Annotated in this window: 49 protein-coding genes (1 of these 49 cut by a window edge); 29 read left to right on the plus strand and 20 right to left on the minus strand. The window is 37.9% G+C overall.

Features of this window, described 5'->3' with window-relative positions; all coding sequences use genetic code 11:
- The 6 genes from FNN08_RS01010 to FNN08_RS01035 all read left to right on the plus strand — a co-directional run.
- Positions 1 to 1,658 carry the end of a TonB-dependent receptor gene (locus FNN08_RS01010; protein ID WP_143582781.1) on the plus strand. The gene continues 1,990 nt to the left of window position 1, outside the view, so the window shows 1,658 of its 3,648 coding nt (coding positions 1,991–3,648); its start codon lies off the left edge, out of view; its stop codon occupies positions 1,656 to 1,658.
- 74 nt (positions 1,659 to 1,732) lie between these two features.
- Positions 1,733 to 3,487, plus strand: coding sequence for an Ig-like domain-containing protein (locus FNN08_RS01015; protein ID WP_143582782.1), 1,755 nt, complete (start codon positions 1,733 to 1,735; stop codon positions 3,485 to 3,487).
- Between the two features lie 73 nt (positions 3,488 to 3,560).
- Positions 3,561 to 4,316 carry a hypothetical protein gene (locus FNN08_RS01020; protein WP_143582783.1) on the plus strand — a complete coding sequence of 252 codons (756 nt, stop codon included), beginning with the start codon at positions 3,561 to 3,563 and terminating at the stop codon, positions 4,314 to 4,316.
- Between the two features lie 7 nt (positions 4,317 to 4,323).
- Positions 4,324 to 5,034, plus strand: coding sequence for a DUF6445 family protein (locus FNN08_RS01025; RefSeq protein ID WP_143582784.1), 711 nt, complete (start codon positions 4,324 to 4,326; stop codon positions 5,032 to 5,034).
- A gap of 20 nt (positions 5,035 to 5,054) precedes the next feature.
- Positions 5,055 to 6,374 (plus strand): family 16 glycosylhydrolase, encoded by a 1,320-nt coding sequence (locus tag FNN08_RS01030; RefSeq protein WP_143582785.1) that lies wholly within the window; start codon positions 5,055 to 5,057, stop codon positions 6,372 to 6,374.
- Positions 6,375 to 6,448: 74 nt separating this feature from the next.
- On the plus strand, positions 6,449 to 8,281 hold the full coding sequence (locus FNN08_RS01035; protein ID WP_143582786.1) for a CRTAC1 family protein: 1,833 nt from the start codon (positions 6,449 to 6,451) through the stop codon (positions 8,279 to 8,281).
- A 160-nt stretch (positions 8,282 to 8,441) separates the two neighbouring features.
- Here the strand turns inward: FNN08_RS01035 and FNN08_RS01040 are convergent, their stop codons facing one another.
- Entirely contained in the window at positions 8,442 to 8,963 is a 522-nt protein-coding gene (locus FNN08_RS01040; protein WP_143582787.1) for a hypothetical protein, read from the minus strand.
- Positions 8,964 to 9,164: 201 nt separating this feature from the next.
- Between FNN08_RS01040 and FNN08_RS01045 the strand changes: the two genes are divergently transcribed.
- From FNN08_RS01045 to FNN08_RS01055, 3 genes are all read left to right on the plus strand, one after another.
- The gene (locus tag FNN08_RS01045) at positions 9,165 to 9,842 is read left to right on the plus strand and encodes a single-stranded DNA-binding protein (RefSeq protein WP_143582788.1); all 678 of its coding nucleotides are present in this window, start codon (positions 9,165 to 9,167) and stop codon (positions 9,840 to 9,842) included.
- A gap of 8 nt (positions 9,843 to 9,850) precedes the next feature.
- Positions 9,851 to 10,522 carry a TVP38/TMEM64 family protein gene (locus FNN08_RS01050; protein ID WP_143582789.1) on the plus strand — a complete coding sequence of 224 codons (672 nt, stop codon included), beginning with the start codon at positions 9,851 to 9,853 and terminating at the stop codon, positions 10,520 to 10,522.
- Between the two features lie 116 nt (positions 10,523 to 10,638).
- Positions 10,639 to 11,157: a type II secretion system protein gene (locus FNN08_RS01055; RefSeq protein ID WP_185962533.1), complete on the plus strand. Its 519-nt coding sequence runs from the start codon at positions 10,639 to 10,641 to the stop codon at positions 11,155 to 11,157.
- A 63-nt stretch (positions 11,158 to 11,220) separates the two neighbouring features.
- Here FNN08_RS01055 and FNN08_RS01060 read toward each other — a convergent pair whose 3' ends face one another.
- The 3 genes from FNN08_RS01060 to ccoG are packed head-to-tail and all read right to left on the minus strand — an operon-like array spanning position 11,221 to position 14,317.
- The gene (locus tag FNN08_RS01060) at positions 11,221 to 11,856 is read right to left on the minus strand and encodes a thiol:disulfide interchange protein DsbA/DsbL (RefSeq protein ID WP_143582791.1); all 636 of its coding nucleotides are present in this window, start codon (positions 11,854 to 11,856) and stop codon (positions 11,221 to 11,223) included.
- Positions 11,857 to 11,894: 38 nt separating this feature from the next.
- The gene (locus tag FNN08_RS01065) at positions 11,895 to 12,875 is read right to left on the minus strand and encodes a serine/threonine protein kinase (RefSeq protein ID WP_143582792.1); all 981 of its coding nucleotides are present in this window, start codon (positions 12,873 to 12,875) and stop codon (positions 11,895 to 11,897) included.
- Positions 12,875 to 14,317, minus strand: coding sequence for a cytochrome c oxidase accessory protein CcoG (gene ccoG, locus FNN08_RS01070; RefSeq protein ID WP_143582793.1), 1,443 nt, complete (start codon positions 14,315 to 14,317; stop codon positions 12,875 to 12,877). The genes FNN08_RS01065 and ccoG overlap by 1 nt, the downstream gene beginning before the upstream one ends.
- 169 nt (positions 14,318 to 14,486) lie before the next feature.
- On the opposite strand from ccoG, the gene FNN08_RS01075 reads away from it, so the two are divergent.
- Entirely contained in the window at positions 14,487 to 14,843 is a 357-nt protein-coding gene (locus FNN08_RS01075) for a hypothetical protein (protein WP_143582794.1), read from the plus strand.
- Positions 14,844 to 14,909: 66 nt separating this feature from the next.
- Here the strand turns inward: FNN08_RS01075 and FNN08_RS01080 are convergent, their stop codons facing one another.
- Positions 14,910 to 16,283, minus strand: coding sequence for a formimidoylglutamate deiminase (locus FNN08_RS01080; protein WP_260679248.1), 1,374 nt, complete (start codon positions 16,281 to 16,283; stop codon positions 14,910 to 14,912).
- 53 nt (positions 16,284 to 16,336) lie between these two features.
- Positions 16,337 to 17,125 (minus strand): N-formylglutamate deformylase, encoded by a 789-nt coding sequence (hutG, locus tag FNN08_RS01085; protein WP_143582795.1) that lies wholly within the window; start codon positions 17,123 to 17,125, stop codon positions 16,337 to 16,339.
- Between the two features lie 195 nt (positions 17,126 to 17,320).
- On the opposite strand from hutG, the gene FNN08_RS01090 reads away from it, so the two are divergent.
- Positions 17,321 to 18,091: a DeoR/GlpR family DNA-binding transcription regulator gene (locus FNN08_RS01090; RefSeq protein WP_143582796.1), complete on the plus strand. Its 771-nt coding sequence runs from the start codon at positions 17,321 to 17,323 to the stop codon at positions 18,089 to 18,091.
- A gap of 13 nt (positions 18,092 to 18,104) precedes the next feature.
- A complete protein-coding gene (glmS, locus tag FNN08_RS01095) occupies positions 18,105 to 19,952 on the plus strand; it encodes a glutamine--fructose-6-phosphate transaminase (isomerizing) (protein WP_143582797.1) in 1,848 nt (615 codons plus the stop codon).
- Between the two features lie 120 nt (positions 19,953 to 20,072).
- On the opposite strand, the gene kduD is transcribed toward glmS, so the two are convergent.
- The 6 genes from kduD to FNN08_RS01125 form a co-directional block, all read right to left on the minus strand.
- On the minus strand, positions 20,073 to 20,837 hold the full coding sequence (gene kduD, locus FNN08_RS01100; protein ID WP_143582798.1) for a 2-dehydro-3-deoxy-D-gluconate 5-dehydrogenase KduD: 765 nt from the start codon (positions 20,835 to 20,837) through the stop codon (positions 20,073 to 20,075).
- 92 nt (positions 20,838 to 20,929) lie between these two features.
- Positions 20,930 to 23,128: an OsmC domain/YcaO domain-containing protein gene (locus FNN08_RS01105; RefSeq protein WP_143582799.1), complete on the minus strand. Its 2,199-nt coding sequence runs from the start codon at positions 23,126 to 23,128 to the stop codon at positions 20,930 to 20,932.
- Positions 23,129 to 23,342: 214 nt separating this feature from the next.
- On the minus strand, positions 23,343 to 23,918 hold the full coding sequence (locus tag FNN08_RS01110) for a cytochrome b/b6 domain-containing protein (RefSeq protein ID WP_143582800.1): 576 nt from the start codon (positions 23,916 to 23,918) through the stop codon (positions 23,343 to 23,345).
- 4 nt (positions 23,919 to 23,922) lie between these two features.
- Positions 23,923 to 24,348: a cytochrome b562 gene (locus tag FNN08_RS01115; protein ID WP_143582801.1), complete on the minus strand. Its 426-nt coding sequence runs from the start codon at positions 24,346 to 24,348 to the stop codon at positions 23,923 to 23,925.
- A gap of 38 nt (positions 24,349 to 24,386) precedes the next feature.
- A complete protein-coding gene (locus FNN08_RS01120; RefSeq protein WP_143582802.1) occupies positions 24,387 to 25,727 on the minus strand; it encodes a DUF1552 domain-containing protein in 1,341 nt (446 codons plus the stop codon).
- A 10-nt stretch (positions 25,728 to 25,737) separates the two neighbouring features.
- On the minus strand, positions 25,738 to 29,043 hold the full coding sequence (locus tag FNN08_RS01125; protein WP_185962534.1) for a DUF1592 domain-containing protein: 3,306 nt from the start codon (positions 29,041 to 29,043) through the stop codon (positions 25,738 to 25,740).
- 275 nt (positions 29,044 to 29,318) lie between these two features.
- On the opposite strand from FNN08_RS01125, the gene FNN08_RS01130 reads away from it, so the two are divergent.
- From FNN08_RS01130 to FNN08_RS01155, 6 genes are all read left to right on the plus strand, one after another.
- Positions 29,319 to 30,050 carry a glutathione peroxidase gene (locus FNN08_RS01130; protein ID WP_143582804.1) on the plus strand — a complete coding sequence of 244 codons (732 nt, stop codon included), beginning with the start codon at positions 29,319 to 29,321 and terminating at the stop codon, positions 30,048 to 30,050.
- A gap of 207 nt (positions 30,051 to 30,257) precedes the next feature.
- Positions 30,258 to 30,689, plus strand: coding sequence for a GFA family protein (locus FNN08_RS01135; protein ID WP_260679249.1), 432 nt, complete (start codon positions 30,258 to 30,260; stop codon positions 30,687 to 30,689).
- Positions 30,690 to 30,804: 115 nt separating this feature from the next.
- Positions 30,805 to 32,589: a M61 family metallopeptidase gene (locus FNN08_RS01140; RefSeq protein WP_143582805.1), complete on the plus strand. Its 1,785-nt coding sequence runs from the start codon at positions 30,805 to 30,807 to the stop codon at positions 32,587 to 32,589.
- Complete coding sequence (locus FNN08_RS01145; protein WP_143582806.1) at positions 32,582 to 33,067, plus strand: LEA type 2 family protein; 486 nt, start codon at positions 32,582 to 32,584, stop codon at positions 33,065 to 33,067. The genes FNN08_RS01140 and FNN08_RS01145 overlap by 8 nt, the downstream gene beginning before the upstream one ends.
- 111 nt (positions 33,068 to 33,178) lie before the next feature.
- Entirely contained in the window at positions 33,179 to 33,493 is a 315-nt protein-coding gene (locus FNN08_RS01150) for a TraR/DksA family transcriptional regulator (RefSeq protein ID WP_143582807.1), read from the plus strand.
- A 64-nt stretch (positions 33,494 to 33,557) separates the two neighbouring features.
- A complete protein-coding gene (locus tag FNN08_RS01155) occupies positions 33,558 to 33,812 on the plus strand; it encodes a YdcH family protein (protein WP_143582808.1) in 255 nt (84 codons plus the stop codon).
- A gap of 52 nt (positions 33,813 to 33,864) precedes the next feature.
- On the opposite strand, the gene FNN08_RS01160 is transcribed toward FNN08_RS01155, so the two are convergent.
- Entirely contained in the window at positions 33,865 to 34,710 is an 846-nt protein-coding gene (locus tag FNN08_RS01160; protein ID WP_143582809.1) for an EamA family transporter, read from the minus strand.
- 169 nt (positions 34,711 to 34,879) lie between these two features.
- On the opposite strand from FNN08_RS01160, the gene FNN08_RS01165 reads away from it, so the two are divergent.
- The 3 genes from FNN08_RS01165 to FNN08_RS01175 all read left to right on the plus strand — a co-directional run bounded on the left by FNN08_RS01165 (position 34,880) and on the right by FNN08_RS01175 (position 37,870).
- Positions 34,880 to 36,829: a hypothetical protein gene (locus FNN08_RS01165; RefSeq protein ID WP_143582810.1), complete on the plus strand. Its 1,950-nt coding sequence runs from the start codon at positions 34,880 to 34,882 to the stop codon at positions 36,827 to 36,829.
- Between the two features lie 158 nt (positions 36,830 to 36,987).
- Positions 36,988 to 37,584 carry a YjaG family protein gene (locus FNN08_RS01170; protein WP_143582811.1) on the plus strand — a complete coding sequence of 199 codons (597 nt, stop codon included), beginning with the start codon at positions 36,988 to 36,990 and terminating at the stop codon, positions 37,582 to 37,584.
- Positions 37,585 to 37,654: 70 nt separating this feature from the next.
- Positions 37,655 to 37,870, plus strand: coding sequence for a dodecin (locus tag FNN08_RS01175; protein ID WP_143582812.1), 216 nt, complete (start codon positions 37,655 to 37,657; stop codon positions 37,868 to 37,870).
- Between the two features lie 15 nt (positions 37,871 to 37,885).
- Here FNN08_RS01175 and rsmD read toward each other — a convergent pair whose 3' ends face one another.
- Positions 37,886 to 38,494 carry a 16S rRNA (guanine(966)-N(2))-methyltransferase RsmD gene (gene rsmD / locus FNN08_RS01180; protein WP_143582813.1) on the minus strand — a complete coding sequence of 203 codons (609 nt, stop codon included), beginning with the start codon at positions 38,492 to 38,494 and terminating at the stop codon, positions 37,886 to 37,888.
- Between the two features lie 171 nt (positions 38,495 to 38,665).
- Between rsmD and ftsY the strand changes: the two genes are divergently transcribed.
- From ftsY to FNN08_RS01215, 7 genes are all read left to right on the plus strand, one after another.
- Entirely contained in the window at positions 38,666 to 39,973 is a 1,308-nt protein-coding gene (gene ftsY, locus FNN08_RS01185; RefSeq protein WP_260679250.1) for a signal recognition particle-docking protein FtsY, read from the plus strand.
- Between the two features lie 111 nt (positions 39,974 to 40,084).
- A complete protein-coding gene (ftsE, locus tag FNN08_RS01190) occupies positions 40,085 to 40,771 on the plus strand; it encodes a cell division ATP-binding protein FtsE (RefSeq protein ID WP_143582814.1) in 687 nt (228 codons plus the stop codon).
- A complete protein-coding gene (gene ftsX, locus FNN08_RS01195) occupies positions 40,771 to 41,751 on the plus strand; it encodes a permease-like cell division protein FtsX (protein ID WP_143582815.1) in 981 nt (326 codons plus the stop codon). Before ftsE ends, ftsX begins: the two co-directional genes overlap by 1 nt.
- 252 nt (positions 41,752 to 42,003) lie before the next feature.
- Positions 42,004 to 42,873 carry an RNA polymerase sigma factor RpoH gene (rpoH, locus tag FNN08_RS01200; RefSeq protein WP_143582816.1) on the plus strand — a complete coding sequence of 290 codons (870 nt, stop codon included), beginning with the start codon at positions 42,004 to 42,006 and terminating at the stop codon, positions 42,871 to 42,873.
- Between the two features lie 168 nt (positions 42,874 to 43,041).
- Complete coding sequence (locus FNN08_RS01205) at positions 43,042 to 45,048, plus strand: putative bifunctional diguanylate cyclase/phosphodiesterase (protein ID WP_143582817.1); 2,007 nt, start codon at positions 43,042 to 43,044, stop codon at positions 45,046 to 45,048.
- A 122-nt stretch (positions 45,049 to 45,170) separates the two neighbouring features.
- Positions 45,171 to 46,262, plus strand: coding sequence for a GGDEF domain-containing protein (locus FNN08_RS01210; RefSeq protein WP_143582818.1), 1,092 nt, complete (start codon positions 45,171 to 45,173; stop codon positions 46,260 to 46,262).
- Positions 46,263 to 46,371: 109 nt separating this feature from the next.
- Complete coding sequence (locus FNN08_RS01215) at positions 46,372 to 48,270, plus strand: right-handed parallel beta-helix repeat-containing protein (protein WP_143582819.1); 1,899 nt, start codon at positions 46,372 to 46,374, stop codon at positions 48,268 to 48,270.
- 98 nt (positions 48,271 to 48,368) lie between these two features.
- Here FNN08_RS01215 and rep read toward each other — a convergent pair whose 3' ends face one another.
- Positions 48,369 to 50,396, minus strand: a complete 2,028-nt coding sequence (rep, locus tag FNN08_RS01220; protein ID WP_143582820.1) for a DNA helicase Rep — start codon at positions 50,394 to 50,396, stop codon at positions 48,369 to 48,371.
- Positions 50,397 to 50,588: 192 nt separating this feature from the next.
- On the opposite strand from rep, the gene ubiK reads away from it, so the two are divergent.
- Positions 50,589 to 50,846, plus strand: a complete 258-nt coding sequence (gene ubiK, locus FNN08_RS01225; protein WP_143582821.1) for a ubiquinone biosynthesis accessory factor UbiK — start codon at positions 50,589 to 50,591, stop codon at positions 50,844 to 50,846.
- Positions 50,847 to 50,965: 119 nt separating this feature from the next.
- Here ubiK and ilvA read toward each other — a convergent pair whose 3' ends face one another.
- The 5 genes from ilvA to ilvG all read right to left on the minus strand — a co-directional run bounded on the left by ilvA (position 50,966) and on the right by ilvG (position 57,463).
- Complete coding sequence (gene ilvA / locus FNN08_RS01230) at positions 50,966 to 52,528, minus strand: threonine ammonia-lyase, biosynthetic (protein WP_260679251.1); 1,563 nt, start codon at positions 52,526 to 52,528, stop codon at positions 50,966 to 50,968.
- Between the two features lie 29 nt (positions 52,529 to 52,557).
- A complete protein-coding gene (gene ilvD, locus FNN08_RS01235; RefSeq protein WP_143582822.1) occupies positions 52,558 to 54,417 on the minus strand; it encodes a dihydroxy-acid dehydratase in 1,860 nt (619 codons plus the stop codon).
- 62 nt (positions 54,418 to 54,479) lie between these two features.
- The gene (locus FNN08_RS01240; protein ID WP_143582823.1) at positions 54,480 to 55,406 is read right to left on the minus strand and encodes a branched-chain amino acid transaminase; all 927 of its coding nucleotides are present in this window, start codon (positions 55,404 to 55,406) and stop codon (positions 54,480 to 54,482) included.
- A 55-nt stretch (positions 55,407 to 55,461) separates the two neighbouring features.
- Positions 55,462 to 55,719, minus strand: a complete 258-nt coding sequence (gene ilvM, locus FNN08_RS01245) for an acetolactate synthase 2 small subunit (protein ID WP_143582824.1) — start codon at positions 55,717 to 55,719, stop codon at positions 55,462 to 55,464.
- Positions 55,720 to 55,807: 88 nt separating this feature from the next.
- Entirely contained in the window at positions 55,808 to 57,463 is a 1,656-nt protein-coding gene (ilvG, locus tag FNN08_RS01250; protein ID WP_143582825.1) for an acetolactate synthase 2 catalytic subunit, read from the minus strand.
- Positions 57,464 to 57,671 lie beyond the last annotated feature (208 nt).

Here is a 57,671-nt window from a genome sequence, read left to right on the forward strand (position 1 = left end):
CTCAATCAGCCTACTTTAAAGTTAACTTTGAAGGATTTGATGGTCGCTTAACTGGTAACGTAGGTTTACGTTATGTTAAAGACGAAAATACGGCAAGTGGTTATGGTGGGATTAACTACTACCGCCCACCACATATGCTAGACCCTTATAACTTATTGGTTGAGCGTGGCCTAGGTACTATTGAAGGTCAACAAGCTTGTCCTGAAGCTGTTATGGGTGTTAACCCTGAAACCGGTGCAGGAGATACACGTTGGGCCCCACAAAACGAAAGTGAATTAACTGGCTGTTATGATTGGGCAATAACCCATGGTTATGATTATTGGAACGATGCAACAACACCTGTTGATGCAAATGGCAATTGGATATTACCAGGCGGAGTAGATACTAACCGTTTAGTTTTTGGTAATGCTGCTGATGGTTTTGAATTAATTGATTTACCAAACATGATTGTTGATGCAAATGGTAACTTAGTACCAGCAAGTCCTTTAACACATAGACAGTTTGGTTCTGCAGGTGAAATTTGGCCTTACCTAGATAGATCAACTTCATTTGTAGGTCCAAATGGTAATATTGAGTCTTCATGGCAACGTGAAGCACCAACAAGTGGTACAGCAAGTCATGAGTTGTTATTACCTAGTTTGAACTTAAACTATGCGATTAATGATGAAATGATCGCTCGTTTTGCGGTATCAAAAACAATGACACGCCCTGGTTTTGATTCATTAAACCCTCGCTTACAAATGAACGAAAACGTTTGGGGCCCTACGGCTGAAGGTAGCGCAGGTAATGTGAATTTAGAACCGCTTAAGTCTAAAAACTTAGATTTATCATTTGAATGGTACTTTAACGAAACAGGTATGTTATCAACAGCATTATTCTATAAGAAAATGAGTGACTTCCCTGAAACTGTTGTTACGCCTTTCCACTATAAAGATGTTCGTACTGAATATGACCTAGAAGATGCCAACCTTTTACTCGATTATGACGAAGAACGTCAACCTGGCGGTGTTGAACAATGTATGCCACACCGTTATGTTGGTGGTTTTGGTGCTAGTTCGTGGGATATAGAATGTCACACAGCATTAATTGCTATTGAGAAAAATGGTGAAGAAGCTGAAATTCATGGTATTGAGCTTGGTTACACGCAAAACTATGACTTCCTTCCTGGTATCTGGTCTGGTTTAGGTTTAAGTGTTAACTATACTTACCAAAATTCAGAAAAGGATCCTGAAGAGATCGGCACAACAGGTTTATTCACTCAACCTTTACCACAAGAGAATACGCCTGAGCATTCAGCTAATACAACTTTATATTATGAAAAATATGGTGTTTCACTTCGTTTAGCTCATAGATATACAGGTGAGCAGCTAATTAATGACGGCATTACTGGTGGTGCAATTTGGCAAGAAGAAACTAACCGTCTTGATTTTAGCTCTAGCTACCAAATCAACAAAATGTTCTCTATCACATTCCAGGCAACCAACCTTACGGATGAAGTATATCGTAACTATTACACGGCATATGATATCCAAAATGAAAATGGTGATGTTGTTTATGACGAAGGTAATGCACTTGATGAAAGTGTAACAACAAGTCGTACAGCCTCTATTTACAAGAGTGGCCGTCAATATCGTATCGGTATTCGTGGAACGTTTTAATTAAACGCTTTGGAAAATAATTAAACGATTGGTGATTTTCACCAATCAAATAATAAAAAGTTTGGAGATGTAAGATGAATAGCTTACTGAAAAAAACAACGATACTAGCTGCTCTATCAGTATCGTTACTAGGTTGTGATGACGTTGACGAAGGTTACGCAAACAACTTTAAAAATGACAATCCAGTTGGATTTTCAATGGAAAATATCGCTGCCGAATTCGAAGAGGTTTCCGGCATACAACAAGTTAACTTATTAGAAGGTGCAATGGTTGATGGTGAACCATTAACTCTAGAAAGCTCTTCTTCCCCAATATATATCAGGGATTTTAACTTTGAAACTTTAACTGATGGTTTTACTACGCCACAGGCTCCAGGTTTTGCCAACAACCAAGGTGTATCTCCTTTTACTATTGGCGATGATGGTGTAACACTTGAAATTGATACTGATGCCTTTGCTGAAGCATTAAGAATGTGTGATCCAACCGATGTAAGAGGCGCAGTAGATGAAAACAATAACCCAATAGGAAACGGAGTTAGAGATTTCCCAACATTGGTTGAATATAGTATTACTTATGTTGTCGATAACGGTTATGAATATGCACCAGGTGAAGAGCACCCAGTTCGCACATTAGAATTAACCATTACCGCAGGTAGCGATCCTGTAGCAAACGTTCAAGCGTTTGATATAAATGTTGCTTCAGGGGATAGCGTTCCTATGTTATCTGCTACTGCTCCAGCATATTCATGTAATAGCAATTTGACTTATGACGTTGCTGATACTTCAATTGCAAGTGTTGACGAAAACGGTGTTATTACCGGTAACAATAAAGGTCAAACGACTATTACTGTTGCCAGTGTTGAAAACCCTGAGTTAACAGCAACGGCTACCATCAATGTAACACCAGGTTTTAACCTTTTGATTACTAACCAAGAGTTTAATGACCTAGGTGCACCATTAGGTACAAAAGCGGTACCGACTTGTTCTGCAATAGGTGTAAACGTTGAGCCGACTATTGTTGCTGATGAATTATCAGGCGAATATACTTACGCTTGGTCTTCAGACTCGCTTGTATTAGCCAAAGAAGAGACAACAGGCGGCTTTAGTGCAACCGGTCGATTTGCTAATACCTTAGCCGTAGGAGAAAGTGCTGACATTACTGTTGGTTATGGTTCAGGTTATTCGGGTTCAACCGCTGCAGGTGACGTACAACCGCAAATGGTTACCGTTACAGCTGAAAGAAACTTAGCGTGTGATCCAGGTTTAAATGCTGATGGTACTGACTTTTTCGCCTCTGACCTTAAACTTGATTCAGGTAATTGGGGAGCAAGTGCGACCCATGTTGCTGAAGGCTTAGACGGTACATCTTTGCAAATTACCTCGACTAATGGCGGTAAATTTTATGGCGGTGTTGTTCAGCAACAATGGAACCAAGTGTTTAACTATCATGCAGCGACTTATGGACGTGGCGGTGCATCAATTGGCAGAACATTTAAGTTTAAAGTTTGGGCAAAGCTAGGCCAATTACCGACAGAAGAAGTTAAGTTAGAGCACTCTATCATTCCATGGAATTGTGATGGTTGTGACGGTTTAGCTAACTACCCGGCACGAATCGAAGCGGGTGTAGCAGGAACGGTTACTGCCGTACTTAAACCAACAACTGATTGGCAGTTAGTTGAGTTTATTAACCCACTAACAGGGACAGATGAGTGGTCAGTACCTGCGCATTTCAACGTATCAACTGCCGCTTTCCTATCTTGGGATATCTATGGATTTGCTGACGGTGAAACTATTCTGCTAGATAATTATTCAATTGTTGAAGTTGAGTAAATTACAACTTAAATCAAAAAGCCATTCATTATGAATGGCTTTTTTTTCTCAAAATAATACATAAGGAGATACAATGAAATCCTTAAATATAAAAAAAATAATAACAAAACACTTAACAATTTTAACGTTTTTTATCAGCTGCATTTGTGCATTCAATGTGCTTGCCGAAGACGCTATTATCGATTTATCTGCAACCGAACTAATTGGCTATACTGAACCTCCGAAGGTTTTTATTGAGCTAGAGGTAAATAAGACTCGTGACTTACATGTCGCCTTTCAAAATATGGATGGGTGGCAAACAATAAAAAGAACCATGAAGCGTATTAGAGAATCTGGTAAATATCATTTTGAAGTGCCTATAGATAATTTAAAACCAGGAAAATACCGTATTGACGCATATATTGCGCCAAGAGGAAAAAATTGGAGCGACCGTTTAACAGAGACAAAGCATTTTGAGTTTGAAGTAGTCAATGAAGAAAAATACGTAAAGAAAACACTCTTTAGTAGTCAAGACAAGATAAAATTTGTTGATTGGCCAAAGAAAATCGTTGGCACGCAAGAGGCAACATTAAAAATAAAATATGATATTACTGAAACTCGTAATTTACATATTAAACTCCTCGATAGTAGTAACTGGAAAGAATATGGCGCATTGAAGTTTCCTGTTACAGAGCCGGGTGAAATTACTTTACCGTTAAGTAATTTGAAAAGTGATTTTCCAGAAGGTAAATATGCTTGGGTTGTTTTTTTAACAACTTCAGATGATAGCACTGAAATGAGTGAAAAATACGGTAAGCATTTTGAATTAATCTATGGTGAAGAAGAATAGTTAATCGATGTTTGAATTAAACCCCAAATTAAAGCAGCAAGCCATAAGAGTTGGCAACGAACAAACGCCAATTTTTATAGTCGATGACTTTATGGGCGACTATCAAGGTGCTATTGATGAAGCAATAGCCCTACCTTATCGCAATGATAAAGATAGTGTTGGCGAATATTATCCAGGCATAAGAGCACCTGTAGGTAAAGATTATGGTATGTCGCTGTTAAAGCAGACTGCTGCTATCTTTTATAAAATTTTTGGTGTGCCAAGAGCCCTCACTTTATACCCTAAAAATGGTAGCTACTCTTTGATCACTAAACAGGAACATGAAATGGATTTGCTCCAATGTATTCCACATTTTGACAATAATGATACTTTTAGTTTTGCAATGATTCATTATTTAAATAATGGTGAGTTTGGAGGTACCGGATTTTATCGACATAAACCAACAGGTTATGAAAATATTAGCGTTGGGCGTAAAGCTCAATATATAAAAACATCACAAGAATTTATTAATCAAAATGGTGAACCTCAGCAACGTTATTTTACTAAATCAACAGAGCATTATGAGCTGATTCATAAAGTAGAATATAAACCAAATCGATTGGTTATTTATCCGGCAACGTTATTACACTCCGCGTATATAGATAACCCACAGCGAGATGTTAGCTCCGACCCAAAAACTGGCCGCCTAAGCGCCAACTTTTTTATTGAATTTAAATAGCCTTTAAAGGTAAAAACAGAATGAATAAACCACTCTTTTTAGTAACCATTGCTTACTTTTTCACAGCAAATATACCAGCCTTTGCCGATATACCAGCAAGTGCACAACAAGGCGAGATACGTTGGCAACTAAAGGGCAATCGATCTGATGATTTCAATCAACCAAGCCTTGATAATCGTAAATGGGATAATGCACCTAAAAAACTAAATGTAGGAGCATGGACATTTGCCAAAGATAATGCTTTTGTCGCTGACGGTAAACTCAATATTATGGCAACGCAGGAAACTCACACTAGACCTTTTAGAGATGTTTGCTTGCAAGGTAAAAAAGTAGACCGAGAGCTGTATTATAAATCTGGAGCTGTGCAAACCAAAGCAGATGGTGTTTATGGTTATTATGAAGCGAAGATAAAGGGAGTAAAGGTTTTCCCTGGCCTTAGCCCTGCATTTTGGTTATATAGTGATGGTCATCCATTTAACGATCGAAACGTAGTTGGCTCTGTTGATTACAGTGAAATTGACATTGTTGAGCTGCAACAAGCCGATTGGCATGGCCCTAAATTTGATGATGCAGATCCAATCAATATGATGGATCACAATTTACACGCCCGAATTGTTGGTAAAGATGGCAAAACATTTTGGCGTCGCCCTAAGCCCTACCCAGAACAGCAGTTGTTACAATATGAAGCACCTTTTGACCCTTCATTAGATTTTCATACCTACGCAGTCGAAAACAGAAAAGATAAAATCTCATGGTATGTAGATGGAAAATTAGTGGGCTCAAAACAAAATTTATATTGGCACCGACCAATGCATGTGATTTTTTCTATGGGACTGAGAAGACAGTTTATTAAGTTCAATCCTAAATGCCAAAGAGCAGATCCTAACCCTAACAATGTAACTTCAGAAGGGTTTCCTGAAGATGCCACTATGCAAATTGATTATGTCAAAGTTTGGCAAGCCATGCCCTCAGTCTGGATAGAGCAACAACAACTTAATAAGGAAAAGATTAATAAACAAAATAACTCAATAAACCTTACGGTTCATTATCACGGCGGCAGCAATGATTATGTAGTGGAAAATAACAAGAAAGGTTTAACATTGCAGTTAATTGAGAAAAACCAACAAGGTTTCGTTAGGACGTTAAAAACAGTCACAGATACTTCAGCTGCTGACGATAAGCATAAGTTCGGGGGCTCAATTAATATGGTACTTAATCTGGATGATGTTAAAGCATCTTCAGAATTGGCACAAGGCCATTACTATGTGCTCGCTCCTTCATTTAAATCATCAAATGGCTCTACTATCTGGAGCCAAGTTGAAAATAAAATCGAACTTTAACAAGGCATACTAAAGTGAATAAGAACAAATCTTTTTTTATAGCAACGTGCCTATCATTTATTAGCACCTCTTGTATGAGTTCAACAGAAACAAAACAAATAGCTAGTGAAAACACATTATTTGTTGAGCAAGCCCCAAAAATATTTAACAAGGACGGTAAAAACCGTAAAGGTTGGGATGCGCCAACCATTGCAGATTTAGATCAAGATGGATTTGCCGATATCTTAATTAATGATCATGGTTATGGATTAAGAGTGATGTGGAATAATCAAGGTAAGTTTGCTTTTCCATACGATATATTAATGGGGGATCTGCACGGTGTTTCGGTTGGCGATATAGATTTTGATGGTCAACTCGATATAATTATTTCGCGCGGCGGCGGCTCAGGTAGCAATGCTCGAAATGCAAAAATATACAGCGTAGATAAGCAACGTCAATTTAAAGCTTGGCCAGATTTTAAAGAGCCTCTGGCGTTAATGCGAGGACGTACGGTTAAATTTGTCGATTTAGACAACGACGGCGATCTAGATTTACTTAACTTTGCTTTTCCAAGCAATTCTAAAGAATCAGTAAAGAAAACTGAAAATTATATATACCAAAACAATGGTAAAGGCCTTTTAACCTTACGCTCTACAATCCCTATGGTACATGGCGATGGTCAAAAGACTTTAGTAACCGACTTTAATCAGGATTCACACCCAGACATTCTCATCTACGGGCATGGTGAGGTAAAAGCTTATCAAGGTAATGGTGATTTTACTTTTACAGATGTATCTAAAACCATTCTTCCATTCGCTATAAATAATGTTACGGCCATTGCAGAGCTTGATTATGACAATGATGGTGATTTTGACTTAATTTTCACTCGAGGTGTAGAGTTCGAAAAAGGCGAAACCTTCTATAACGAGCAAACGAAGTTATTAGGCTTTTATACTAAACGAGGTGCTTTTCGCTTTGACGATCTAGAAATTGGAGATACCTTAAAAATTGAAAATTATCAGGCTCCTTGGCCTGAAACCCTACCCTATATTGCCGAACCCGGTTACAAGCTCAGCTACCAAGGAGAAACCCATTCAGGTAGAACCATTAATTTGATCAGCAGCGACTCTTTCGGTTTCCCAGACAATATCACCGACAAAAAAGGCGCATTTATCGGCTATGTAGGTAATAAGAAATGGCGAATTTCTGGCAATATGTTTTCACCATTTAGTGGTGTTATCCACAATGTAAAATCCTATCCTAAAAGTGCTCATAGAGAAGGATTAACCGACCTATTAATGGAAAATAAAAATGGTAAATTTATCGATATTTCAACGAATGTTGGTTTAGTTGACAACCACCATTCCACCGGAGCTATAGTTGCTGATATAGACAATAATGGATTTAGTGATTTGGTGATAATGCGACGAGGGAATTTAATCCAAGCAAATTCAGCATTAGTTTATCTTAATCAACTGTCTGAAACTGATAAACGACAATTTTTAAAAGTTGCACATCATGGAGTTATTTCACCTGAGTTAGGTGCATCAGGACTGAGTGGTGAAGTTATAGATTATGACCTAGATGGCCGTTTAGATTTAATCACTGGCAATGAACGCGGACAGTGGCATTTATTTAAAAATAGACAAGACAATCAAAATAATTTTTTGAAAGTAACGTTACCAATAACCATGCAAAACAATACAAGTACATTAGGGGCACTTGTTAAGGTAGAAGCATGCGGAAATACGCAACAAAAGCGAGTGGGATCTTCTGGAGCAAGTTATGCTACATCATATGATCTTAATCTACACTTTGGTTTAGGTCTATGTGAAAAAGTTGAAAGTGTTACGATTACTTGGTCTAACAATCATACAAGCAAGTATTCTGAAATAAAAATCAACAAAACTTTAATCGTGGATAGTTAAAGATCGCGTCACAAATTTGGCACATTTTAGGCACTTTTATCAACACCTGATATAAGTTCATGATTTAAAAACAGATAAAGGGAGTGGTTCCGCCCCTCCGGAGGGCGAGGCCGCAGGTTCGACTCCTGCCGGGTGGGCCATTTCTCATGCACTAGTTAGCTTAGTTAAAATCGTAGTGTAATGTTTCGATACGCCACTTTGTTTTTATTGTATTCTGCAAAGAACTACATTGTGCTTGTCTATTCTGAGCGCTTTGATTTGAAATAGAAAACTCTTTCCCTGAGACCTCAATTTGCTCTGCTAAGTAACTCAGTTTATTTACATCATCTACAAGCACCATGCCAATTAACCCAAGATAACTCAGCGTTGAGATTTTTTTCTGCTCATCGATAAATTCATTTTCTAAACAATAATCTAATTGCACTTTCTGCTGGGCAAAATCCTCTAACTCCTCATTACTCAGCACTACATGAGGCGCTATTGTTTTTAATAAATGTGAGTCTTTTCCAGTTTTATTTGGTAAATGCTTAGAACATTCATCTTGGTTATGCTCAGAGCAATCGATAAAGTCGATAAGTTGTTGGTATGCTTGTGGCCCAGCTTCTTTCGCCATTGCCGAAGCTGGCATCATGCTGTTAATTAACACGATAAAAATAAAGTTAAATAAGTTGGAGTTGGTCATCAGGAAATACTTGTTGAAAAATGCTTTTATTAGTCTTAATAACTATTTTAAGACGATAAATTTAATATGCTGTAGCCTTGCAGTAGCTAAGTGTAGATATTTGTAATAACAAAGAATTTAAGCATATATTTCCAACTATTGGTTTTAATAAGCGCTTAATTTTTCTATTATATTAACTAACAATCATTATTTAGATAAACCATGACTGATCCAATTCGACAAGTACCGCAGCCCAAAGAAAGCAAACAACAATGTCACATAATTTTGGCAGGCAACTTAGTGGCGAAGCCAGATATCCGCTACAGAGCAAATCCAGTAGTGCCAATTGCCGAGTTTGTTGTTGCAACTAATCATTCATGGTTTGATAAAAAGACCAATTCATTTAAAGATTGGACAAGTTATCACCATTGTCATTTAGAAGGTCACAATGTTGAAGAACACTTTTTGTTTGCCGAAAAAGGCCAATTACTAATGCTTCATGGCGCATTGGCTACCAGTAAAAGAACGGGTAAAGATTTTATCCAGGTAGAGTGTTTATCGGTTTTAGGTAAAGGTGTTCATCAAGGTATAAACCAAGCAATTTGTAATGCCACATTAATATCAGATATAAAGCTCGTTAAAACTGAAAACAATGTTAGCTTAGCTGAGTTTACTGTCACCATTAACGAACCAGGATTTAGTGAAGCAGATCAAAACTTCAAAGGTCAAAAAATCGAACGTTTAGTGCACCTTTGGGGTAAAAGTGCCGAATACTTTGCAAGTAAAGCAGCTATTGGCCAACACGTGTTAATTGAAGGCAGTGTCAGTTATGTTAGCACACAAAAGAACAAGCAATTTATTGAAGCAAAGAAAGTCATTATTTGCCCATCTAAAACATAGCCTGTTTTATGTTTAAAACCTTAAAGAATTACTGGCCACAGCTCAGTTTTATATTAATTTTTTTAATAATAAGCGGGCTTATTGCCAGTATTTTCCACTTCTCTGGTGTATTTGAACATTTCAATAAAGAGTGGATTGAAACCACTGTGCATGGCAGTGGCATCAAAGGAATTAGCTACTTTATCGCTATTATCGCCTTAGCTACTAGTTGTGGCATGCCAAGACAAGCGGCCGCCTTTGCTGCGGGTTTCGCCTTTGGCACAGTACAAGGTACGCTTATTGCCACTTTTGCCGCAGCAATAGGTTGTAGCATCACCTTTTACACTGCCCGGTTTATTATTAGGCCTTTAGTATTACAACGCTTTACAGACAAAGTCGTTATCTTCAACCGCTTCTTGCAAAAAGACACCTTTGAAAAAACCTTCATCATTCGCCTTATTCCAGCTGGTAATAACTTCTTATTGAATTTATGTTCTGGTGTTGGCGCTATTGATGCAAAGAAGTTTATATTTGCCTCATATTTAGGCTTCTTTCCGCAAATGGCTATATTTGCAATGGCTGGTAGTGGTATTCAGCTAATGAGTTACTGGCAGATTGGCGCAAGTGCAGTGTTAAGCGTTATTGCTAGCCTCATGAGTTATCGACTCTATCGAAAATATAAACAGCAGCTTGCGCATTAGTCACACTAAGAGCTGCTACAAAAACAAACAATTCAACACACACTTTGACAGCTAAAAAAGTAACTTAGCATTATTATGTAAATAATGTGTGAGTTAGCTGTTAGTGAGATGCGATTGTGAGAAATAAAAATTTTGGTTTTACTTTAATAGAATTAGTTATAGTTATTGTCCTTTTAGGTATTTTAGCAGCTACAGTAGCACCTAAATTTATAGACCTAAGTGGAGATGCCAACCGAGCTAAAATAGAGGCCATGGGGGGCGCATTATTAAGCGCTAACGAGATTATTTTTTCAAAGTCAGTAATCAAAGGTGTGCATAATGAAGAAGATATGGATGCCGCAGTATTAAACCCTAACTATGCTGGTGCAAGGCTTATGTATGGTGAAATGCAAGCCGATGAAGTAACCTTGAAAATGTTTGTTGAAGGGCTTGATGATAGTTCGAAATGGACCTTAACACCAAATGGCGATATGAATATGCGTATTCACCCTGCCGATCACCCAACTATCGGTGACGGTCCTGGAAACTGCTTTGTGCAGTACCACCATAAACATTCTTGGGATGATGATAATGATCCAGAGACTCCGGATGCAGTGGTACCAACAGGGATAACTTTTTGGACAGATGACTGCTAATTTATGCGAATAAATTTCACAAAAAAGGCGCTCAATGAGCGCCTTGTGTTTAATATGTATTTTTTACTTTAAAGTAAGTAAGTATAAAACTACATTTTTATAATCATTTAAGAAATCAGAGCGACTTAGGTTTCTTGCTTCAACTTTATATTTACCGTTAACGATAATCGTTGGTACGCCTGTTAATGCACCTTTACGGCTCATTTCGTCTTGAATTTTCTTCATTTGCTTGGCTTTAGAATTAACACCAAAGCTTTTCATTAATTTTTCAAATTGGTCGCCATCAACACCATTCTTTTCGAATAGCTTACGTAAGTCAGCAATCGTTGCTAATGGTAAACGTTGTACTTGGATTGCTTCAAACATTGCCGCAATTAATTGTTCTTTTTGCGGTAACTGCTCAGCAACAACTAGCGCTTGCGTGATTTGAAATTGAACTTGAGGGCTAGCAGCACGTAAAAAGTCTACGTGGTTTTTTTCAAATTTCGCGCCAGCAGGTAAAGATTTAGCTAAATCTTTCATGAAAGGTTCAAACTTCAAACAGTGTGGGCAGTAGAAAGAGAAGAACTCACGAACTTCAGGAGTAGCCGTTACGGTGTCATTAACAACAGTGTAATGTTTGCCTTCTTCATATTTTGCCGCATTGGCAGCAAGAGGTAGCATTAATGCTACAAAAATCATGCTAATAAATTTTTTCATTAGTGTTTAAATCCTTACTAATTTTTACGCTATATATTTTATTGTGGCGTTAAGCTTAACGCGGGTTCTTGTAAAATTGCAAATTGCTCTTTAAGCATTAATATTTGCTGTTCCCAATATTTCTCGGTATTGAACCAAGGAAAATTTCTTGGGAAAGCGGGGTCTTGCCAACGCTTAGTTAACCACGCCATATAATTAATTAATCTCATCGAACGCAATGATTCTATCAGTCTTAGCTCACTATGTTCAAATGAAAAGAACTCTTCATAGCCCATTAACAGGGTGTCTAATTGTAACAATTGTTGTTGTCGATCACCTGAGAGCATCATCCAAAGGTCTTGAACGGCAGGGCCAGTACGGCAATCATCAAGGTCAACAAAGTGCGGTCCAGCATCAGTCCATAAGATATTACCGGCATGGCAATCACCATGTAAACGAATTTGTTTTTGTGGCTTATATTGCTCAGCAGATAATTCAATGACCTGATCAAGCACAGTATAAAAAGGCAGCTGTAAGCCCTGAGATACCATATCAGGCGTATTAACTAATATATCGCGGGCTTGATATAGATACTCATCAGTATTGATTGCAGGGCGGTGGATAAATGGCGTTTTATTGGCAACTGCATGGATACGGCCGATAAAGCGTCCCATCCACTCTAAATGATCAAGGTTATCTACCTCAAAGGTTCTGCCTCCTCGGCAGGGAAAAACTGCAAAATCAAAGCCCTGATGATGGAAGATACTTTGTCCATCTCGAACTAATGGAGCAACCAAAGGTAGTTCTTGTTGCTCTAACTCTATGGCAAAATCATGCTCTTCTTGAATTTGCGCAAGACTCCAACGATTTGGCCTATAGAATTTAGTAACAAACTTTATATTATCATCGTCGTGGAATTGATAAACGCGATTTTCGTAGCTGTTCAAAGCTAGCAAACCGCTAGCAACCGAAAATCCAGCGCTTTCTAAACCATCAATAATCGTTTCTGGCGATAGGCTCGCGAAGCTAAAATCAGTCATTAGCGTTTATTAAAAAACACACTTTGTTGTTTTAAAATCACATCGTTATCTATTGGCTCTACCTGCTGAATCACAAACGAAATATCATTCATATATGTCTCTAAATCATAAGGGTCGACAGCGATACTAATCGCTAAAGTAGATATTTGTGCACCACTAACTGTAACCTGCTGTTGACCTTGCCATGTATAGTCTTTTAAGCCTTCGACATGGATTTTATAAGTTGCTGTATGTTGAGATTTATTCAATATTTTTAAGGTATAAACATTCTCAACCATACCTTCTATATTTTCTCGCGCCAATGTATTTCGATCGCGAATAATATCAAGCTGTAATGGTACTCGCGTAGCTAAGTCAGTGATAAAAAAGCCGCTCATTAATATTAAGACAAATGCATACATAAACAGCTTAGGGCGAAGTATGTGTACTGTTTTGCCTTTTAAAGCAGTTTCAGTGGTATGACGGATAAGGCCTTTTCTATAACCCATTTTAGCCATTACATCGTCACAAGCATCAACACAGGCCCCACAATTAATACACTCATATTGCAGGCCATTACGGATATCTATACCGGTAGGACATACTTCAACACAGAGTGAACAATCAATACAATCGCCTAAGCCGAGCTCTTTAGGATCAGCTTTACGAGAGCGTCGCCCTCTAGTTTCACCACGATTTGCATCATAAGAAACCGTTAGCGTGTCTTGGTCAAACATCGCCGATTGAAAACGTGCGTATGGACACATATGCAAACACATGATTTCACGCATCCAGCCAGCATTGCCATATGTACAAAATGCAAAAAAGAAGATCCAGGCAGTTGCGGCTATAGATGCGTTAAAGGTAAAGAAGTCTACCGTTAACTCGCGCATAGGCACAAAATAGCCAATAAAAGTAAGTGCTGTTAGGGTTGAGAAAATTAGCCAGCAGGTATGTTTAGCAGCCTTTCGCCAAAATTTATTAAAATCCATCGGCTGTTTATCTAGGCGTTTACGCTGGTTGGCTGTCCCCTCGAATTTTTCTTCAAACCAAATAAAGATAAAGGTCCAAACCGTTTGTGGACACATATACCCACACCAGACGCGACCAAGGAAAGTAGTAACAAAGAAAAGTAAAAAAGCGGCGATTATTGAAATCCACGCTAATAAAGTTAAATCTTGCGGCCATAAAGTTAAACCAAAGATATTAAAGCGTTGTTCGCCAAGATCAAATAATACGGCTTGTTGGCCATTAAAATTTAACCAAGGAAGAAGGGCAAATCCAGCAAGAAAGACAAAGTTCATTTTGCGACGAAGTCTTTGAAAAAAACCACTAACCTTACGCACATAAATTTGGTCGCGCGGCTTGTATTCTTCCACCCCACTATTTTTAGGTTTATGAACTTTAATGTTCTTAACCGGTATTGTCTGCTTATGCTTTGGGTTAGGTTTATTGTCGACCATGTTCTTTCCCTAAATGACAAATTTGAGTATTGTTATGGCTTAATTATAACCCTAAGCTTAACTAAAAATATGATTTGAATTAAGTTTTTGTAACTTTTTCCGTTTTTTGTGCTTAAATTGGTTATCATTAATATCAAATCAACGTCAAAATAACTGGCTATTAAAAAACATGTTTAAAAAAATACTCGTCATTATTGTTGCAGCAGCTGTTTATTTGCATTTTTATCCTAACGAAGAATTAACCAATTGGTTCAACTCTTCTAAAGAAGAAGCTCAAACAAAGTTTGCTGACATTTCAGATACCAAAGCTAAAGTTGCACCATCAAAGTTAATTTCGGTGCTGCAAAGAGATTTTAAAAACTTTACAAAATTTGAAGTTGCTTACGTAAAAGAATTAGCCGAATCAAGAGAGAATTTGCGCGAATTTCATAAGACTTATTGTGAAACTGAGCAAGGTAATGAGAGATTAAGAAGAGAGCATGTAAAAAAAGTATGCTCTACTTTAGAGCAATATCGAATCTTATAGTTTTTTATAAAGTTACTTCAAAGGGCATGGTCAAAATCTAAACAACGCCCTTTAGACTGAGTAACTTTATTTGTTTTTTCCTAGTTGTTGCAATACTTTAGCAAACTTATCAGCAACCTCTTCTTGCTGTGCATGTTTGTAATCATTTACCACCCAATGACCATTTACCATAACATCTTTGATTGGACTGCTTTGGCTAGCAAACATCACGCTATCGAGTAAGAATTGATTATCATTGGCGAATAAGCGAGTTTTACTTTCATCTAAAACGAGTAAGTCCGCCTGCTTACCCACTTCTAGCTCACCAGTATTTGAATTTGTGGTTAAAGCACCAGCTTTAGCAGTATGCTGCCATAAATTTTGGCCTACCGATTCAGTTTGACGAGTTGCTAAAATAGCACGCTGTTGTTTAATCAAACGCTGCGCATATTCTAACAACCTGAGCTCTTCAATGGCCGAAACACTAATGTGACTATCCGAGCCAATTGCCACCTTACCGCCTTGCTCCATAAACTCTGTAGTTGGGAATATACCATCACCTAGATTAGCTTCAGTAGTAGGGCAAATACCAGCAACCGCTTTACTGGCAATAATACCTGCTACTTCTTGTTCATCTATATGGGTGGCATGAATCAAACACCAGTTTTCATCTAAGTCTGCATTATCTAGCAACCATTGCACCGGGCGATTACCGTAATGAGCAAGACAATCATCAACTTCTTTTTGCTGTTCACTAATATGAATATGAATAGGCGCTTTTGCATCTAAGCTGCGCACATGCTTAACCGCGGATAGTAAAGAGTCTTTATCTACAGCACGTAATGAATGCGGAGCAATACCAACATTGGTATTTTGTTGTTGGCTAGATAGCTCATAGCAGTCAGTAACTAATTGATTAAACTGCTCTATTGAGTTAATAAAACGTTTTTGACCACTGTTAGGTTGCTCAGGTCCAAAACCACTAAAACGATACATAACAGGTAGCATAGTTAAGCCTATTCCTGAATGCTTTGCAGCTTGAAAGATAGCACTTGCCATCTGTGCCAGCGATTGATGATTTTCACCATCTTTATCGTGATGTAAATAGTGAAACTCAGCTACTCGGGTATAACCAGCTTGTAGCATTTCAATATAAAGTTGTTGAGCAATAACTTGTGCCTGTTCAACCGAGATATTATCAAGAAACTGATACATTATTTTACGCCACGTCCAAAAGCTATCTTGGCTAGCGCTACCTTGCTCAGAAAAACCGGCAAAGCCACGTTGAAACGCATGCGAATGACAGTTGATCATTCCAGGGATAACACTGCCCTTGGCTACATAGGCATCTGCATCTTGACCATCAGTGATGTTAGTAATAACGCCATCATCAATGTGCAAGGTTTTGTCTTGCTGCCAACCATTGGCTAATAGAATATTTTTTGCAAATAATTTCATCATATTAACTCTACTACTTTATTTAATATCGATTTATTAGGACTAAGTGCATGGCGTTATGATTGCGCAAAATCTGCCATAGTGTTTACTAAATTTTGTAACTTAGGTATTACCTGCTCAGCTTTTTCATCAGCGTACTCTAAAGTATCTTCATTCATATAAGTGCGCTGAGATAGCTCTAATTGCAGGGTGTGGATGTTACGCCCTATATCAGCATAAGCTCGGGTGATGTAACCACCTTTAAAACGTCCATTAGTCACTTGACTATATGGTGAGTAATCTAGAGCTTCAATTGCTGTAACAAGAGCCTCATCACAGCTTACACCATTATTAGTACCAAAATTAAAGTCTGGTAATTGGCCATCAAAAAAGCGAGGCACTACTGAAGCAATAGAGTGTGCCTCTAGCATTACCGCCTTACCAAACTCTTGTTGTAATTTATCTAATGTTGCCTGGATAGCTTGATGATACGGTTGCCAATAAAGTTTTACTCGGCGTTCATTTTCAGCAACATCGGGAGATTGCTCTGGTAAATACAATGGCTTAGATTCAAAGCTAGTAGTTGGACAAAGTTCAGTTGTATCACTACCAGGGTATAAGTTAATACCTGTTGGGTCTCTGTTTAAATCAATAACATAGCGGCTGTATTTAGGCATTAATATATATGCGCCAAGATCAATGGCAAACGCATAGAGCTTATCCATATACCAGTCTGTATCTTGAACCGATAAACCAACAGGTGTCATTTTTGCTTTAATATCGTCAGGGATAGCTTCACCATTATGCGGCATACTGATTAATAACGGAATTTTGCCTTGAATTAACGTATATGTAGAGTTGCTCATTGAATACCTTTAAGTGAAAACTATAATCCCGTACTTACTATAGAGGGCACTATAGAGAGAAGTTGTATATACAAATTTATGCGTCAATTTAACATTTTGTCGACTTACTGGCAAAGTTAATATTTGCAATACCATAAAAGTTTTGGTTTAATTACAAACCTTTCGAAACGAAACTTAACTTTAACACTGAAACTTATGTCAAAACGAAATACTCAACAGCGCCGCCACAATATTCTTAGCCAATTGAGCGCAGCCGGTGAAGTAAGTGTTGATCAATTAGCAATTGAGTTTGAAACATCAGAGGTTACAATTCGTAAGGATTTATCTGCGTTAGAGAAAAGTGGCCTATTACTTCGTCGTTATGGCGGTGCCATTCCATTACCGCAAGAAATCGTTAATACCGAAGTTACTGAAAAAGTTTCATTACAAAAGTTAGCAATAGCCAAAGAAGCGGCTCGACATGTACGTGACCATAACCGCATTATAGTTGATAGTGGTCGTACAACGGCGGCAATGATCCCAGAGCTAAACCAAAAACGTGGCTTAGTTGTCATGACAAATTCCTTATCCATAGCTAATCGCCTACAAGAATTAGAAAACGAACCAACCCTATTAATGACAGGTGGTACTTGGGATGCAAACTCAGAAGCTTTTCAAGGTCAGGTAGCAGAATTAGTTTTACGTTCATACGATTTTGACCAACTTTTTATTGGTGCAGACGGCATTGATATTAATCGCGGTACAACTACATTTAACGAGTTAATTGGCCTTTCACAAGTAATGTCAGAAGTTGCTCGCGAAGTGATTGTTGTAGTTGAGTCTGATAAATTTTCCAGAAAAATCCCTAATTTAGAATTGCCTTGGGGACAAATAGATACTTTAATTACTGATAATAAATTATCGGTAGATATGCAAACAAATATTCAAAAAAGGGGCATTAAATTGATTTGTGCCCAGGTAAATTAATAAAAGGTTTTATATGTGCGGAATAGTTGGAGCAGTTGCTCAACGTGATGTCGCAGACATCTTAGTAGAAGGTTTACGCCGTTTAGAATACCGAGGTTATGATTCTTCTGGTGTTGCGGTAATCGATAATGACAGTAATTTAAATCGAGTACGCCGTTTAGGCAAAGTACAAGAGCTTGCTGATGCATTAACTTTAACGCCAACTCCAGGTGGTACCGGTATTGCTCATACCCGCTGGGCAACTCATGGCGTACCTTCTGAAACTAACGCCCATCCACATGTCTCAGGCACGAATATAGCTGTTGTGCATAACGGTATTATTGAAAACCATCAAGAGCTTAAAGTTAAATTAAAAGACTTAGGCTATGTATTTGTTTCTGAAACCGATACCGAAGTTATTGCCCATCTTGTTCATCACGAGTTAAAAACCTCAGATACACTATTAGAAGCAGTACAAAAATCTGCTAAGCAATTTGAAGGTGCATACGGCACAGTGATCATGGACTCAACCGATAAAGACCGAGTAGTTGTTGCTCGCTCTGGTAGCCCATTAGTTATTGGCTATGGTTTAGGTGAAAACTTTCTTGCATCCGATATGATGGCATTACTCCCTGTGACTCGTCGATTTTCTTATTTAGAAGAAGGCGATGTTGCTGAAATCACTCGTTTTGAAGTAAACATCTTCGATACAGACGGCAACAGCGTCGAACGTGAGATAACTGAGGCTAATGTTAGCCATGATGCGGGTGATAAAGGTGAGTACCGCCATTATATGCTTAAAGAAACTTACGAGCAGCCAACCGCTATTCGTAATACCTTAGAAGGTCGTTTTGAAAATGGCAAAATTGCTAGTGATGCCTTCGGCGTTAATGCAACAGGTTTAAGCGCTGATGATATCTTTAAAGACATCGAGCACGTACAAATTATTGCCTGTGGTACTTCGTATCATTCAGGTATGGTTGCCCGTTATTGGTTAGAGCAATACGCCGGGGTGAGCTGTAATATTGAAATCGCCAGTGAATTTAGATACCGCAAGTCATTTGTACCTAAAAATGCTTTAATCGTAACGATTTCACAATCTGGTGAAACAGCCGATACCTTAGCTGCCCTTCGTCTTGCTAAAGACCTAGGCTACCGTGCAAGTTTAAGTATTTGTAACGTACCTGGTTCATCACTTGTACGTGAATCAGACCTAGCCTTTATGACCAAAGCAGGTGCTGAAATTGGTGTTGCCTCTACTAAAGCATTCACCACGCAATTAGTTGGTTTAATGATGATGACTATTGCAATTGGCCAGCACAAAACACTAGCTGATACAGAGCAACAAGAGCTAGTATCTGCGCTTATGGGTTTGCCAAACAAGTTAGAAGAAGTATTGACTTTAGCCGATGAAATCGAAGAGTTAGCCGTAGATTTTGCTGACAAGCATCATTCATTATTCTTAGGCCGAGGCGATCAATATCCTATCGCAATGGAAGGTGCCTTAAAGCTTAAAGAGATCTCTTACATTCACGCCGAAGCATATGCAGCAGGAGAATTAAAACATGGTCCTTTAGCGCTAATCGATGCCGATATGCCAGTGATTGTTGTCGCACCGCGTAACGACTTAATTGAAAAGTTAAAATCAAACGTTGAAGAAGTACGTGCCCGCGGTGGTTTAATGTATGTATTTGCCGATAAAGATGCACACTTTGAATCAGACGATTCGATGAAGGTAATTAATGTGCCACACTGTGAAGACTCAATTGCACCAATCGTGTATACCTTACCGCTGCAATTACTTTCATACTACGTAGCTATAATTAAAGGTACCGACGTTGACCAACCGCGTAACTTGGCTAAATCAGTTACGGTTGAATAATATTTATATCGCAAACTCTATTTAAACAAAAAAGCGACAAACAGTAATGTTTGTCGCTTTTTCATTTTATAGAACTTGTTAATCTCATTAACTAGCTATTTATTGATTTTAAGTTATAAGCTATCGAGCTAGCCAGCCACCGTCTACAGCCAAAACATGGCCATTAACATAATCACTGGCATCTGAGGCTAAAAATACTGCCGCGCCACATATTTGTTCTGGCTCCCCCCATTTACCACTTGGGATACGATCTGTAATCGCCTGATTACGCTCAGGGTCATCTTGCAAAGCTTGGGTATTGTCAGTTTTGAAATAACCAGGAGCTATTGCATTGACTTGAATATTATCGATTGCCCATTCATTGGCTAATGCTTTGGTGATACCAACGAGCGCATGCTTACTCGCAGTATATGCTGGCACGGTTATTCCTCCGGAAAATGAGAGCATGGAGGCAATATTTATGATTTTCCCTCTCCCTTGTTCCAACATCCCCCGACCAATAAGACGCGATAATAAAAAGGCTGAATTAACATTTACATTCATCACATTAAGCCACTCATCTTCTGGAAAATCTACCGCAGGACAACGGCTTATGGTACCAGCATTATTCACTAAAATGTCTACTTTACCTTGCCATTTTTGTGCTTGCTCGGCTAATAATTTCACATCTTGTGCATCATTTAAATCAGCGGCTATGGTTGTAGCCTTAACACCGAATTGCTCAATTTTTTTTACGGTATCAACACAGCCATTAATTGATGAGCTACTGCAAATAACATCAGCACCTGCAGATGCAAAACCAACTGCAATAGCTTGCCCTAAGCCTCGGCTAGCACCTGTTACTAAAGCGGTTTTTCCAACTAATGAAAACATATATTTATCCATATCATTTGAATCAAATGCACTAATAGTCGCGTTATCTTTAATACCGCATTAGCAATTCCCTTTAAAACAGATAACTGCTAACTTTTAGGACTCTATTCGCCTTTAGACTTAGCCGCAATAACAGCGCGCGCCTGATGTAGCTTTTTATAACTTTCAATCAGTCTCAAATGCTTATCTAACCCTTCTAGTTGCATATTAGTTTGGGTTAAGCCAAAGAAGCGCACTTCACCCGTCACCGAGCCGATAACGTTTTGCATGTTTTCTTCGCCAAACATACGGTTAAAGCTGTGGGTGTAATGTTCAAGCTCTAATTCATCATCTAAAGCAATTTCTAATACGGCATTCACGGCTTGATAGAACAAACCACGCTCAACGGTATTATCGTTGTATTGTAAGAATTCTCCTACCAATTCTGCGGCTTCTTCAAGTGCGCCAAGTGCTAAGTAAATCAGGATTTTAAGCTCAAGAATAGTTAGCTGGCCAGATACCGTATTTTCATCAAACTCAATGCCAATTAAGGTTCTGATATCAATATAATTATCTTGTTGCGATTCTTCTAAACGCTCAACTAAGCTTTCTAACTCATCATCAGATAGTGATTGAATATTTAAGATATCTTCACGGTAATCTAAGGCTTTATTGGTGTTATCCCAAATAAGATCTTCAACCGGGTAAACTTCAGAGTAATCCGGTACAAGGATACGACAAGCAGTTGCACCAAGTTGGTCAAATACAGCAATATAAACTTCTTTACCTAGCTCTTCTAAAATAGCCATTAAGCCATTACTTTCTTCTTCGTTAGTACCAGTAAAGTCCCATTCGCAGAACTCATAGTCATGGTTACTACTGAAGAAACGCCATGAAATCACCCCGGTAGAATCAACAAAGTGTTCAACAAAATTTTCAGGCTCGGTAACTGCCATGCTGTTAAAGGTAGGTTTAGGTACATCATTTAAGCCTTCAAAGCTGCGACCTTGCAATAGCTCAGTTAAGCTGCGCTCAAGTGCTACTTCAAAACTTGGATGTGCGCCAAATGAGGCAAATACACCGCCAGTTCTTGGGTTCATTAAAGTGACACACATAACCGGGAACTTGCCACCTAATGAGGCATCTTTAACGACCACAGGGAAGCCTTGTTCTTCTAAGCCTTGAATCCCTGCTAAAATACTTGGATATTTTTCAAGCACTGCCTGCGGCACATCTGGTAGTACAATTTCTTGTTCGATTATTTGTCTTTTAACTGCGCGTTCAAAGATCTCAGATAAACACTGTACCTGCGCTTCAAATAAGTTATTACCCGCGCTCATGCCATTACTTAGGAATAAGTTTTCAATTAGGTTCGATGGGAAGTAAACCGTTTCACCGTCAGATTGACGCACGTAAGGAATAGCACAAATACCGCGGTCGCTTCGGCCTGAGTTGGTATCGATAAGGTTTGAGCCACGTAATTCATCATCAGGATTGTAAATATCTAAACAGTAATCATCTAAAATACCTGCTGGTAACTCATCACTGTCATCGATAGCAAACCACTTCTCGTTTGGGTAATGGACAAAATCACTGTTGGCAATTTCTTCACCAAAAAATTGATCGTTATAAAAGAAATTACAGTTAAGACGTTCAATAAACTCACCCAATGCAGAACAAAGCGCACTCTCTTTGGTTGAACCTTTACCATTAGTAAAACACATAGGAGAAGCTGCATCACGAATATGTAAAGACCAAACGTTAGGGACAATATTACGCCATGATGAAATCTCAATCTTCATGCCTAAATCGGCTAAAATCTCGGTCATGTTAGCAATGGTTTTTTCAAGCGGTAAATCTTTACCTAAAATATAAGTGCTAGACTCATCTTCAGTTTGGGCCATCAGCATGGCCTGAGCATCTTCTTCAAGGCTTTCTACTGTTTCAATCTTAAACTCTGGGCCTGTTTGAACAACTTTTTTCACCGTACAACGGTCAATCGAGCGTAAGATACCAGTGCGGTCTTTATCAGAAATACTTTCTGGAAGCTCAACTTGAATTTGAAAAATTTGGTTATAACGATCTTCTGGGTCAACAATATTGTTCTGTGAAATTCTGATATTTTCGGTAGAAATATCTCGAGCATTACAATACACCTTAACAAAGTAGGCAGCACATAACGCTGATGATGCTAAGAAATAATCAAAAGGACTTGGCGCAGAGCCATCACCTTTGTAACGGATTGGCTGATCGGCGATAACCGAAAAATCATCAAACTTAGCTTCGAGTCTAAGGTTGTCGAGAAAATTTACTTTGATTTCCATTACTATTTCCTGAGTAGTACGTTGTGATCTATGCGACTTACACTAATTATATTTAAAAGCTAAGGAGCAACTATCGATATAGTTGCTAATTATCGGCTGTTTTAAGGAAATAGTCTTGAAAAATTATAAAAATTGCTGAAATAAACTATCAATACTCTATTTTTTGCATTGATAGTTATAAAGGACGAGTATTGAAATCAACTTAATAAAATTGTTATGACTGTTTAAAGTTGCCTGTAACCATAGCCCTGATTAGGCTTTGTTTAACTCGTATTGAGGTAACTACAACAGCAATAATATGCAAACCAATAAAATATGTTAACGCATCAACGGCCCATTCATGCCATTGATCAACATCATTATCAAAACCCCAGTCGGTATCTTGACCCCAACCGGTTAGAGCGATAAAAATAAGCCCTGCCCACATAACATAAACGGCAAGCGCGCCAAAACTATTATGGCCTACCTGTTGTTGTTTAACCCCGGCTTTAATATGCTGTAAATGCTGTTTTGCATCTGCCAATTTAGGGGTAAAAGAGCTAAGTTGATTAGGGCCTTTTGCTAAGGTAAAGCCCCAAATTAAACGCACAACCAAAATAGCTAAAATGCTCCAACCAAGCCATTCATGTAATGATGCATCAGCAATAAACTCTGGCAGGAATGACCATGATAAGTAATCAGAGATAAAGCCATCTGGGTCAATAAAATAAACATTGGCAATAAAAAATAGCGCCACTAACCAATGTCCTAATCGAACAACATAGTCCCAGCCCAAATGCGTACTGCTCACAACTTTAGTCCTTTATATCTAAAGAGTTATGACCATCTTCTTTTAGAGTTTTTAATTGCTTTAATGCATCACTACCTTTAGTTAACTCGCCAGAATTAGCTTGAGCTATCATGCTATCAATGCCTTCAATCATTTTATCTACTTCAATTTTATAGGTTTTTAATTCTTCGCTGCCTTCAGCAGCAAAGCTAGGTAGTAATTTAGAATTTTTAACGGTAAGTTTTTTAATTTTTTCCAGGTTTTTTATCACATCTTTGCTCGTCTTAGCACGGCGCAGCTTACGCATAGTACGAGCAACATCTTTAAAGTTATTTGATACCGCACTGTCTTCATCTATCTGTTGAGCGGCATTAACAGGCATTGATACAGTTAGAGTACTTACAACACTCGTTAAGGCTAGAAAAGGTAAGGCATATAGAAATTGTTTCATGGAGAAATCCTATTATTTTTATTTGTTGAATCTTATGATTATGAAAATTTGAACAAGCCTTGTTCAAAAGCTTTATGGCTATCGGCAAACGAACTTTCTGGGATTTTCATTGATTTTAAAATACTAAGGTAAATGTTGCTCAATGCTTCTTTTTCGGCACGTATGTGTCGGCCATGTTGTAACCCCATATTAGCGCCACCGGCCAATAATAAAGGCAAGTTGTTTGTCACGTGGGTTTCACTACAACCGCTACCATACATAACAATTGAATTATCAAGCAAGCGTTGTGAGCCATCTTTGTAACTAGCAAGCTTATCTAAAAAGTAGGCAACTTGAGTACTTAAGAATTTATCGTATTTGGCAAAATTTAATTGCCCATTTTTATCTTTAGCGTGCGATAAACCATGGTGACCACCTCGCAAACCAATACGTTGTGGGAATGTGTCACTAATTCCCATACCATCTTCTCGATTTAACAGAAAAGAAACGCTGCGAGTAATATCAGCATCAAAGGCTAAGGCGATAATATCAAACATTACTTGATAAAAATCAGCCGGATTTTTCTCTAAATCATAATCAAAGTTGAGGTTAGAATAATCTTGTTTTTTTAGCGGAATATCGAGCCATTTTTCAGAGGTAATTAAACGATCTTCAATTTCACTTAACGAGGTTAAGTACAAATCCATTTTAGCTTTATCTACTTGTCCTAAAGATTGATTAAATTTACGCGAATTCTCCAGAACCGCATCAACTACTTTAGTTTTACTACGCAATAACTCTCTTTGTTGTTGCTGAGAATCATCATTTGATAAAAATAAGCGGTTAAAAATATGTCTTGGGTTATTCTCAGCAGGGATCGGATTGCCTGCCATATTGTATGAAAGTGTTGATGTGCGGCTTTGATAACCTACGCCAGCATCAATAGACATAACTAGGGATGGAACACGGCAAAACTGCTTAGTATGTTGAGCAATGATTTGATCAATAGAGACTGTATTATAGCCTCCAGGTCTTGGGTCATGTAATGGCGCACCGGTAAGCCACATATCAGAACAAATATGCGGATCAGACTTCGCTGCGTTAGGATGTTCAAGGCCACCTAAAAAAGTAATATCATTACGGTGTGGAGCCAAGGGTTTAGTCGACTCACCAAATTCATAATTAGCGCCAAGTTGCTGCGGATACCAGGACCACTGTGGAAGATTATGTTTAGCTAATGGGAATGACATACCATTAGCAGTATACAGCGCACAAAAGCGGCGAGCTGCAGCTGAGTTTTCTACCGCTTTAGCTCCCATGATTTCTAAACACGGCAGAGCTAAAGCTAAGCCCATGCTGCTTTTGAGAAATGATCTACGACTAATATTTTTAATTGTCATTTTAGCTCCATTACTTAGTCATAAAGATATTACTTGTTACAATAAACCGCACAATATCTTGCATCTTATAGTTGTCATCTGCAAGTACATCAAGGTTATTTTCGATATAGGCCAACTCACTAACCTTTAAGCTTCGGCCCACAGCGTAGCTAGCAATATGCTTGGCAAAGCCTACAGCTATTTGCTCAACTTTATCTTCAACCAAATAGTCTTTGAATTCAGTAAAGTTATTAACCTTAGTGCCATCAGGAAGTGTAGTTACCTGTTCGCTGTTTGGTTTAATATTACCTACAGCATCAAACTGCTCTAATGCTAAGCCCCACGGGTCAATTTTCTTATGACAACTTCTACAACCATCAGCGTCTCTATGCTTAGCTAGCTTTTGCGCCAAAGTCAGAGACTTATCTTCTTCATTAACAGGTGGCACATTAGGTTGTGGTGGCGGTGGTGTCTCATCAATTATTTTACCCGCTAACCATGCTCCACGCTTAACTGGGTTTGACTCATGGCCATTAGATAATCCTGCTAGAATACTCGCCTGGCTTAAAATACCTGCCCGTACTCGGTTTTCGTGCTTGACTGGAATAAACTTTAAACCTGACTCTTTTTTATTTTTATAACCATAATATTTGGCCACAGTATCATTAGCTAAAGTAAAGTCTGCATTAATTAATTGCTCTATCGGTAAGTTATTGGCAATTAAATAATTGATAAACTCTATTGGCTCTTGCTTTAATTGTTGACGAGTAAATTGATTAATTTTACGCGAATTTTTAGCATCAAAATTTACCACCTCAAAACGATTAAGTTGTAACCACTGAGAGGTAAAGTCATTAACAAAATGAGTAAACTTTTCATCCTTAATCATGCGCGTAACTTGCTGTTCTACCTGAGCGTGTAATTGCCCTTGCACCGCAAGGTCGAGTAATTGATGATCGGGAGGAGAATTCCAGAAAAAGTAAGATAACTTAGAGGCCAACTCATATTGATCTAGTGCCTCCATCTCTGGGCTTTGACTGTTTTCAGCGATAAATAAAAACTGCGGAGAAGTTAATACAAAAAGCAGTGCATCTTTAACTGAGTCAATCTGGGTTTTATGTTGCAAGGTAGCATTGCTATAAACAGTTAAGGCTAAATCAACCTCAGCTTCTGTCGCTGGTCGCCTAAACGCTTTCCACATAAACGACTCAATAACACTTTTAGCAGAGTGTTTATTTAATGTCTGCTCGGTTAAATCACCGAGTATGTTTTTATAAGTTTTAGCTGGCCACTGATCATAAAATGGCCCTTCCAACTCTATCGATTTAATCAATAGTCTTGGCGTTTCAAACTCATTAACTAATTGATTAGTTACACCTATTTCTCGTACGCCAACTAAATAATTTAAATTATCTTTGCCAACGTTAGGTTGAGAGTAGTTTTCAAATACACCTTCAAATTGGTATTCATTAAAATCAGTCTCGGTCACTTCTTGGCTATTGCCAACACTAGCTAAACTTGAGCCATGATCAAGGCGAATGCCCATTTGTACCGCAACATGAGGATTACGTTTACTAAAGCTGCTATAACGTTGCTGTAGTTTAGGTTCTGAAACAGGGCTTAAAGAAATACTATTTACTACAATATTATTTTTATGTTTAAACTTTAACGTGTGCTCACCAGCGTCTAAATACACTAATGCTAAAGAATTAGATTTTGATTCTAACTTTGGATTAATAACCAAGCTTTGTACTAATTCATCGCCATTAAATAGTGAAACTTTAGCGCCAAGAAGGTTCTTCTCTTTGCCTTTTTTATTAACGATTTCAATGTTGTCAACTAACTTAGCGCCACTAAGCTCAACTTGCATCCACGGGTTTGATTGGGACTTTGTTTGTGCGTATTGATTTCTATTTTTAACAATTAACTGCTTAGCACCAAATTTTTTAGCATTATCTTTATGATTTGATGATTGCGTTAGTTTCGCACTTTTAGATAAATCTTTTTTCTTAGAGAGTAACTTTACTTCTTGAAGCGCTAGATATTGATTGTCACCTATTTTATCTATTTGTACTCGCGTAATATTTTTATTAACCGCTATTTTTATTCGGTCTAATGACTCTTTATTTGCTAACGTCGCTCTAGCTTTAATAGCATATTCATAATCGTTAAGAGTAAAATTAACAATCTCACTATTAACGTAGTTTTTATAATTAAAATCTAATTGATATAAACCTGATTCAGGCACTGATATCTTGTTAATCGCCGCATTCTTAACTTGCTCAGCTTGTTTACTTACCGGCAAGTTTTGCACAAGTAATGCTTCATTGTTAAGTTTTGAGGCATTAACTTTTACCCGGAAGCGGCCTTGTTCGGGTAATTCTCTTAATGCTATTTTAAAGTGAGAGTTAGTTTGGCTTAATTCGGTACTTCCTCGCAAAGCAATACCGTCATTAATAATGCGCCAATGATCTGGCTTAGAAAAATTTGGGCCACTTAATCTTAATTTACGATTACTTAAAAAGAACGAATGCGCTAAATGGTCAAACTCTTTTAATACCGCAACTCGGCCATTACCCTTATAACCATCGTCAAATAAATACTTTTCTTGCATTCTAAATGGTGTATACGGAAAGTTTTTGTTTGGATTAAGTTGCTCTACGACAAAATCAGCTTGTTCTACAAGTTCACTTTGAGAGCCTAAAATTACCTTGCCATTATAAGGAGTAGGGTTAATGTTTTTACCGATATTTACTTTAAAGTTCTGAATGGTTGGCTTTTCATCTGGGAGGATAATTGCTGTATCTAGCGCTTTTGAAGCAATATTAAAATAATACTCTAACTGTAATGGAGATAAGCCAAGTACGTCGCCATTATTACGAAAGCCTTCTTTAGAAATAGCATCATCTGGAAGTATGTTAGTAAAGTCACTGTCTATTTCTAGTAACGTTTGGAGTGTGCGTCGATATTGCCCTTTAGTTAAACGTCTTATTGAACCATTTTTTTCTTGATCTCGAATTAAGCCTAACTCTAAGTTTTCACTGATCCATGCAACTGCCATTTCAATATCAGCATCAGTGAGTTGCTCTTCATCCTCAGGGGGCATATCAGCAAACTCAATAGTGTCGAGTATTTCTTGCCAGTGAAATAAATCTTTTGATTTAAATGAGGAATCAAGCTGATCAACACGTAAGCCCGATTTCATTTCTTCAGGACCATGACAACTAACACAATACTCATTAAAGAGTGGCTTTATTTTTTCTTTAAAAAATTTATCTTCATCGGCAGCACTATTAAAAGCAACAAAGATAAAGAGCAGGCTAAATTTTTTGAACATAAACATCTCAAAGCAATATTATTACTCATAACCTAACACCCGCTGACATCGTTATCAATTATCATGTTGAACTCGCTTTGTAAATTTTTAGTAAAGTTTTTAGGTGATTAACTTAAAATCAGACATACAAACACCATTAAATCTAAAAAACAGATTACAACAATCGATTTATATCGTTTTATTCAATTTAAAAATCAACCTATACTTAACCCATCAAATTTAAGCAGGCAGCAAACACAACTGCCAAATCAATAAACTAATTTTTTGGAGCTATCATGCTAGATAATAAAGAAGGTCAATCAATCCCAAACGTAACATTCCCTACTCGCGTAAACGATGAATGGGTTAACGTTACTACTGACGAATTATTTAAAGGTAAAACCGTAGTTTTATTCTCTCTTCCAGGTGCATTTACACCAACGTGTTCTTCTACTCATTTACCTCGTTACAATGAGCTAGCTAAAACATTTAAAGAAAATGGCGTTGACGAAATCGTTTGTGTATCAGTAAATGACACGTTTGTTATGAATGCTTGGGCAGCAGATCAAGAAAGCGACAATGTTACTTTGATCCCTGATGGTAACGGTCAATTTACAGATGGCATGGGCATGCTTGTAGACAAAGCTGATTTAGGTTTTGGTAAGCGTAGCTGGAGATATTCAATGCTAGTTAAAGATGGCGTTGTAGAAAAAATGTTTATTGAACCAAATGTACCAGGCGACCCGTTTGAAGTATCAGATGCCGACACTATGCTTGAATACATTAACCCAACGGCGAAAAAACCACAGCCAGTAAGTATTTTCACTAAGCCAGGTTGTCCTTTCTGTGTTAAAGCAAAAGAGTTATTAACTGATAATGGCTATGCTTATGAAGAAATTGAATTAGGTAAAGGTGCAACCCTTACTTCTTTAAAGGCGATTACTGGTCGTGAGACTGTTCCACAAGTGTTTATTGATAATAAGCATATTGGTGGTTCTGATGAATTAGCGGCTTTTTTAGAAAAATAAAACCTAAGCTCTGATCTTATTCTGGTTACTCACCGTATAAGATAATAATGATTAATGCTCGCGCATAGTTTTGTTTTACCAAGCCCTTGCCCCTAACTGTATTTGTTAGGGGCTTTTTTTTGCAAAGATTTAAGTGATAAAACAATGCTATGATTTAAATATCGAGTACGTTTCAATTTCTATGAAACAGCAAGCAAGAGAAAAATCATGACTGAACAAACACTGCATGGTAGCTGCTTATGTAAGCAGGTAACCTATTCAATTGTGACACCGCTAAAAGTGTTCCAATACTGTCACTGCTCACGCTGCCAAAAAGTATCAGGCAGTGCCTTTGCAGCTAATCTGTTTGTACCTAAGGCCCAATTTAGCTGGACTTCTGGCCAGGATTTATTAGGTCGATACGAGATCCCAGAAGCAAAGTATTTTGCCACCTGCTTCTGTACAAACTGCGGCTCAAATTTACCATGGCTAACCAAAACCGGCGAAACATATATTTTACCTGCAGGTAGTTTAGATAGTGAACTTGAGATGAAGCCAAAACAAAATATCTTTTGTGAAGATATACCAAGTTGGCATATTAGTGATGCTGTCTTGCCTAAATTTTTACAAGGTCCATTTGGGCCCAAATTAACTGATTAGTGCAGTTGCATTGATTTTTCAATGCATTGCCTTCATTAAGTAAAACACTAGCAAAAAAATCATTATAATTTTATAACAAGCATTACAACTATGTTTGTATTGTGGAGAATATTCAATGTCTGTGATCGCCTATTCAATTGCAACATCTAATGTAAACGCCCACCAGTTTAAAGTAACCATAGACATTCCCGAGCATAGTAGTGAAAAACTAAACTTAAGCTTACCAGCTTGGTTACCTGGCTCTTATATGATCCGTGACTTTGCCAAAAACATTATCAGCCTGAAAGCGACAACAATAGCTGGTGATGCGATTGTACAAAATAAAACGGATAAACAAACATGGCAACTAACTACACAAGGACAAGCGATTCAAGTTGAATATATGGTGTATGCGTTTGATTTATCGGTGCGTACTGCTTATTTAGATAATCAACGTGGTTTTTTCAACGGTAGTTCAACTTTTTTACAAGTAAAAGAATTAGCTGATTTAGCTTGTACGTTAGATATTATCGCCCCTGAAAATTTACCCGACTGGAAAGTAGCTACCGGCTTACCTAGAGATAAAAACACCGAAATATATCAATTTGGTCGCTATTGTGCTGACAACTACATGCATTTAATCGATTGCCCAGTAGAGCTTGGTAATTTTGACGTGGTTGAGTTTAATGTTGCAGGTATACCGCATTATTTAGTATTTGCTGGCCGTCATTTTGGCGATTTACAACGTTTACAACAAGATGTAGCTAAGCTTTGTCAGCACCATATTGATTTATTTGGCGAGGCCCCATTTACAGAGTATTGGTTTATAACAAATTTACTGGCTGATGGCTTTGGCGGTTTAGAACATAAAAATTCTACCGTGTTAGTAGCAAGTCGTTTTGATTTACCTAATCCTAATAAACCTAAAGAACTTACAGATAACTACCAAACATTTTTAAGCTTATGCTCACATGAATATTTTCATGCTTGGAATGTTTGCCGAATTAAGCCTGAAGAGTTTGTACCTTACGATTTAAGTAAAGAATCATACACTAAACAGCTTTGGGCTTATGAAGGTATCACTTCATATTATGATGATTTTTCTTTATATCGAGCCGGCATTATTAGCTTTGCAGATTACTTAACCATATTGGCTAAAACCATGACTAGAGTGTACCGCGGACAAGGAGAGCTTAAGCAGGCTGTAACAGAATCAAGTTATGACGCTTGGACTAAGTTTTATCAACAAGGTCCTGACGCGGTAAATAATATTGTTAGTTATTACACCAAGGGGTCATTGATTGCTTTGTGGTTAGATTTAACCATTCGCAGTAAAAGCCAAGGTAAAAACAGCCTAGATCAGCTTATGCGTAAAATTTGGCTTAACCATGGCAAAACAGGCATTGGGACAAAAGAGCAAGACTTTATTGATGCTGCCAATGAATTGTCTGGGGCAGATTTAAGTAAGCAAATTAGCGAATTATTGCATCAAGCTAAGCGGGTGCCACTAACAGAATTACTAAGTGAAGTTGGCATTGAGTTTACGCCAAGTGGTTATAAGACGTTAAATTCTTTTGCTGGTGAAAAACAAACAAGCTATCAACCTTATATTGGCGCTTTATATACAAGTACGCCACAAGGTTTAAAGGTAACCGTTGTTGAGCAAGACTCTCCGGCAGAGCTAGCAGGTTTGAGCGTTAATGACGTTATTATTGGAGTTGATAATATCAAGGCAACGGAAAAATCACTCAGCCAATTACTGCAACACAAAGCGGAAGGGAGTGAGTTAACTTGTCATTATTTTCGCGATGACGCACTAATTAGCAGTACATTAAAAGTAACTAACTCACCTTTATTAGCGGTTACTTTAGCAATTTCTACTGAGTCAAACTTAACCAAATGGCAGACTATTTATGCTTAATAAAATACTTGATTTAGGCTCATATAAAATAGCATTTTTGTTGCTTGTTAATTTAATGTTAGTGAGTAGTTGCTCACTACTTAAACAAGATATAAAAGAACCTGAAGTTGAAGTGGTAAAAGTTAAAATGCTACCTATGCAAGGGTTAGATCCTAGATTCGCCATTACTTTAGAGATTTATAACCCCAATGATTTTGATTTAGACTTCAACTCTTTAAGTTATCAATTACAAGTTAACGGCGCAGAATTATTTAATGGCACAAAAAAACCAATGCCGTTGCTTAAAAAAGGTAGTCATCAAAACGTTACTTTGTACGGTAAGGCAAAGCTATTTAATAGTTTTAAGGTAATAAAAGCAATTATCAAAAATCCAAACAAAGCTGTCGCATACCAACTAAATGCCGAACTGGAAGTATCGAGCATGATGCCAAATTATCAATTTGAACATAACGGCAGTTTTACCCCCCTCCCTAAATAACCTTGCAGTTAACCCCTAGTAAACAGCAAGTAAATAAACCGAACCATTATTTGCGCCAGATCAAAATGCTTCTCCTTAAATTGCTTATTCTAAAAGCATAAGGAGAAGCCAATGATTGTTGCTAAATTAACTGAATCTTTAAATTCCAAAAAAGCTGAACTAAGCAATCGCTTAGCGGCAATAGAAAATGACTTTAAAAAAGGTCGTTCACAAGATTTCGCCGAGCAAGGCAGTGAATGTGAAAATGACCAAGTACTTGATGAAATACATCAACAAACATTAAACGAAATTGCACAAATTAATGATGCTCTGAAATTACTAGAGAATGAGCAATATGGTGTTTGCACGCAATGTGGGCAGCAAATAAGTGAACAGCGCTTATTAGCATTACCACAAACGCATTTATGTATTAATTGCGCACCTTAACTCTAAATAGCAAACAGAAATTACTACAGTAAAACCTATAAATATTAACAACAGGGATAATACTATGAACATTCAAAAACACGACTTACACCATGAATTTCCAGAGTACACTGATGAAATCCGTACGCTAAAAATGAACAATAATCATTTTGCTAAAATTTTTAAGCAATACCATGAGTTAGACCACGAAGTGATCCGCATTGAAGAAGGTGTAGAAAACACTTCTGACGATTATTTAGAAGAACTGAAAAAACAGCGTCTACACTATAAAGACGAATTGTTTTTAATGATTAAAAAGTACCAAGCAACAAAAGCTTAATTTGAGTTCTGTTTAGAATTGTAAAAATGCGCCTTTATAGGCGCATTTTCTTTTACCCTGTTAAATCTCTATTTTGCTTTTGTGCTAATAAAACACTAAGTAAGATCACACTACCGCCTAACATGAGCCTAACTAAATCAGCGCTTTCAGCAAAGATAGTTACTGAGAAAATCACAGCAAGCGGCACATAGCCATTATTCATTACTGCAAGTGTTGTCGCATTTACTACTCGAGCGCCTTTATTCCATAAATAAAAGCATAATCCTGAGGAGATTACACCAAGATAAAACAGTGCCAGCCACTGTTTACCATCAATTTCTACTGACTTAATATCTGCTGTAGTTAAACAATAAAGCGTTGCGAGTAATGCCCCACCTAAGTACATCCACAACATATTATCTCTGTCATTGCCGTTGCCAGCCAAATATTTATATCCAACTTGGCCACTAGCAAAAGCAATATTAGCAAGCTGTAGCAAGACAAAACCCAATAAATAGCCATCTTGGTCGATATCTTTAAAGACAATAATAGCTGCGCCAACAATTGATAATACAACTGGATAAAGCATTTTAAGTTGCCAATTTTTGCTAATAACACTGTTGATAAGTACAACATAAAGTGGAGTGAAGATGGTAAATACAGCAACCAGGTAACCTGGCAAATATTGGTAAGAGTTTATATACAATAAATACATTAAACCAAATTGTACGCTACCTAGTGCGACTAGCTTTAAGTTTGGCCGTAGGCTTTTTGCAAAAAACAAACAGGGTAGAAAGGCTATAACACATAAAAGCAAGCGAATGCTTGCCACAACAGATGGGTCAATACCCGTCAACTGTCCTTTGATTAGCCCAAAAGAAAACGCCCAAATTACCGAAACTAAAACCAACTGCCACATAATAAATATCTAAATAACTTATCGTATGGCTATTCTATACGATTTATTGCACAAATAATTTTTTTACAGATCTGAGCTGTTAAATAGTTGTAAAAATATACAAATAATTCTGCTATGGTAATAATAACGAAAACCCGTTAGTACAAAATAACAAGAATAAGAGCGCTGTATGTCCTCTAAACCAGAATTAAACAACGAAATCGAAGAGCAATTGCAACTTTTAGCTGGTGATATTTTTATTCAGCTAGAAGAGCGTTTTAATCACCTCGCCGAAAAGCTACAAGCGTCTGCTGAAGAAGATAAGCAGCAAGCTTTGATCAGTCAAAAACAAGAACTTGAGTCTAAAATAGTTGAGAGTAAAGCAAGCGACAGCAATTCTAAATACAGCGAAACAGAACAATTAAAACAAAAACTAGTTATTGCACAAGAGCAATACACCGAGTTAAAACAAACGCTTACGAATACCGAAGAAGAATTGCAAGGTGTTGTTAAAAATCAACAAAAACTTGAAGAAGATGCGCGTTTAACTAAAGAAAACAGAGAGTTATTACAAAGTCAGCTCGAACCATTAAACCTTAAAAATCAACAAATCAGTAAAGAAAAAGAGCAGCTGCAACAAAAACTAGCAGATTTACAAGCTAAATTTGAGCAATTAAATAAAACCAATCAACACTTATCTGCACAGTTGCAGGCAAACGGTAATGACGAACAAAAAAGCCTACAAAAATTACAAGCTGAATTAGACAAAACCAACTTACATGCACTGAACTTAAGCCAGCAAAAATCGAGTCTTGAAGCAGATAAAACCGCTTTAGAAAAAGAACTTAAAACCTTAGAAAAAAATCAACAAAGTGAGGCCAAAAAGCTTAACTCTGAGCATAAAAAACAGCTAGCAGATGTTGAAAAATCGGTTAAAGAAAAACACAAGCAACTCGACAAAGCCGAGCAAGCAGTTAGCAAATTAACCGATGCAGAAAAAACAAATAAAGCAGAAATTAACCAGCTCAAAGCAGAGCTTAAAGAGCTGACTAAAAAATTAAAGTCTGCAAATCAAGACCATCAAATTATACTAAATAAGCAACAAGATGAGTTTGATAAACAGCTGCGTACTTTCCAAAAAGATTCAGGCTCTATTTCAGAAAACTTGTTAGTTAAAGATCAATTAATTGCTGATGCAAAATCTGAAATTAAGCAATTAAAACAAACAGCTTCAGATTTAAAGCTTGCTCATCAAAATGAATTAAGCAATCTGGTTAACGAACAACAGCTGACAGAGAAAAAGCTAACTAAGTCTCTACAAACCGCCGAATCCAAAATAGAAAGTCTTAATTGCCAACTTGATGCGCAAGCAAAATCATTAACTGCTGAACAAAAACAAATTAAGGATATAGAACAAGAATTTGCAAATAAATTAACCGCGGCAACAAGTTCTCTTGAAACAGAAGTGTCGAAGTTAGAGCAGCAGCTATCTAGTTCAGAGAAATTGCAAAAAACAACTGCCGTGCAAAATAGTGCATTAAAAGACAAGTTACTTAGTAATGACGAAAAAATTACTGAGTTACAGTCTCACAACTCAAAAATTAATAGCCAGCTAAAAACCGCTAGGGAAAACAGTCAGCAACAATTAAGTGAGCTGGAAAAGCAGCATAAACAAGCCCAACAAGAGCTTGCACAAGCCAGTGCCGAACAAGAGAAGCTTTATACTCAGCAAACTGCTGATCTCAATGAGCAATTAAACCAGCAGCAGGTTAAATTAGAAACTCACCAAGCGCAAACAGAGCAAATTATTGAAAAGTTAAATCAAGATAAAGAGCAACTTAAAGCCTCTATCTTAGATTTACAACAAGATAGTAATCAGGGCTCTTCTAAGGTTGAACAGCTAGAGCAACTTTTACAGGCTGAACGAGATAAAGTTGCAGAAATGAACCTTAAAAATGCTCAGTTAAAATCAAGACAAGATAGTAGTGATGACCAAATTCGCACAACATTGAAACAACTTCGCGATGAAAATCATGAACTTAAACAAAGACTTAAAGAAGAGGTTGCAGAATTACAAGATAACCTAACGGAATATCGACTTAAATTTGAGTACGCGCAAAAGCAGATAAGCTTAAGTTAAACTCATAGCGCTAATGCCGAGCTACCTCCTCGGTTTAAATAATGTTTGCTTTATATAATGCTGATAGGGCCGTAAAAATCGAACATGCCCAACTCAGGGAGGATTAATTTACTTTAACTGATATACTGTATCTAACTCTTTGTTAACTGGTAATAACTGTGGCATCAAACTTAAACCTCACCAACCTTTCTCTTTGGCAACAAACAGCTTTTTCTGCGGCTTTATTAGAGCGTATGTTGCCCAATTATAAAATGTTTTCGCAAGCAGCCGAATTTGGCAATCCAGCTTTATTACGCAATCAATTAGATTTAATTTGGCAACGTCTTGGCCAAGGACAAGTTAAAATTAACTTTGCAGTGCAACTAGAAAAGCTTGAAGAAGTGATCCCTGACATTGAAGATTTTGACTTTTTTGGTGTGCATCCAGCACTTGATACTTGCATGGCTTTAGGCTCTTTATTACAAGGCATACAAGATAGCGATGAAGAAACTATTGGTAATGTACCTTTATTGTCAAAAAGTAGCGTGAGTTATTATGTTGGTTTGGTTTTAGCGCAAGAACAAAGCGAGCAAGATGACATTGTTATTAAAGAGCAAGATATAGAAGATCACCCTTTAATGCAGTGGGAGATGGCAACCCAAGAAGAATTATTCCACGCCCTAAACCGAGCCAAAGAAAACTCAGATACTTGTAAAAAATTAAAGCAATTAGCCTTGTCAGAAGGTATGTCTAGTTTAGGGATTGAACTAGAGTAATCATAATTAGTGTCTACAAAATATTAGGCTATTCTTTATATGAGAGTTAAATTAATTATAAGGAATAGCTATGTCCGATCACCACACTTACAAAAAACTTGAAGTCGTTGGCTCTTCACCAAATTCAATAGAAGAAGCGATTGAAAACGCTTTGGCTGAATGTGCTAAGACCGTAAATAATATGAATTGGTTTGAAGTTGTCGAAACTCGCGGTCATATTGAAAACGGTAAAGTCGCTCATTACCAGGTTACAATTAAAGTAGGCTTTCGAATTAAGTACAGCTAGCTTTGCTGTAATAGCTTAGTTGCGTTGATATAAGCGATATGCCACTTGGCCTGCGACCTTTTCTTTAAGTAACTGCCAGTTACTTGGCAGTTCAAGTTGGCTCAATTCGGCTTCTACTTCCAAATAAATTACCGCATCTTTTGCTAAGGTATTTTCCTGTTCTAGCAGCTGTGCAGTTGCTTTAACCAAGCCTTGACGAAATGGTGGGTCAATAAAAACTAAATCATATTGAGCGTTAGTTTTTTGTGGCAATAATTGCAAACAACTACCTGTAGTTACGCTCGCCTCATCAGTTTTTAATAATTTAATATTATTACTAATTTGTGTACTTGCAGATTTATTCAATTCAAAAAACTCAACCCTTGATGCACCTCTAGATAATGCTTCAAAGCCTAAGCTACCAGAGCCCGCAAAACAGTCTAAGCATTTAGCTTCATATAAATAGGGCATTAACCAGTTAAATACAGTTTCTTTTACCCTATCTGTAGTTGGCCTTAATCCCTCAGCCATAATTACAGGTAATTTTCGACCACGATATTGGCCAGCAATTATGCGCACACTACCTGCTTTATTATTGCTAGCAGCCTTAACTGATTTATTTCTATTTGAATTGTTTCTAGCCATTAACCTGCTACTTTTGTTGTTTTTTAAACATTTTGCTCATTCATCACTGACGAATGCTAGTGCAATTAAGTTTGTTCTATCTGAATGGGAAAAAACTTAATGTAGTTGCTATAAGGTGATATTATACACTCAATTTTATCCTTGTTTGTTATATTTATGCCAAGTTCATTAATGAACTTGGTATTACCAACGCAATTAGTGAATCTATTTATTATGTCAAAGAAAAAAGGCCTGTTTTCCTGGTTTAAAAAAGATACTGAGCAACCAAAGTCAGTTGATACACCTGAAGTTGAACAGCAAGAAACTAACATTGAAAACGAACAACTTGCTACTGCACAAGTAGAGGTTGTAGCTGATGACAAAGTTCAGTCACAACAAGAGCCAGAAATAGTTGAAGCTAAACCTGAGCCAGAGATTGAAGTAGCTGAAGTCGAGGCTGTTGTAGAAAACGAAGCAAATGATATCGTTGCTGAACAAGAACAAGAACTCGAACAAGCAGAAGCAGAAGCAGAAGCAGAAGCAGAAGCAGAAGAGCCTAGCGCGCCAGTAATAGAAGACAAGCCAAAATCAGGATTTTTTAGTCGTTTAAAACAAAGTTTATCAAAAACTAGGCAAAACCTAGGTGGTGGTATTTTTGATTTATTCCGCGGTAAGAAAATTGATGATGAACTTTTTGAAGAATTAGAAACACAGTTATTATTAGCTGATGTGGGTGTAGACACCACAACTAAAATCATTGATTCATTAACTGAATCGGCCTCACGTAAGCAACTTAAAGATGCTGAAGCCCTTTATGATTTACTAAAAATAGAATTACAAAAGATTTTAGATAATATCGACACACCAGCAGAAAAAACGATTAACGGCCCTAAGGTTATCTTAATGGTTGGTGTTAATGGCGTAGGTAAAACTACGACCATAGGTAAGTTAACCAAACAGTTTCAGGCCCAAGGCAAGTCAGTAATGCTAGCCGCTGGTGATACGTTCCGAGCTGCTGCTGTTGAACAACTGCAAGTGTGGGGCGAGCGCAATAATATCCCAGTAGTTGCTCAGCATACCGGAGCCGATAGTGCATCAGTTATCTTTGATGCCATCAACTCAGCGAAAAGCAAAGGCGTTGATATCTTAATTGCCGATACTGCGGGTCGATTACAAAATAAAGCTCACCTTATGGAAGAGCTTAAAAAAGTTGTTCGCGTAATGAAAAAAATCGATGCCGATGCGCCGCACGAAGTATTACTTACTATCGATGCTGGTACAGGGCAAAATGCTTTAAGCCAGACTCAGCTATTTAACGACGCTGTTGGTCTTACAGGTTTAGCGGTAACAAAGTTAGATGGCACAGCTAAAGGTGGCGTTGTATTTGCTGTTGCTGATAAATTCAATATTCCGATCCAATACTTAGGTGTTGGCGAAGGTATTGACGATTTACGTCCATTTAATGGTAGTGACTTTATCGAAGCGCTATTCGATAAATAATACTAGTGACTTTATTGAAGCACTAATCGGTTCGATAAATAGTTACAGAACACTAAAAACCTGTTAAAAAATAATATGATTCGCTAAATAAAAAATAATAAGTGGCAATACATGATCAGTTTTAATGCAGTAAATAAAACCTATCCAGGGGGCTTTAATGCCCTGCGTAACATCAGTTTCAATCTTGATGCGGGTGAAATGGCCTTTTTAACAGGTCATTCTGGAGCAGGTAAAAGTACCTTATTAAAACTGATCTCTGTAATGGAAAAGCCAACGGCAGGCAAAGTTGCCATCAATGGCGTTGATGTTTCTAGTATCAAGTACAATCAAATTCCTTACATGCGCCGCAATATCGGCATGATTTTCCAAAATCATAACCTGTTAAAAGATAGAACCGTATTTGATAATGTTGCTCTGCCACTGATCATTGAAGGCGTTGGCGTAAGAGAAACTAGAAAACGAGTAGAGGCTGCATTAGAGAAAGTAGGCTTAAGTAGCAAAATTCGTTGCTACCCTTATATGCTTTCTGGTGGTGAACAACAGCGAGTAGGTATTGCCCGCGCCATCGTTAACAAACCGCCCATTATTCTTGCCGATGAGCCAACCGGTAACTTAGACCCTAAATTGTCATTAGATATCATTCGATTATTTGAAGAGTTTAATTCAGTAGGTGTTTGTGTATTAATCGCAACCCATGATTTAGGGCTAATTGCTCGCATGAAATATCGCACATTAACCTTAAAACAAGGCACCATGATCACCGACGGGTTAACGCAAAATGATCTGGAGGCAAACTAATGGCTAGCAATAATCAACAAACCAGTTTGCGCAATAAGCAAGCATTTAACTTAAACCATTTATTAATGTTACCCATCCGCCACTTACAACAAGCAACAGGTAGCTTAGGTGATTTATGGCGTACGCCAATGGCTTCGATGATGACTATTTTGGTGTTAGGTATAAGTTTAACCTTACCCGCAACATTGCACTTATTTACTAAAAATGCCAAACAAATCAGTAGCCAATGGAACTCTGCAGCCGAAATCAGCGTTTTCTTAAAGTTAAGTGTTGATGATAGAAGCGCACAAAACCTAGTAAAACGTATCCAGCTTTATCCAGAAGTAAAAAAGGTACGTTATATTTCGGCTAATGATGCTTTAGCCGACTTTAAAAAGTCATCCGGCTTTGGCAAAGCTTTAACTTATCTAGATAGTAACCCGTTACCAGCAACCCTGTTAGTAACTCCGAGTAAGCGCTTTAGCCAAGCAACTGCAGCTGAAGCATTATTAGAAAAGTTAGAATCCGAACGAGAAGTCGCACAAGGCAAGCTTGATTTAGACTGGTTAACTCGCTTAGAAGCTATGATGGTACTCATTCAAGATATTGTTACCGCATTAGCCGTATTATTGAGTTTATCTGTGGTATTGATTATCGGAAATACTATTCGTCTTGCGATTCTCAACCAAAAAGATGCCATTGCAGTAATGAAAATGGTTGGTGCAACCGATGCATTTATTCAACGCCCATTTATGTACACCGGTATGTGGTATGGCATATTTGGCGGCTTGCTCGCAACAATCACGGTGGCACTTCTTAGTTATTACCTTGATTTTGCCATTGTCGATTTAGCTCAGTTATATCAAAGCCAGTTCTCATTAGATGGCTTAGATTTTAGTGAAGTGCTATTTTTGATTATGACAGCAATTAGCTTAGGCTTATTAGGTAGCTATATTTCTGTACGTCAACATATCAGCGCTATAGAGCCAAGCGCAGAATAACTCCCGCATATAAAATATGACTGTAAATACTAAAATTAGTTAGTATTTACAGTATGTTACAAATCTATAAAATCCTTTTTTGAACTTTTTATTACCATATTAATCAAACAGTTAGAACTAATAAGATAAGCATCAATTTTATCGATTATATTAAGGTATTTTTTAAATTAGCGATCTCAAAAAAGCTATGCTAGTATCCAAGGTCCAAGCTAGGTTTTGATGCTTGTTTTTCAGAAGTAAAGAGGGTTTTTCATGACAAATTATTCGCACTCTATGGCACTAACTGTACCGTCAGGTGGCAGTATTGAATCATACATGCAATCAGCATATAGCATTCCTATGCTCAGTGCTGAACAAGAACATGAATTAGCTTGTCGCCTATACCATGAGGACGACTTAAGTGCTGCCCAAGATTTAATCATGTCACATTTACGTTTTGTTATTCATATTGCTAAAGGATATTCAGGTTACGGTTTACCACAAGCTGATTTAATCCAAGAAGGTAATGTTGGTTTAATGAAAGCGGTAAAACGCTTCAATCCAGATGTTGGTGTGCGCTTAGTATCATTTGCTGTACATTGGATAAAAGCGGAAATACATGAGTTTGTTCTTAAAAACTGGCGTATCGTTAAAGTTGCAACAACCAAAGCACAACGTAAATTGTTTTTTAACTTACGTAAAAACAAAAAGCGTTTAGGCTGGTTTAGCAATGATGAAGTAAACACAGTTGCTGATACATTAGGCGTATCGACTAAAGATGTGCTTGAAATGGAATCTCGTATGAGTAGCTCAGATCAAGCATTCGATCTTACTGATAGCGACGATGATTCTGCTAGTTACTCTGGTAACTTTTCTCCGGCACAGTTTTTAGAAGACAAATCTTCAGATTTATCTGCCGAAGTTGAAGGTAATAACTGGGATGACCATGTTAATGGCCAACTATTCAGCGCAATGTCATCTTTAGATGAGCGTAGCCAAGATATTATCCGTTCTCGCTGGTTAAACGATGATAAAGCGACGCTGCAAGATTTAGCTGACAAATACCAAATCTCAGCTGAGCGTGTGCGCCAACTAGAAAAGAATGCATTAAACAAGTTAAAATTAGGTATTAGTGAACACTAATATCTAGTGTTAAAATTGATAAAAGCCAGGTTTCACCTGGTTTTTTTTGCTAAAAATAATATATTAGCTACAATTAAATCTCCAAAGTTTGTTGCTTAAAACCAGTTTAATAACATGGGTTAAAAGGTTAACATTAATTGTAATACAGCCCTGAAGGAACAGGAATAAATGCTGAACAAAAGCGAAAAACATCTATTTAAGCTTAAGGCTCTTTTAGGGCAATATAAGCAGACTAAAAAAATTCAGACGGGCTTACTACGTTTATCTGAACTAACAAGCTCGGTCACAGATCTATCCGTTTTTTATCAGCAATTACAACAAATCATTCAGCAATATTTCCCTGCTGACAACTTATACATTCAATTATTTACTCAGCCCCATAATCGCAGCTCAGATCATTTTTATGTCGACCATTTAAACTGTGCGCCAATCGACCAACAGTTAGATGCTGATTTAGTCGAGTTCATTAGCTCACTCGGTAAGCCTGTATTAATTAATCATGAGCATGTCAGTATTTTAGAAACCGATAATACCGTTACAAATCGTCCTTTCCCTCATCGCAGCAATGAAACCAAACTCGTTGATGTTTGGCTAGCAGCGCCGCTAGTCATTGAAAATATTACCGTTGGTTTAGTTGGTATTAAAGGCTTTTTAGGACACAGTAAGGCGTTAGTTAATGATTTAAAACTAATCCAATTTATTGCCCTGCATATTTCCTCTGCAATATTACGTAATAGAGCCAATGAGCAATTAAAAGCCTATAACAATGATATTGAAGATGTTATTTTTGACCGAACCCAACATCTACAACAAAGTAATTTTAACTTACGTAAGCAAGTTGAAGAGCGCAGAAAGGTAGAACAGCGGTTATATCATGCCGCCCATCACGACACCTTAACTAAGCTGCCAAATCGCTCAATGTTTACCGAGCGTTTAGAGCACTCGTTAAAACATTTAAAACGTCATACTAATCACAGATTTGCTGTGCTTTTTATCGATCTCGATCGCTTTAAAGTAATCAACGACACCTTAGGTCACCATGTCGGAGATCAATTGTTAATTGAAATATCCGATCGTATTGCCCAGTGTATACGCGGTAACGATATTCTAGCTCGCTTAGGTGGTGATGAATTCGTCATACTGCTCGATTCATTAGTTCACCATGATGATGCTGAGGAAATTTCATTACGAATCATTGAAGCGATTAAGCAACCAATTATCATTGATGGCCAAGAGTTATTTAGTAGTGCCAGTATTGGAATTGCCGTTTGTGAGCGTAATTATAATTCGAGTACTGAAATTCTTCGTGATGCCGATGCCGCTATGTACCAAGCAAAAGCACTGGGGCGAGGACGATTTGTTTTCTTCGATGACAGCATGCGTGAAGAGCTTTTAGCAAATCTAAATTTAGAGCAAGAGCTGCGTAAAGCAGTAAATGAACAACAATTTGTTCTACACTTTCAAAAAATTAATGATCTGGTTAGTAATGAAACCATTGGCTTTGAAGCGTTATTACGTTGGCAACATCCTACTAGAGGTTTATTAGCTCCTAATGAGTTTCTTAGCATGGCTGAAGAAACAGGCTTGATCACCGAGATAGAATTTTGGGTATTAATGCAAACAGGCAAGCAATTACAAGCTTGGGACCACGAGCAAAACTATAAGAATGCTTATGTAAGCGTAAACTTATCAGGTAAGCATCTTATGCAAACGAAAACGGTAAAACAGTTGCAGCAAGTCATCAAAGATAACTTTATTGCCGCTGAACGTTTGATTATTGAGTTTAATGAGACCGCATTTAGCCAAAATAGTGAGCACACATTAAAGCAATTAAAACTATTGAAAAAGACCGGAATAAAATTAGCTTTAGATGACTATTGTTCAGGTATTTCATCACTTACTTACCTAAATAATTACCCATTCGAGTTTATTAAACTCGATCAAATTTTTGTGCGTTCATTTACCCACAACAAAAAGAATTTAATGTTAGCTAAAAGCTTATGTTCAATTGGTGAGTATTTAGGTTTTAGGCTTATTGCTGAAGGTATAGAATCACAAGCTCAACTCGATTTAGCCAAATCTGCCGGTTGTGAATATGGTCAAGGCTATTTCATTAATAAGCCTGAAGCGATTGATGCTAGTGCTCAATCAGGTGACATAATTCACTGCGCTTAAATACTGTTAGTGTTTGCACAATAATTAATAACTACCTAGTTTTTATCCGCTATATTGTAAAACTACTGGTTTTTCATATCATGCTAGGTATTATTTATTAAAACCAACTTAAAAATACCTTAATGCTGCTTTCCAAAATCATCAACATCGGCTGTGAAAACCAAGATCTTGCAGCAAAAAATAAAGTTCAAACCATGAACTTTATTACCTTAATTACTATCTTTATTTCCGCATTATATACGGCGTTTTATTACTTTTATTTACAGCAAATTGAAGTGGCAAGTATCAACTTACTTATCACTATGGCCTATGCCTGTGGCTTAATTATTATGGCCGTAGGTACGCCTACTAAGGCTAAGCTTTGGTTTTTTATTGTGCTTATGCTGCATTTATGGATTTGCACCAATATTTACGTAACAAAAGATTCAGGCTTTCATCTTTTTTATTTTCTGGTGCCTACTGGCGCTTTTTTATTGTTTGAATTACACCAATTTAAACATAAGATTATTTTATCATCGCTGGCTATTGCGCTGCTTTTCTATTGTGAAAATACCATTAACCCAACGCCCCTGGTCGAATTAAATAGCACTTTAAATAACACTCTTTATCAATCAGTAATTTTTTGTATTATGGTTGAAGTGCTTATTGTACTTAACCTTTTTGGTAAACAATTACAGCAACATGAAACTAATCTAAAGCAATTAGCTAGCGTTGATATGCTAACGAAAGTTAATAGTCGCGATTATTTCTTTGTTGTCAGCGAGCAATTGTTTAACGAATGTAGGAATGCCAATAGACCATTTTCTTTGCTCATTATAAACATAGATAATTTCAAACGAATTAACGAACTATATGGATATAAAGTAGGCGACGCTTTTCTGCAATCAATTACCGAAAAAATCCAACAACAATGTGATAAATCCGATTTGTTTGGCCGTTTAGGTGGAGAAGAGTTTGTTATTTCCATGCCAGAAAAAACTGCCTTTGAGGCTAGTCGCCTAGCTAAGAAGATAACCAAAGCCTTTAAAAACACTCCGGTATTAGATGCAACCGATATATGCTGTACAGCGTCTATTGGCGCTATAGCAAGTACTCCTAATATTTTAGATATCCATCAATTAGTCGCTTGCTCAGACCAAGCATTACATCAAGCAAAGGCCAAAGGACTAGGCCGTACAGAAGAATACTCTGAACAAGTTATTGGTTACACATAACAACTATTGAAACCCAACAAGCGTACAAACATTAACATCTTTTTAATTAAACTAGCTTTATAATTAACATTATTCATTTTTTGTTAAACTCAAACTTATTATATTGCTTATGCTTGTTAAAAATAAATTTATCACTCTATTTTTGCTCATTCCCACTTTGCTATTAACTCATGGTTGTAGTGATGACAAAAAAGATTCAAAAGATATTACCCAGCCTCCTGTAGAGCAACCTACAGAGCCACCGACTGAGACTCCTACAGAGCCACCGACTGAAACTCCTACAGAGCCGCCGACTGAGACTCCTACAGAGCCTGCTCCTATTGGTGGTATTGCAGAATGTGATGAAAATATAAGTTTAACAACAAATGTTTCATTTGAGTGTCGAGTTAATGTTGCCCAGTTTGACCAGCCCGCATTAATTAATGCACCCGAAGGGCTGGTGATGAATACAGGCTCGGGTGTCTTACGCTGGACTCCTATGGAACATCAAGTAACTTCATCGCAAAATATTGTTGTAGAGATCAAAGATATTAATGATCAATCTTTAACTATAAACATTGAGGTAGAACTTGGGCAATTAGATAGCCAAGGGCTTTATATTTCTCCTTTAGGCGATGACTCAATAGCGGATGGTAGTCCAACGAACCCATTCCAAACGCTTAAAAAAGCATGGCAATTTAGCCGAGATAACAATGTGCCATTACATGTATATATGCGTGGTGGCGACTACATAGATGTTTTTGATGAAACACCTTATGTACGAATAGCTGATATGGAAGGTACGCCTGATAATTGGTTGTTTATCCGCGCACACGGTAATGAGTTTGCCACAATAAAATCACAAGACGATGCTATTACTCTTAGCAAAGTAAAATATTTAGAAATTGAAGGGTTAACCATTTCAGGCAATGCGCCTCAAATTACTCCTGAAGAAGTAGCACAAAAATGGTGGTATGAAGGTGACGATAGGGTATATAGAGCCATTGGTATTTGGAACTTAACCAGTGACCATATACGAATAAAAAACAACGTTATTCATGACTTTCCAGGTGCAGCCATTGCAAGTAATGGTGGCGATTACTTATATATTGAGAACAATATCATTTATGGTAGCGGTTACTGGTCAACAAGTGGCGTGCATGGTATTGCCAATAGTAAACCAGGGGGAACTGATTCAGCCTTAAACCCTGATGATGAGAAAATCATCATTCGTAGTAATTTAATTTTTTCATCTGCGTCATTAATTCCATCAAGTGATTTTTTATATCGTGGTGAGGTACATTTTGTTTTAGATGAAGGTAATGGCGTACATTTACAAAATACCGAAGGAAATTTATTCGGCCATGCAACAGTTGAAGATAATCTCATTGCACATAACGGCAAAGCTGGTTTAGGCATAAATACTATCGAAAATGTAACCATAAAAAATAACTCGTTTTATGGTAATGGCTTAGTACCCGTTGAAACACAAGTATCTTCCCTTGGTGGCGAGCTTTTAATTCAATCTTCTACCGCTAAGACGGTAAGTAATAATTTATTCCAATCATTAGGCGAGACAGCTGCAATTTGGGATTACAATGGCGGCATGGTTAATGTTGGAGCTAACTTTGCTAACATTAATGAAAGCAATCAATTGCATCAGTCAGAGTCTGTTACCTTAGTAGATAATGTATTTACCGACCCTGCAAATAACGACTTTACGCCTTCATCACAAGTTGATTCAAGCTTTGGTATAACATCAGCTACTCATGATGAAATAATGCATAAGTTATTTGTTCATAATATCGAAATTGCTGAAATTGCATACACCATTGATTATGAATATATGAAGCAGAAAACTCTCGAAGTGTTTAGCATTTGGCCAGATAATACAGTGCATCCTGTCGATCCAGACAAGCCAGTAGATTATGAAACTGTGATAATTAAAGCAGTTGCGAATGATGGTGAAAAATACGATTATACAAGAGCAACAAGGGACCATTTTCCAAACCCTCCGCCTTCAAACTAACGGTTATTTGAACTAGCTTTACAAGTATAAAAAATGCCGAAGGTGAAATAGCCTTCGGCATCTATAATCTCAATTAAGGGGGATTAAATAAACCAGTATTATTTGTTCTTTTTGGCTGCCAACATAGCTCTTAAGCCTGCAACACCCGCCTGACCTTTTTCTTGTTTTTCTTCAGCACTTTGTTTACGTTCACCACCTTGTTCCCAAATTAAGTCATCCTGTGGCATTTCATACAAGAAGCGAGAAGGTTCAGTGCGGATAACTTCTCCATATTGACGGCGCTCCTGCGCATAGGTAAATATCAATTCACGTTGCGCCCTAGTAACACCAACGTAAGCGAGTCTGCGTTCTTCTTCAACGTTATCTTCATCAATACTAGTTTGGTGCGGCAGCATGCCTTCTTCCATACCAATAAGGAACACATAAGGGAACTCTAAGCCTTTAGAAGCATGTAATGTCATTAACTGCACTTGATCAGCGTCATCTTCATCTTCGCCTCGTTCCATCATATCGCGCAGAGTTAAACGGGTAACAATTTGAGCTAATGTCATCGGCTCGTCTTGTTCATTACCTTCTAGCATCTCAGTAACCCAACTAAATAGCTGGGTAACGTTCTTCATTCGCATTTCTGCGGCTTTTGCACTTGGTGATGTATCGTACAACCAATCTTCGTAGTTAATGCTTTGAATAAAGCCTCTGAGCACTGCTGCAGTATCGCCGCGATTGGCGTTGTCTTCGGTTTCAACAATTAAACGAGTAAAACGTTGCACATTAATCAAGCCACGCCCAGTTAAGTGTTGCTCTAAACCTAATTCAAAACTGGCAGCAAACATACTAATTTGCCTAATGTTGGCATAATTACCTAGTTTCTCTAGTGTTGCCGGACCAATTTCGCGGCGCGGTACATTAACCACTCGTAAAAAGGCATTATCATCATCAGGGTTAACGATTAAACGTAAAAAAGCCATGATATCTTTGATTTCTGAACGCGAGAAAAACGAAGTACCACCACTTATTTTATAAGGGATGCGATTTTGCATCAGGACTTTTTCAATCACCCTTGATTGAAAGTTACCGCGATATAATATGGCGTAATTTTTAAATTTACTTTTATTGATAAAACGATGACCGAGTAATTCACCGGCAACCCGCTCAGCTTCATGGTCTTCATTTTTGGTTTTAACCACACGTAGTTCAGGGCCATAAGCTAACTCACTAAAGAGAGCTTTATCATAAACGTGCGGATTATTGGCAATAAGAATATTGGCACATTGCAAAATACGACCACTTGAACGGTAATTTTGCTCAAGTTTAATAAGTTTTAATTGTGGAAAATCTTTACCAAGCAACACTAAGTTTTGTGGTTTTGCCCCACGCCAAGAATAAATTGATTGGTCGTCATCACCTACCACAGTTAAGCGTCCACGCTCACCAACTAAGTACTTAACTAACTCATATTGACTGGTGTTAGTATCTTGGTACTCATCCACTAATAAATATTTAATTTTATTCTGCCAACGCTCTCTTACTTCTTCATAATTTCGTAACAGTAAGGTTGGGATCATGATTAGATCATCAAAATCTAACGCGTTATAAGCTCGCATATTTTTATGGTAGCGCTGATAGAACTCAGCAAACATGATCTCATCTGCACCAACAGCGCGCTTAAGTGCCATATCGGGAAGTAGCAGATCGTTTTTCCAGTTAGAAATAGCGCTTTGTAATTGCGAGAGTAATTCTTTATCGCCATCAAGTTCTTGTTCGGTTAAGTCTTTCAATAAAGCTAAACTGTCTTGATCATCAAACAAAGTGAAACCTGGTTTAAAGCCAAGGGTTTTAATTTCACGGCGAACAATATCTAAACCTAAAGAGTGGAATGTGGATACCATTAAGCCGCGAGTAAGATCTCGACCAAGCATGTTACTGACACGCTCTTTCATCTCACGAGCCGCTTTATTGGTAAAAGTTACAGCCGCAATGTTGCGCGCTTTATAACCACACTCTTGAATAAGATATGAAATTTTTTGACAAATAACACCGGTTTTACCACTGCCAGCGCCCGCTAGTACTAAGCATGGGCCGCTAACGTATTTTTTTGCTTCATTTTGTCCGGGGTTAAGTTTCATTGATTTCTATTATGTAGGTATTGTTGTTTGGTTAATTCGATGGGCGATTTTACCTAATTTTCAGTCATCATCATATAGGTGGTTACAATACTAACGAAGAATAAAGCGGATCTTGTAACAAAAATAAACTGCGCCGATAATAATTTTAATTTACAATCGATGGTATAACTAGTTTAACCCTAAGTGATTATTATGATTAATGCTAAAAAAATTGAAGACATTGCTAAGCAAATTACCGACTCAATCCCTGGCGGTGTAAAAAACATTGCAACTGATATTGAAAGTAAAACCAAACAAGTATTGCAAAGTAAACTATCACAACTCGATGTGGTTTCGCGTGAAGAGTTTGATGTACAAACACAAGTATTAATTAAAACTCGAGCTAAATTAGATGAAATGGCGGCTAAAATCGCCGAATTAGAAGCTAAAATAGATTCTAAAGAAGATTAACCTCTAGTTTCTAGTTTCTAGTTTCTAGTTTCTAGTTTCTAGTTTCTAGTTTCTAGTTTCTAGTTTCCAATATTAAGCGATATCGTCTATTAGGCCATATCGCTTTTTTATTTTCCGCGTTATGACTCTTTACCCAAAAACGCTTGGTAGGCAGGGTTGTCAGTCTCTTCCGTGCAGTCGTAACCTAAGGCTTTTAAATGCCTAAAGAACTCAAATTCTTCCTCATTACTCACTTCTATACCAGCAAGTACTTGGCCAAACGCTGCACCATGATTACGATAGTGGAACAGTGAAATATTGTATAACTCACCTAGCGTGTCTAAGAACTTTTCTAATGCTCCAGGGTACTCTGGAAACTCAAAGCTAAATAAGCGTTCTTGCTCTGCTGCTTGTGATTGACCACCGATCATATATCGAACATGTAATTTTGCTAATTCGTTGTCGGTAAAGTCACGAACATGATAGCCATTAGCGGTTAGTTCATTGATCAGATTATCGAGTTCTTCACGACCTTCTGTTAGGCGAACACCAACAAAAATATGAGCTTTTTTATTACCCGCAAAACGATAATTAAACTCGGTAATAACGCGGCCACCTAAGCTTTGGCAAAAACGTCTAAAGCTGCCTTTTTGTTCAGGAATAGTTACCGCAAGTACTGCTTCTTTTTGCTCGCCAAGTTCACAACGCTCACTGACATAACGCAGTGAATGGAAGTTCATATTGGCGCCAGAGAGGATTGCCACTAACTTTTCATTGCCTGTACTTGTTTGACAATATTTATGCAATCCAGCGAGTGATAATGCGCCAGCAGGCTCAGCAATAACTCGTGTTTGCTCAAAAATATCTTTGATTGATGCACAAATCTCATCACTGCTTACAGTGATCACTTCATCACAGTACTGCTTAATTAAAGAAAATGTATGCTCACCAATACGTTTTACTGCAACGCCATCAGCAAATAAGCCAACACTGTCTAAATCTACTGGCTCACCGGCTTGCATTGCCGCAGCTAAACATGCAGAGTCTTCGGCTTCAACACCAACGATACGTGTATTGGGCGACAATTGTTTTAAATAAACCGCCATACCAGCTAATAAACCGCCACCGCCAACAGGTATAAAAACCACATCAGCATTAGGTAGTTGTTGGAGTAACTCTTTCGCGACAGTGCCTTGCCCTGCAATAACATCAGGGTCGTCAAACGGGTGGACAATGGTTTTCTGCTCATCAACGGCTAACTGCATTGAAGCAGTTTGAGCTTCATTAAAGCTTTTACCAATTAAACGTACATCGCCACCAAAGCGGCGTACATTATCTACCTTAATATCTGGCGTGGTAATTGGCATAACTATGGTAGCTTTAATGCCAAGCTTGCTTGCAGCTAAAGCTAAACCTTGTGCATGGTTACCGGCAGAGGCGGCTATAACGCCATGCTTTGCTTGCTCTGGAGAGAGCTGTGCCAACTTATTAAAAGCACCACGCAATTTAAACGAGTGCACCGGTTGTTGATCTTCACGTTTTAAGTAAATGTCATTGCCTAGTTTATTCGATAACTTAGTCAATGGCGTTAAATCAGTTTCTACAGCTACGTCATAAACTGGCGCCATCAAAATACGACGTAAATAATCAAGACCGAGATCTTTCATGTTGTCATGCTCCTTGTGTTGATTATCTATCGTCATAAAGTTTCCTATAACTGTTACAACAGTTATTAAGTGTCTTGGCCATCAAGTAGTTCGCGATTTCTTACCGCACCTTTGTCAGCACTGGTTGCTAACATTGCATAGTTTTTCAGAGCATAGCTGATCGGGCGTTCACGATTCACCGGCTTCCAAGCATCTTTACCTTTGGCTTGCATTGCTGCACGACGAGTATTTAATTCCTCATCTGATAAGGCTAATTTAATTGAGCGATTAGGAATATCGATTTCAATAATATCGCCTTGTTCCACTAATGCGATTGCACCGCCACTTGCTGCTTCAGGAGACACATGACCAATAGATAGGCCTGATGTACCACCAGAAAAACGACCATCGGTTAACAGTGCACAAGCTTTACCTAAGCCCATAGATTTTAAGTAAGTTGTTGGGTACAGCATTTCTTGCATACCTGGACCACCTTTAGGGCCTTCATAGCGAATAACAACAACTTCACCAGCAACAACTTTGCCATCTAAGATACCGGCAACGGCATCATCTTGACTTTCAAAAATATGGGCTGGACCGGTAAAGGTTAAATTATCATCGCTAACACCCGCTGTTTTTACCACACAACCATCAACGGCAATGTTGCCTGAAAGTACTGCTAGACCACCTTCTGTTGAAAAAGAGTTTTCAAAACTACGGATACAGCCATTTTCTCTATCATCGTCTAATGTGTCCCAGCGACAGTCTTGGCTAAAGGCTTTAGTCGTACGAATACCAGCAGGACCAGCACGATAGAATTTTTTTACATCTTCATCATCAGTTACTTTAATATCGTATTTTGAAATAACGTCAGCAAGTGTGGTACCTAAAACATTTGGCACATCAGTATTTAATAGTCCGGCACGCGCTAACTCACCTAAAATAGCGATAACACCACCAGCACGATGCACATCTTCCATATGGTATTTAGGCGTTGAAGGAGCAACTTTACATAATTGCGGTACGATACGTGATAATTTATCCATATCTTCCATGGTGTAATCTATTTCAGCTTCTTGCGCGGTAGCTAATAAATGCAAAATAGTATTGGTAGAACCGCCCATGGCAATATCTAAGCACATGGCATTATGCAGGGCTTCTTTACTAGCAATATTACGTGGTAATGCTGACTCATCATTGTCTTGGTAATAACGCTTAGTTAGCTCAACAATTTGCTTACCGGCTTTTAAAAACAGCTGTTCACGGTCAGCATGTGTAGCCAACATTGAGCCATTACCCGGCAGTGCCAAACCTAACGCTTCAGCTAAACAATTCATTGAGTTGGCAGTAAACATACCAGAACACGAACCACACGTTGGACAAGCTGAACGTTCAACTTGATCCGATTGCTCGTTTGATACCGTCGGATCTGCGCCTTGGATCATGGCATCAACTAAATCAAGCTTGATAATTTGATCTGAAAGTTTAGTTTTACCAGCTTCCATCGGGCCACCCGACACAAAAATAACCGGAATATTCAAACGCATTGCAGCCATCAACATGCCCGGAGTGATTTTGTCACAGTTTGAAATGCATACCATGGCATCGGCACAATGAGCATTAACCATGTATTCTACCGAGTCAGCAATTAAGTCTCGAGAAGGTAAGCTATAAAGCATACCGCTGTGCCCCATAGCAATACCATCATCAACGGCAATGGTATTGAACTCTTTTGCCACACCACCAGCTTCTTCAATAGCGCCAGCAACAAGTTGCCCCATATCTTTTAAATGTACATGGCCTGGTACAAACTGGGTAAATGAGTTAACCACAGCAATAATAGGCTTGCCAAAATCACCATCGGTCATACCGGTTGCACGCCATAGAGCTCGTGCGCCAGCCATATTACGGCCTTGAGTGGATGTAGCAGATCTTAATTTTGGCATTGTTCTTCCTTTAAAGCTTTTGAGTTTTACTTGTTATATTTTTATATGTTTGCACATATATATTACTTAACTTGATCTAACCAGTTCTCTGGTACTTCGGTAGTGCCATCAAACATACCAAAGAATGCGTCTTGTAGTTTCTTAGTGATCTCACCGCGCTTACCACAGCCAACTTGCATGCCGTCAACAGTACTAACCGGTACAATTTCAGTTGCTGTACCACACATAAAGAATTCATCGGCAAGGTAAAGTGCTTCGCGAGCAATAAGTTCTTCTCGAACTTCATAGCCCATTTGTTTTGCTAAAGTGATCACTGTATCACGAGTTAAGCCTGGTAAAATTGAACAAGAACCAGGAGGTGTGTAGATAATACCTTTACGAATAAGGAATAAGTTTTGGCCTGCACCTTCACTTACATAGTTATTAACATCTAAAGCAATACCTTCAGTATATCCATGACGAGCAGCTTCTCGAGAAATTAGCTGTGAAGATAGGTAGTTACCACCAGCTTTAGCCGCAGTTGGTATCGTATTAGGAGCAATACGATTCCACGAAGAAACACCAACATCAACGCCATTTTCCATAGCATCGGCGCCTAAATAAGCTTCCCAGCTAAATGCCGCAACCATTAAATCTGCTTGTGCATCATCAGCTGGACGTAAACCCATGCCAATATCGCCTAAAAAGGCAAGCGGACGCAGGTAAGCAGAATCTAAACCATTTTCAGCAACTGAATCACGACACGCTTGCATCACTTCTTCGCGGGTAAATGGGATATTCATACGATAAATTTTGGCTGAATCAAATAAACGGTCAATATGCTCTTCTAAGCGAAAAATACATGTACCTTTATGAGTTTTATAAGCTCGAATACCTTCAAAAACTGAAGAGCCATAATGTAATGCATGGCTCATTACATGCACGGTTGCGTTTGCCCATGGCATTAACTCACCATTAAACCAAATTTGTTCTGCGTTTACTTTAGCCATTTCTCTTCCTAATCTCTTGTTTGTGCAGCTTAAATTATGCATTTACTATGCAATATTAAGCGATAATTTTTTGTCTAGCCTGATCTTCAACTGTTATTTGCTTAATGTCGATAATTTTTAGCAATTGTTTTTTTAAGTTTTCGACTGATTTGTCAGTATCTACTGACAGTTCAATACTTAACTCATCATCAGCATTATTTGGAAACATACTTACGCTATGCAAAGTAAAGCAACGGTAACGAACCACCTGCAGTAATCTTTCCATTACTAAAGGTTGTTGTCGTGCTGTAATTTTAAACGTTTGTAGTGGCATGCCACAGTCTCCTATATTTTTTATATTTTAGCTCTATTGCAAGCTAAAATAAGCGGTGCAAATGATAACAGCTCTTTGCTTGTATTGTTTACGATTTTACCGACTCTAACATTGATTCATTTGCTGTTTCTGGTGGTACTAATGGCCAAACATTGTCCATCTCATCAATTCTTACATGTAATAAATATGGGCCATCATGTGCAAGCATTTCTGTAAGAGCTGATTGGATTTGTTGTTTATCAGTAATTTCTTGCGCTTTAATATCAAAAGCACGCGCTAACATAACAAAGTCAGGGTTATCACTTAAATCCGTTTCGCTGTATCTTTCTTGAAAAAATAGCTGTTGCCATTGACGCACCATGCCAAGACGAGAGTTATCAATAAGTACGATTTTAACCGGTATATTATAACGTTTTAATGTTCCTAGCTCTTGCACATTCATCATAAACGAACCATCGCCAGAAATAGCTATAACAGTGTCATCTGGGCGCGAAACTTGCGCGCCAATAGCTGCAGGTAAACCAAAGCCCATAGCACCTTGGCCACCACTACTTAAAAAGTTTTCTGGCTGATGAATAGCTACATGCTGCGCTGCCCACATTTGATGCTGACCTACATCGGTGGTAACAACACTACTATTAGGCATTAAATCACTCATAGTTTTAAGCAATGCTGGCGCAAAGATTTTTGAGCCTGGGTGATCGTAGCGCCAAGCAAAATCTTGAGCCATTTGTTGGCAATGTTCTTGCCATGGTTTTATTGCTAAACTTGTTGCTAATACATTAATGTTTGCAGCTAAATTACCTAAAACCGCAACATCTGCCACACGAACTTTGTTAATTTCAGCTTGGTCTATGTCAAAGTGAATAACCTTGGCATGCTTAGCAAATTCGGCTATTTTTCCTGTAACCCGATCATCAAAACGGGCACCAACAGCAATCAATAAATCACATTGTTGTACGGCAATATTTGCCGCTTTAGTGCCATGCATACCAAGCATGCCCAAATAATTTGATTGCTCAGGGTTTACTGCACCTAAACCTTTTAAAGTCGATACTGTTGGAATACCTGTTGCATTGATAAAGTCTCGCACTTCAGTAACGGCATTAGCCATACCAACACCACCACCAACATACAAAATTGGCTTTTGCGCAGCAGCTAGTAATTGTTTAGCTTGCTCTAACAAGCTGCTAACTTGCTGTGCATCTAAATCATCGCAAGTCTCTGGTTTTGTATAATCGAGATCCGTTGCAGCAAGTTGAATATCTTTTGGAATGTCAATTAATACCGGCCCCATTCGTCCAGAAAGCGCTATAGCAAAAGCTTCTTCTATCGCAGCAGGTAACTCATCAACACTACTTATTTGCACACAATGCTTGGTTACGGCTAAAGACAAACCGATGATATCGACTTCTTGGAAAGCATCACTGCCCATAGCTTTGGTAGATACTTGGCCGGTAATGGCAACAACAGGTACCGAGTCACTCATTGCATCGGCTAAGCCAGTAATTAAATTAGTAGCACCGGGGCCTGAAGTAGCTAAACACACACCAACTTTTTTGCTGGCTCGGGCATAACCAACCGCAGAAAATGCAGCACCTTGTTCATGACGACATAAATAATGTTTTATAGGGCTGTCATAAATAGCGTCATAAATAGGCATTATGGCACCACCTGGGTAACCAAACATGCTATCAACTCCATGTTGCTCTAATATTTTTAGTACTAATTCTGCGCCAGTCATGACTCTTCTCTTTTATTTAATTTTTATAATCTTTCAAAGGGTATAAAACAATAAACCCCCCGACTCTTTCGAAGCGGGGGGTTGAAATTTGTTATTTAAACTAACTCAACACCAAGCCCGCGGTGATTTAATAATCACAACGACAACACGGATAATCAGAATTAGGTTTAAGTTACTCATTTTATTTACTATTAACTCAGTTATTTAC

It is taken from the genome of Thalassomonas sp. M1454 (assembly GCF_007097525.1).
GTDB lineage: Bacteria > Pseudomonadota > Gammaproteobacteria > Enterobacterales > Alteromonadaceae > Thalassotalea_A.

Excerpts from the sequence above, each read along its gene's own strand:
- FNN08_RS01015 (WP_143582782.1), top strand. The coding sequence starts at position 1,733 with ATGAATAGCTTACTGAAAAAAACAACGATACTAGCTGCTCTATCAGTA.
- FNN08_RS01020 (WP_143582783.1), top strand. The coding sequence starts at position 3,561 with ATGAAATCCTTAAATATAAAAAAAATAATAACAAAACACTTAACAATT.
- FNN08_RS01025 (WP_143582784.1), top strand. The coding sequence starts at position 4,324 with ATGTTTGAATTAAACCCCAAATTAAAGCAGCAAGCCATAAGAGTTGGC.
- FNN08_RS01030 (WP_143582785.1), top strand. The coding sequence starts at position 5,055 with ATGAATAAACCACTCTTTTTAGTAACCATTGCTTACTTTTTCACAGCA.
- FNN08_RS01035 (WP_143582786.1), top strand. The coding sequence starts at position 6,449 with ATGAGTTCAACAGAAACAAAACAAATAGCTAGTGAAAACACATTATTT.
- FNN08_RS01040 (WP_143582787.1), bottom strand. The coding sequence starts at position 8,963 with ATGACCAACTCCAACTTATTTAACTTTATTTTTATCGTGTTAATTAAC.
- FNN08_RS01045 (WP_143582788.1), top strand. The coding sequence starts at position 9,165 with ATGACTGATCCAATTCGACAAGTACCGCAGCCCAAAGAAAGCAAACAA.
- FNN08_RS01050 (WP_143582789.1), top strand. The coding sequence starts at position 9,851 with ATGTTTAAAACCTTAAAGAATTACTGGCCACAGCTCAGTTTTATATTA.
- FNN08_RS01060 (WP_143582791.1), bottom strand. The coding sequence starts at position 11,856 with ATGAAAAAATTTATTAGCATGATTTTTGTAGCATTAATGCTACCTCTT.
- FNN08_RS01065 (WP_143582792.1), bottom strand. The coding sequence starts at position 12,875 with ATGACTGATTTTAGCTTCGCGAGCCTATCGCCAGAAACGATTATTGAT.
- ccoG (WP_143582793.1), bottom strand. The coding sequence starts at position 14,317 with ATGGTCGACAATAAACCTAACCCAAAGCATAAGCAGACAATACCGGTT.
- FNN08_RS01075 (WP_143582794.1), top strand. The coding sequence starts at position 14,487 with ATGTTTAAAAAAATACTCGTCATTATTGTTGCAGCAGCTGTTTATTTG.
- FNN08_RS01080 (WP_260679248.1), bottom strand. The coding sequence starts at position 16,283 with ATGATGAAATTATTTGCAAAAAATATTCTATTAGCCAATGGTTGGCAG.
- hutG (WP_143582795.1), bottom strand. The coding sequence starts at position 17,125 with ATGAGCAACTCTACATATACGTTAATTCAAGGCAAAATTCCGTTATTA.
- FNN08_RS01090 (WP_143582796.1), top strand. The coding sequence starts at position 17,321 with ATGTCAAAACGAAATACTCAACAGCGCCGCCACAATATTCTTAGCCAA.
- glmS (WP_143582797.1), top strand. The coding sequence starts at position 18,105 with ATGTGCGGAATAGTTGGAGCAGTTGCTCAACGTGATGTCGCAGACATC.
- kduD (WP_143582798.1), bottom strand. The coding sequence starts at position 20,837 with ATGGATAAATATATGTTTTCATTAGTTGGAAAAACCGCTTTAGTAACA.
- FNN08_RS01105 (WP_143582799.1), bottom strand. The coding sequence starts at position 23,128 with ATGGAAATCAAAGTAAATTTTCTCGACAACCTTAGACTCGAAGCTAAG.
- FNN08_RS01115 (WP_143582801.1), bottom strand. The coding sequence starts at position 24,348 with ATGAAACAATTTCTATATGCCTTACCTTTTCTAGCCTTAACGAGTGTT.
- FNN08_RS01120 (WP_143582802.1), bottom strand. The coding sequence starts at position 25,727 with ATGACAATTAAAAATATTAGTCGTAGATCATTTCTCAAAAGCAGCATG.
- FNN08_RS01125 (WP_185962534.1), bottom strand. The coding sequence starts at position 29,043 with ATGTTCAAAAAATTTAGCCTGCTCTTTATCTTTGTTGCTTTTAATAGT.
- FNN08_RS01130 (WP_143582804.1), top strand. The coding sequence starts at position 29,319 with ATGCTAGATAATAAAGAAGGTCAATCAATCCCAAACGTAACATTCCCT.
- FNN08_RS01135 (WP_260679249.1), top strand. The coding sequence starts at position 30,258 with ATGACTGAACAAACACTGCATGGTAGCTGCTTATGTAAGCAGGTAACC.
- FNN08_RS01140 (WP_143582805.1), top strand. The coding sequence starts at position 30,805 with ATGTCTGTGATCGCCTATTCAATTGCAACATCTAATGTAAACGCCCAC.
- FNN08_RS01145 (WP_143582806.1), top strand. The coding sequence starts at position 32,582 with ATGCTTAATAAAATACTTGATTTAGGCTCATATAAAATAGCATTTTTG.
- FNN08_RS01150 (WP_143582807.1), top strand. The coding sequence starts at position 33,179 with ATGATTGTTGCTAAATTAACTGAATCTTTAAATTCCAAAAAAGCTGAA.
- FNN08_RS01155 (WP_143582808.1), top strand. The coding sequence starts at position 33,558 with ATGAACATTCAAAAACACGACTTACACCATGAATTTCCAGAGTACACT.
- FNN08_RS01160 (WP_143582809.1), bottom strand. The coding sequence starts at position 34,710 with ATGTGGCAGTTGGTTTTAGTTTCGGTAATTTGGGCGTTTTCTTTTGGG.
- FNN08_RS01165 (WP_143582810.1), top strand. The coding sequence starts at position 34,880 with ATGTCCTCTAAACCAGAATTAAACAACGAAATCGAAGAGCAATTGCAA.
- FNN08_RS01175 (WP_143582812.1), top strand. The coding sequence starts at position 37,655 with ATGTCCGATCACCACACTTACAAAAAACTTGAAGTCGTTGGCTCTTCA.
- rsmD (WP_143582813.1), bottom strand. The coding sequence starts at position 38,494 with ATGGCTAGAAACAATTCAAATAGAAATAAATCAGTTAAGGCTGCTAGC.
- ftsY (WP_260679250.1), top strand. The coding sequence starts at position 38,666 with ATGAACTTGGTATTACCAACGCAATTAGTGAATCTATTTATTATGTCA.
- ftsE (WP_143582814.1), top strand. The coding sequence starts at position 40,085 with ATGATCAGTTTTAATGCAGTAAATAAAACCTATCCAGGGGGCTTTAAT.
- ftsX (WP_143582815.1), top strand. The coding sequence starts at position 40,771 with ATGGCTAGCAATAATCAACAAACCAGTTTGCGCAATAAGCAAGCATTT.
- rpoH (WP_143582816.1), top strand. The coding sequence starts at position 42,004 with ATGACAAATTATTCGCACTCTATGGCACTAACTGTACCGTCAGGTGGC.
- FNN08_RS01205 (WP_143582817.1), top strand. The coding sequence starts at position 43,042 with ATGCTGAACAAAAGCGAAAAACATCTATTTAAGCTTAAGGCTCTTTTA.
- FNN08_RS01210 (WP_143582818.1), top strand. The coding sequence starts at position 45,171 with ATGCTGCTTTCCAAAATCATCAACATCGGCTGTGAAAACCAAGATCTT.
- FNN08_RS01215 (WP_143582819.1), top strand. The coding sequence starts at position 46,372 with ATGCTTGTTAAAAATAAATTTATCACTCTATTTTTGCTCATTCCCACT.
- rep (WP_143582820.1), bottom strand. The coding sequence starts at position 50,396 with ATGAAACTTAACCCCGGACAAAATGAAGCAAAAAAATACGTTAGCGGC.
- ubiK (WP_143582821.1), top strand. The coding sequence starts at position 50,589 with ATGATTAATGCTAAAAAAATTGAAGACATTGCTAAGCAAATTACCGAC.
- ilvA (WP_260679251.1), bottom strand. The coding sequence starts at position 52,528 with ATGACGATAGATAATCAACACAAGGAGCATGACAACATGAAAGATCTC.
- ilvD (WP_143582822.1), bottom strand. The coding sequence starts at position 54,417 with ATGCCAAAATTAAGATCTGCTACATCCACTCAAGGCCGTAATATGGCT.
- FNN08_RS01240 (WP_143582823.1), bottom strand. The coding sequence starts at position 55,406 with ATGGCTAAAGTAAACGCAGAACAAATTTGGTTTAATGGTGAGTTAATG.
- ilvM (WP_143582824.1), bottom strand. The coding sequence starts at position 55,719 with ATGCCACTACAAACGTTTAAAATTACAGCACGACAACAACCTTTAGTA.
- ilvG (WP_143582825.1), bottom strand. The coding sequence starts at position 57,463 with ATGACTGGCGCAGAATTAGTACTAAAAATATTAGAGCAACATGGAGTT.